Below are 57,671 nucleotides of genomic sequence, written 5' to 3' on the forward strand. Positions count from 1 at the left end.
ATAAAACAATCTTCATTAGCTAATGCCTGCGTATTTACTGCCAATAATGCAACAAAAGATAAAACTAATTTTTTCATATTACAAAACCATCCCGTTAACTTGGCTGTCCCATAGCTTTTTAAAATAACTGTGCTCATTACGAATCAATGCATCAAATGAGCCCTCTTCAATAATCGCGCCGCCCTCCATAACAATAATGCGATCCATATGGCGGATGGTAGAAAGACGGTGTGCAATAGCAATCACCGTTGCATTATTTTGCTCCAGCATGGCATTAATAGATTTCTGAATCTCCTGCTCAGAGATACTGTCCAAACTCGAAGTAGCTTCATCAAGTACCACAATAGGCGCATTTTTTAAAAAGGCACGCGCAATAGCAATACGCTGCCGCTGCCCACCTGACAGCTTAACTCCACGCTCTCCTACCATGGTGTCGTATTTTTGCGGTAATGAGTCAATGAACGAATCAATATTTGCCAGTTCTGCAGCTCGTTTAATTTCTGCCAAGGTTGCATCTTCTTTCGCATAGCCAATATTTTCAGCAATGCTGCGATGAAACAGCATAATATCCTGAGGAATAAGCGAAATTTGCTGACGCAAAGCATCGGAGGTGATATTTAAAATAGGCTCGCCATCAATAAGAATTTGTCCTGCAGATGCTTTAAAATTCTTTAACAGCAAGGCAATTAAGGTTGACTTACCCGCACCAGAATGCCCTACCAAACCAATTTTCTCCCCCGGCTTAATGTAAAGATTTAAATTAGAAAAAACCGGAGCACCATGATTATAGGCAAAGGATACCTGTTGGAACTCAATCGCTCCCTTTTGAATTTGAAAAGCACGCGCCTGCGCATCATCCACTACATCATGAGGCGTCTGCAAAATTGTAAAGGACGATTTAAAATCGCCGATTTCTTTTAAGAAGGTACATAAACCGCTCATCAAGGTCCATAAATCAAAAGAAATAGTCAGTGCGGTTAACATTACAAAAAGAAAATCACCCGTAGTAACACTGCCTTGTTTACGCAAGTAAATCATGAAGAAAAACACGGAAATCAGCATAAACCAATACAATACGGAGCCAACCATATTAAATTTAAAATCATATTGATAAAGCTCTATTTGGCGTGGAACAAAATCCTCAGCCATAATCCCATTAATTCGCTTATGCTCAGCCCGCCGCTTCGCAAAATAAAATAAAGAAAAAATATTGGTGATATTATCTGAGAACGTACCCATTACCTGATGCTTACTTTCAGCCGCACGATTAGAAAGCTTATTCAACTTCAACGCCATAGGCAGCATCAGCGCCATAACTAAAACACACCAAGCCAGCATAAAGAAAAATACGCTCAGATTAACAAGCATGAGTACAAAAACAGAAACAACAACCACACAAAAATGCTTACCAACAATATGATGCAAGTTGGCAAAGACACTGTCATAACCATCCAAAATTCCTTTTAACTTACTAATAACTGTACCTGTAGGCGTATTTTGGAAATAATTATAAGAATGGTGCTGCACATAATCATAAGCAGTAGACAACAAACGCTGCCGCGCATAAGGCTCCGCCCGCCATTCCGCAAAGTCACTCAAACGCCAAAACAAATCCAAAGAAACCTGCGCCACAACAAATAAGGTTATAGGGAACAGCAAGTTAGAATAAGAAGAAACATCACTCCCTGAAAACGCATCAACCAGGAGCTTGAAGGAATAATTATTAGCAAAAATGTAAATCGCGGTAAAAATAGGTGCTTGCAGCATTAAGACATACCACCAGCGATAAGGCTTAATTACCTGCCATAAAAAGTGCCAAGGAGAATGAAAAGGATAACTAATATCTGCAGACTTGCCCATAATAAACGCTCTAAATAAGGGTCGTCCCAGTATACCACACTGTAAAAAATGAGCCCATTAATTTCCAGCAGGTTGTTATTTAGCGATGATAAAGGTAGACTACTCGATTAAGTCCCGGTGGCACAGCTGGATAGCGCAGCCCCCTCCTAAGGGGCAGGTCGGAGGTTCAAATCCTCTCCGGGACGCCAATAAAATCAATAAGTTATGTAAAACACCATCAACCAAAATGAATTTCCAGGGTGCATTCAGGGTGCAAATTGAATGAGTGATAATAAATTTGATTGTATGACCATGTAAGTATTTATAGCTTCACAAAGTCCAATAATTTAAAAAATGAACATCGAAACAATCCATCTACTCATACGCCAACCAACCATAAACGATTTTTTATTGTTACAAAACTTATGGCGCAACGAACAAGTTCGAAAATTTCTTGGTGGAAGCATTCCTGATGATTTAATTCCTCAGAAAATATCGGCACTCCAAGAACACTGGGATTTACATCAATTTGGTCTATCTACAGTTTTTGAAAAGAATTCCAATGAAATAGCGGGCCTTTGTGGTCTACATTACTCTGATGATGGAGTTGAGCTCTCTTATATGTTTTTCCCCAACTGGTGGGGACAAGGCCTTGCTTATGAAGCAGCAGTTGCAAGTATAAATTATGGATTCAAAACACTTCATTTGAACCGCATAATTGCTATTACACAAGCGGAAAACACTAAATCGTGTCTACTTCTTAAAAAAGCTGGGATGAATTATCTAGGTAGTTTTGAACGCTTCAACGCAATTCAAAACTTGTATGAGACAACTAAAAATAAGTGGCAAATAAAATAAGATAGCAAAGCCGTGTGGTAATCACGGCTGCCTATGTTGCTCTAACCACAAATCCAAATCATCTTTTAAATAACGAATCGCACGACCAATTCTAATGTACTTAGGGCCAGGAGTTCTATTGGCCAATGTCCCATATGCCCTATCCTGGGATAGAAAAGACCGGCTCATACAAATATAGGTTGCTGCTTCCGCCTCTTTAAAAACCTTTTTTTCCATAATTGCATCCTTATAAATATAAATGTACTTGTATGTAAGCAAGTACATTATATACATTTATTACGTATATATTCAATGCAAATACGCAAATTACGTATAATTATTTTAAGATGCTGTCCTGCACTTCAAAAATTCTTCGTTCAGCAGAAAATCCATTTTTAAACTTATTAATACCGTCCTCACGCATCTTAGCGGAGAATTGGGTAAAATAAACATTTAGAGATTCTCGATTTTCCAATTGATACTGAACTGTTAATTTCTCTTTATCAGAATCACTCTCATTTTCTGGTTTTAAAATACTAGCCTTAATAAAACCCGGAAATTGCAACATTTCCTTTGCATGCTCTTTTAGCCATAATTGAAATTGAGAATAAATATCTCTATCAATAGCTAAGTTCACTTCGTAAATAACCATATTTCTTTCCTGTAAAATGAATAAAGATCAAACATAGAACCGCACAAATGCTTATTGGGATCCCTGGATTTAAGTGATTTTCAGAGGTTACAATTACATAAGGCATCAATCCCCCAAATAAAGTCAAACTGAGATTATAAGAGATTGCCAGAGCCCTGCCACGTTGGTTCAACCGAAATTGATTAACTATAAAGGCAGGAAGTGCTGAATTAAGCAATGCTTGGATAATTGCAAAAAAAATCAGCGCAACGATACACAGTTTACTATTCAACTGAGGTAGTACAGCAAAAATAACATAGGAAAAGGCTAAGTACAGTACTGATGCGATCTTTATTTGCCTTATTACTCCAAACTTATCCGCTAAAATACCTGCAAAAGGTAAAACCATCAAATAAGTTAAAATGGCGCTAATTGTGATTAGTATGGACTGTTGATGGGAATATAACTTCAATGAGGTCGACAAAAAGGTGGGCATAAAAATAAAGGTAATATAAAAAGCTGAGGCAGATAAATTGGTAACAATAAATGCTCCTATTAATTCTTTCCTATAATTTTTAATAAGATCATTGAAACTCGAGGTTATTTGAATCTTACGAGGATTAACATCTTCGATTTTGTTCCTAATAAAGAGCAAAACGACACAACTTAATGCACCAATTAAAAATGGAACACGCCAGGCATACTGAATAACTTGCTCGTATGGCACCAAATAGAGAAGTATAAAAACACTAAGGTTTGCTAATAACAGCCCTACGCTACCACCAACAAAAGAAAAGCTCCCAGAAAAAGCTGGTGACTTTTTACCCTGTTCTACGGCCATAATAATTGCAGAAGAAAATTCTCCTGAAATAGATAATCCTTGAATTATTCTGCAAAAGATCAAACCGGCTCCACAATACATACCCATAGTATATGGTGGCATCAGCCCTATTGCTGAAGTAGCTATAGTCATTAATAAGGTTGAAACAAGCAACACACTTTTCCTACCAAAGTGATCGATTAAATAACCAAAGCCAATCGCTCCCAAAGGTTTGACAACATAGCTGACAACATACGCTAATACTGTAAAATTAAGCGCACTACTTTTTTCCTGATTAGAAAAAAACACTTCAGATAATATCGGAATAAGTAGTGGAAACACTGTAAAATCATAAACCTCGATCAATGTCCCCAAAAAGGCAGAAAACAAAGTAAATTTTTTCATTTACATCCAAGTAAAGTTTGATTAGATTATTGTAACACTGGATGTAAAGAAGTAGCAGCATGGATATTTTTAACGCACTAGAAACGCGAAGCTTACATAATATTTTCCCCGAGAATTTCGAATTACAATTCCATCAGGTCCTCCACTCTTTAAAGCAGCTAGGATGTGATTATTTCTATTTTTTAGGACTAGACTCTGGGATTTCCTATAGATTTTGCACTCATGAAAATTGGATTGATTTCTATCATGATGAACGATTTATATCAAATGACCCATTAAAACGCGTTGTAGAAGATACCAAGTTCATAGCCTTACCTTGGGAGCAAGTAACACATCTACATGGGAAAGAAAAAAGAGCTATGTGCGGAAGAGTTTCTTTTGGATTATTTAATGGACTCACAATAGCTAGAGAGTATCGCAACAAAAAATATATTTTTGCATTAGCAACTGAATTTAAGGAGCATGATTTAGCGCGGTATCTTTTGCTTGAAAAAACAGGAAAATTAGAACAATTTATTTGTGACTGCATGCGGCTATTTAATCAATATACTACCTTAATGCTCAAGCCACGTTCTATGGTAGTGTAATAAATTAGAATTTAAAGTATTACAAGGCAGTCAATCCTGATACCCCTTAGACATCTTTCAAAATTAATTTTTAAAGATGTGGACAATCATTAAAAATTTAATGAAGTTTATCAACGTTTAGGATAGTTCTAAATGGAACTTTCCTATGTTAATAAAATTATGCTGCGATCAATTAACAATAAAATCATTCCACATATAAATAATAACCAATAATGAATATTTAGATTCAAAAATAAAATAAACCAATTTAAGTTTACAAGGCAAGTCCTTATATGACAATGAGGGGTTCACCTGTGTTAACGACAGTTTGCCTAGTAAAAGTAACCCTGATAATAAAAGAAATGACAACGCAACAATTTCTATCATTTTTAAACAACTGGAATGCGTGGTAATTGGATGAGAACCCGTAAAAGAAATAATTGCAAAAATTAATCCGGTAAAAAACATTTTAAATTTTCTATCGTATTCGCGATCAGCCAGGTTAGTAGCATGTGTCATTTTTACATATTCAATTGATGGTCCTAGCGCCATTAATTATCCTTCATCATGGTAGTAAAAAGAACATCTCCCTTTAATTCAAATATCTTTAAGCAATCTTCATCCTGCTCGATTGACTTCAAGGCCTCAAACAAAGCCCCCAGAATCACTGCCTTATTAAAAGCATCCATTCCAGATTTAATAACTAACCCACCTAGCTCAATCTTACGACGCGTATCAGCGCGTCGCTTTTTAAGTTTCTCAAGAGCCAGTTGTTTTTCTTGTTGCGCAATAACCTGTTTCTGTTTTACGATTTGTTTAGTTACGTCCATCATTTTGCTCACTCGCAATTTTGGAAAAAACCTGATCCAGATAACTCATATCAAACTGGTTAAGTCCATATTTATATGCAAGTGCTCCAATATCCAATTTATGTTTTTGCTGCAAAGAATCCAACTTCTTTCTCGCATGCTCAATTTTATCCATTAGTTCAGCTTCCATTTGAGATATTGTCTTTTTTGACATTGCTTCTCTCCGCAAGTTGACTTAACAAACACAGCATAACCGCGCAGATCTCTGAAATCAATAGGGTTAAATTTACCTTGAGCGCAGCGAATTCCATCTATCCCATTAGGGCGCAATATACATTCATTCGAATGTTTGCTACAGTGCAGTTCTCAAGAAAATTTTTCACGGATAAATTTTCTCTCAATAAAAGCAAACAGATGGACTCACTGACTTAATCGAGTGTATTCATGGCCATTGCTTTTGCACGAACATCAATCCACAGCCGCGCCAAAGGACATAGCGCAGTTGCTGCAAGCGCTTACCGTACAGGCACCCGCCAGCTCGATGAACGAACAGGAATCATTTACGATTATAGCCATAGAAAAGACGTTGTATTCAGTGAGACTTTATTACCACCCCTAGCAGATATGCAATTTCTTGATCGAGAGTTCTTATGGAATCAAGTGGAGTTTTCTGAAAAAAGAATAGACTCTCAAGTATGTAAAGATGTGGTTCTTGCACTACCCAAAGAATTGGAACTGAGCCAACAAATTGAATTAACCAAACGCTTTGCACAAACCCATTTTGTAGAACACGGCATACCTGTTGATATAGCAATACACGATCATGGCGATGGTAATCCTCACGCCCATATCCTTGCTGCGACAAGAAGACTGGAAAAAAGTGCTTTTTCTAAATATAAAGCCCGCGATCTCAATCCAGCATTTTATTCAGGAAAAATTATTGAACAAGACTATTGGAGTGAACAATGGCGAGAATTGCAAAATGATTTTTTTAAAGAAAAAGAAATAGATCTTGCAGTGGATTTAAATCATCTAATTCCTGAGCGCCATGAGGGAACAATAAGAAACTCAGAAGAACACTATCTAAAACAAGATAATGCCTTAATCAAAGAGCAACGAATCGAAATCGCATTACACCATGTAGAAAACCTAATTAATCATATCTCTCTAACTCATAGTGTATTCACCCGTCGAGATATAGAACGGTTAGTGTTTAAAACAATAACCTCATCAGAAAGTAATCATATTCAATTCACGAGCCTAGTTGAAAAAATTATCCAGCATAACGATCTCATTTATCTTGGCATCAATGACGCAGGACAAAAGTCATATACCACAAGAAATCAGTATATTGCTGAATCACATTTGCTCAATACCATCGAACAACTTTCTTCAAGAAAAGGACATGTATCTAAACTCAACCCTGAACACTTGGCCAATCAATACCAATTAAATGAGGAACAGCATGAAGCATTGAATTACATAGTAAAAGGCTCCGATTTATCAGTTGTTATTGGTCGACCAGGAGTAGGTAAGAGTTACCTATTAAAACCTGTAAAAGAATATTATGAAAGCCAAGGTAACCGTATAGTTGGTACTGCCCTATCAGGCAAAGTCGCCAAGACTCTTCAGGCGGAAACTGGAATTAGCTCATATACCCTTTCCTCGCTGAATTACCGTTTACAACGTGGTCTGCTCTCCCTAAATCAAAATGATATTATCGTGATTGATGAGGCTGGGATGGTTGATTTTGCTAGCCTCTCATCAATTATAGAGGCCGTAAACAAAGCAAAAGCCAAGATAATTTTAGTAGGTGATCCTGACCAACTAAAACCAATTAACAAAGGAGAAATATTTAGAGCCATTGCATCCTATACAGGCTATATCGAATTATCTGAGATTAGAAGGCAAAAAGACCTAGGCGATAGAGCAGCAAGCCTAATGCTTGCCAGAGGAGAAATTAATCATGCTTTGGCCCATTATCAAAATAAAGGAGCAATCCATTTTGCGGAGGATGCTTCCGAATCCGCAACTCAACTAGTGCATCACTGGCAAAACAACATTATTGAAGCGAATGATATTAAAGAAAACGTCATGTTTGCTTTTACACGGGCGGCGGTCGCATCCCTAAATGCTCAAGCACGTAATGAACTAAAAAATAAAGAAATGATACACCAGCAAGAGCTTATATATGACCGAGCGATACCTGGTCTAGATAACATTGAACAAAACCAAATATCACTTTCGGAGGGAGAACGCATCCTATTTAGAAAAAATAACTCCTCTTTAGGAGTGCGTAATGGTGATATGGCATTCATTCAATCGATTAACGAACATCAATTTACTGCAAAGCTTGATAGTGGTGAATTGGTGATCATTCCTAATTCATACAAACACATTGATTACGGCTACGCAACCACCGTTCATAAAGGACAAGGTATGACGGTCGATAATGCGAGTATACTTATTGATAGCAAGTATTGGGATAGATTTTTAAGTTTTGTTGCCATGACACGGCATAGAGTAAACCTGTCCATTTATGCCGATAAACACCAACATCCCGACATAGATGCATTGAATAAAACATTGTCGCGGGCTAATACTAAAGACAACGTAATAGACTGGCCATTAGATTTGGCTATTCGCCATGGCTTTGAGTCTGAGAGTCTCTTTGGACGAGTAATCAATCATTTAGCGGGAATAGGCAATAAAATTAAAGAAAAATACAATTACATTGTCAATTATGAGGCTTACGCACGTAAAAAAGCAGCAGCAGTGCAACTCGAAGCAAAGCAACAAGTTCGTCAGATTGCAAAGGAAATAGCAGATTACTTAGAAGAACAATCCCAATATTCTAAGTTAAGGAAACTACTCACCAAACAAAGTAAACAACTAAACGAAAAGCCCTCAAAGCTTAAGGAGTTTAAACAGGTATATGAACAATCAATTCTTCGTGATCAAATGGCACACGATCTATGGCTCAAGTACCAACAGCAATTATCCGAACTACAGCACCCTACATTTAACAAAGAAAAAGTAATGACTGCGGCAAAACGATATGAGCGTATTATGATAATCACTGAAATTGCAAAACAGAGGACAGATGCCCCACTCCCCAAAAATCTCATGCAACAAGCTGTAAAAATTCATTTAAAAAAAGATTCAATACATATTAAAACAGCAGCATTAAATTTACACAAAAGCCCCGAAGAACTCGCACAGCAAATAAAAACTGCCCAAAAAATTTATACTCAACATAGAATTAGAGAGCTAAAAAAATCCCATCCTATTTTGAATGAATACATGCAATTGCAAAATAAAAGAAATACGGTTATGGGGTACGAAGCGGAGCAAATAGATAAATTATTACAAATCAAAGCCAAACAAATAACTCAAGATACCCAACTTTATAAAAAGTTAAGCTGCCATCTACCGCAATATGCTAAATATCTCAGCAATAAAGCATATTCTCACCAATTAACACTAGAAAAAGATTCATAGTCCACCAATGGTTAGATAGGAACCAATATAAAGCCATTTAAATGTATGCTGATTGTCTAAGCAATAAAACAAGGATTTTCTTAACTTCTGTGCCCCCCCCCTAAAGCGCGGGAGCGCTTTGCTATACTTAAAGAGAAAGTAAAAGCAAGGATGCCTAAAATGAGTCATGTATGTTTTATGGACGAAACTGGTACGGATTGTAGTTCAACACACTATTCCATTGGAGCCTTATTGGTTGATAGTCGTAATTCTAAAGACTTTCAATCATTTATCCTTCATGCAAAAGAACAATATCGATTCAATCAAGAAATTAAATGGGCCAAAACTCATAAGGGTTATAATTTAATCAATTTAGGTTTAAAAATCATGCATCGGGTATTAACAGACGATCGATTGAGCTTTCACTGCATTACAGTAGATAAAGAGTCATATATAAAGTGGTCCGCGGCAAATAGAGAAGAAGCATTTTATATTACATTAACACAGTTAATTACATGTGCCGCACAAAGTATTGGTGATAATTTGGAAGTAAAGTGTGACCAACGCAATGATCACTATGATAAACATCATGAAGTTTGTCAAATTATCTCTAATTATAAGCTTCAATCTAAATATCCAAATAGGGTTCAAAGTATAGAAGCTCAAAATTCCAAATTTTGCGAAGGCATTCAAGTTGTGGACTATCTAATCGGTGCAATTAATACATCTCATCGTTTCTATAGAAATAAGAATATCAATATTAATGATGGAAAACTTTGTGCTATAAGAAGAATGAGCCATATTTTAGGATGGGATGACTTAGCATGGGACACATGGAAAAACACCAAATTTAATATTTGGGCCTTTCCTACCGAATACAGAGCCCACAGAGGGGAATCCAAAAAGCTAATAACAGAAATTATAAACTCACCTAACTATTTGAAAAATCGTAATGACATTGAATCGCCTCTATAAGACAACCATAAAATAAGATTATTTAAAAATCATCCATGCTGCATATTAGTTATAATCTTCAAGCATACTTAAGTACAAAAACTTATATGCGATCTAACGTACAAAGCAGATGAGGGCTCTGCTATCTCACCTGGCCTGATATCAATACCACAGCGCAGAGGAACTGCTCCAGCAATTTTCCTCACTTTTTAGCTCTTGGTATAGAGTGTTTGCATTTATCACAATATATCCTTTCTCCAACCTCCAACCATGCAGCTGGATGTTCATGCCTATGAATATATTCAGGTTTTATGGGGGTTTGAGAATTATGGGTCCTACCATTAAATGAGAAATAATCAAATTCATAGTTTTTTAGTACATGGACCTCTACCCAAATCGAAATTACATTATGAAGATAAGAAATCAGAGCTTCGTTAGAAAAGCTATCTAAAGGAACCCTTACGCTAAAAAGGGTTGGGATTCTTTTTCTTGCTAAAAAGTCAGAAATTTTTTTTACAAGTATTTTTGATGAGATTTCATACAAGATATATTGAACATATTCCCCTCCGAATGAACTAAAGCCACTTTGTTCTAGAGCAGTTCTTTTATCCGTATGAAAACAAATATCACCACGCCTTCCCATATTTTGTATAAACTTTCTTGCGTTAATCAGTCCATTTTCAAATAAGGTATTTTCTTCACTAGTTAGCTCATGCTTGAGAAGGCATTTTAGTTCATCTTCAATCCGATTAACACTTAAATTTTCCATTCCCATATTGTAGTAAGGCCTAAGACGGCTGGGACCACAAGAATGATACAATTCTACAAGATCAAAATGTCTTCTAAAAAAACTCAATAAGTTATCAACAGTAGTATTATGTATAACAGTACTTAACCAACTATCTTTTAAAATTGAAAAATCATATGTTTCAGGTAAGTTATTCTTGATTTCAAACTCATGTCTAATCAGCTTATCTATTAATTTAATTTTTTCGGTAGTGTTTAAATAACTGTGTCATCTCTTTTAACTTGTTATAATTTAACACTTAAAAGAGGTGCATATGAGTAAGAAGACAATCGATTTATCGAATTTTGATTTCAACGAGTTCAAATCAGAAGCATTAGCGCAGTTAAAATCAGGACAATCGCTCACAGGAAAAGACGGTATCCTTACCCCATTAATTAAAGAGTTATTAGAGTCTGCCTTAGAAGGAGAAATGGATTCTCATATGACGGACTGCTCTGAGACAGGTATCGTCAACCGTCGTAACGGTAAAACGACTAAAACAATTAAATCGACCACTGGCGTTTTTGACTTGGAAACGCCTCGAGATAGGGATGGTAGTTTTGAGCCTGAGATAGTCAAAAAACGTCAAACAGTACTCAATGAGTCACTCGATAATAAAGTCTTGGCACTTTATGCGATAGGTATGAGCTACGAGGCGATAAGGGAGCATTTATCGGAGATGTATGGATTAGAAATCTCCAGTACTAAAATCAGTTTAATAACAGATAAGCTCTTACCTTTGATTACTGAATGGCGTAATCGCTCCTTAGAATCGGTATACCCCATCGTATTTCTTGATGCCATGCACTTTAAAGTACGTGTTGACGGTAAGGTCATCAGTCGAGCCTTTTACACGGTTCTCGCTGTGAACTCAGAAGGTAAAAAGGATATTCTGGGACTCTATTTATCTGAAGCAGAAGGTGCTCGTTTTTGGCTTGGCGTCTTAAATGACCTTAAGGCTCGAGGGGTAGAAGATATTCTTATTGCCAGCATTGATGGGCTTAAGGGATTTCCTGATGCCATTACGGAAGTATTTCCTCACACGGAAGTGCAACTTTGTGTTGTTCATCAGATTCGCAATTCTTTGAAGTATGTGGTCAGCAAAGACCAGAAGGCCTTCATGGCTGATTTAAAGCATGTGTATAAAGCGTCAAGCAAAGACTTAGCGGAGCATCATCTGCTTGAGCTGGAAGAGAAATGGGGAAAAAAATATCCTGCTGTAATAAAGTCCTGGAATAATCACTGGGAAGCACTATCACAGTACTTTAAATATCCAGAAGAGCTCAGACGTATCATTTATACGACCAATATTGTCGAAGGTTTTCATCGACAAATTCGCAAATACACTAAAAATAAAGGCGCATTTACCAGCGAAAACGCCCTTATCAAACTCATTTACTGTGCGGCTCAGAAAGTACTGGAAAAATGGAATCAGCCCATGCACAATTGGGCGCTTATCGTCTCCCAACTACAAATCTATTTTGAAGACAGACTAACTTTGGGGCTTAGATAAGCAATGAGGTGACACAGTTAAATGAACACTCTCTTTTTTTCTTATCGTATTTGAGTATTCTATCCATGTAGGGCTCTATTCTTTGATGATAAGTAATATCTATTGGTTAGAGTGTAGCCTGCCTCTGTGATTTTTAATCTGCAAGAATCAGGCCATTTCTTTTAATAGTTCTTCACATTTACTAAAAATCTTTGTTTGGACACGATTCTCGTTAGAATTATTAAACTTTTTTAAAACTTGTTTAACAGCATGGAAAAAAATTATCTCAGCTAATACGTAACATTCAGATTAACTTTGCCGAGCTAAATTCAAAAAGATGCTTAATTAGTCTATGCATTTCTTCTGGAACTTCATCAACGTGCATGGCCTCAATTATGGCTGTTGGAGTTAAACTTAGACCACAAACATTTTGAATATCTTGATTTAAAACACTTAATGCCTCCTTACCAGGAATAATTTCTAATCTGGTTAAAGGAGAATCCCAACAAGCTTCAAATTCATTTAAAGCTTGTTCATTTATTTTTGCTTTATGTTGTCCTGTTGAATTTGAACGAGCAAACCGCTCATTAAACTCCAAGTATTGAGCAGTTAAATAATGCTTTTTTGATATTGCAAATTCATCAAGTAAATTACCAATGTCATTAGGATATTCCAACTTTTTTCCTGTTCGTTTGAAAGTATCTTCAATCTTACGAGAAATTGCCCGACTAATAGCTTCAGGGACTAGTAAAAAATTTTCGATTTCTTTTCTTTTGTGAATAATTACATTATCACAAAAAATTTTACATTGAGAGATGATCGATGAGCATTCCTCATCACTCCGATAATCCTTATCCATAATTGCGGACACTAATATTTGCACTCCAAGAGTAAATTCCATACCTACTTTTAAACTTCGAATTCGCTCAGGATTAAAACCCTCAACCGGAATTACGGCAAATTCGCTACGATTGCTAACAATATCAACCTTAAGTTTTTTTGCAAATTTACCTAAAATTTGAAAATCCTTTCCCTCAACGAATAAGGCTTTGCGTGTTTTTGCAAGCTGAGTCAATATTGGATTAATATTGGAACCCAAAATAGAGAGTATTTCTCCTAACTGAGAAGGATTTTTAATTCTTTTCGCTGATGATTTCTTTTTATCTATAAGAACAATCTCATTGGTATCTGCTTCTGTTATTATTTCTGTTGAGTGTGTAGCAATAATAATATCTGGACCAAGACTTTTTAAAATTCCAAGTAATTGCCTCTGAAGATCTGAATGCAAATAAATATCTGGTTCATCTATTAAAAATAAAGATACTTCGCTAGACTGGATAACATGGGTAAGCATTTGGCACCAAACTTGGAAACCAAATCCTGCCCAAAAAATTTCCCTTGGAATTCGCTCTTCAGGACAAAACATATACAATTTAGGTTTGCCATGTGACGTGTCAATTTGGGGCTTTTCAATATCCATTCCAGGCCATGTTCTAATCAATGTTGAGCGAAACTCCTCGAATCTTTCGGGATAATAATACCAAATATTTCTGAAATTTCTGGCTGCTTTATAGTTAAATAGAGCGTTTCTTGCTGCTTCCTTTTCAAATAAACTTTCATTATGCTCTACAGGCCCTAGAATAGGTACAAACCCAATTGGACTGTTAAAGTTTGATTTAAATGTTATAGTGGATAATATTGGTTTACCTTGTGCATCTAAAATAAATAAGCAGCTATTGGCCTCAGGGAAATACAGCATCATCTTATTTCCATTAGATAAATAAAATGTAATTTTTGCGGGTTGAGTATCATCATAATTAAAATAGATATTCTCTTCTGCAATAGAAATAGAATTTAAATCAATCTTGTAGCCATATGTGTTTCCATTCGGCCCCTCCACTCTCTCTGGCTTACGGCTACTTGCTTTTCTCATTGCTGCAGCTAAAATACGAAAAGCAGCTATTATTGTTGATTTTCCAGCATTATTTGGCCCTACCAAAATATTAAAGCTCTTTAAATTTAACACAAAATTATTAAATGCTTTAAATCTTTGAAAATCTACTCGAATAAAGCGATGGCTAATACTCATGTAAGAAACTCCATAATAACAAGACCCATTTATGCTCTCCAAAAGTCATTATGAATACAATATATATTTACGATTAATATATTTGTATAAAGTTGTCTTTCCTACACCAACCATTTTACAAATAGACTGAATTGGATGCCTTTTATTGCGCAAAGAGTTTTCACTAGCTCTTTCTGTTTATCAATTAGCTTTTCTGGTCTAGCTCCTTGGCGCCCCTTTTGCAGCTTCCAATCCAGCAAGTGTGCGTTCTTTAATTAAGTTACGCTCAAACTCAGAAAGAACGCCAAACAACTAAAACATCACCTTCTCTTAGAAGGTGTTCCACTTTTTCTAATCCAGGGCACTCAGAAAGGGAACCACTTATCTTATCTGTAAAAATTTATTCACATCCTGCTCTATTCAGTTCATCAAGTTGCTTACATAATTTATTAAAATATTTTATGTTTGACAAATAATTGTTCAGAAAATAAAATCTGTTCTTTTGATTAACCGTTTTATTCTAGTTGTAGCTAAAAAAACTTTCCTCTTGCAGTAGTCTTTACAGCAACATTACAGTTTTTATTCCTACCTCTTTCTAATAGTAAGAGAAAAAAAGATGAAGAGAACCATTTTAATTATCATACTAACTTGTTGTTCATTTGCTATCAGCGCTAAGCAAAAAGTGAATAAACCAATTAATACTTCTGCTTTCGTATCTCTTTGTTCTACGCTCAAAGAATGCAATTTAATAATTGCAATGTCTTATAAAAAAACTCTAGATAATGCTTGTATAAACGCATTTAATCATAAATCTGAGTCAGATTTACAAAATGTTGTTTTTAGATCTTGTGTAATTTCCTATAAACGTCTTTCATTGTTAACATTTAACGAAATGAAAAAACGTTTTTTCAAGTTATTTAATAATCCCAAATACCTAGATATAAGATCATACAATTTCAATACCTTTATGGAGTTAGTTATATTGGGTGACTTAGCAGATGACTACAAAATTGTTACTGGACGTTATCCTGCAGATAAGAAAGTTATGCTTTCGAAGGAAGATATCTCAAAATTTGAGAAAGCCATATTCCATCGTGAAGGTTAAAAATACACTCAGGATCACACCTTTCTTTTCGCTTATCATATTAGTAAATAATTCATAGTACGTTTTTTAAATTTAAAAGCAAAAAAACAAGGCGTGCCCCTCTGGATTCTCAAGAAATTGCTATACATAATCATTTTAATAAACTTAAAAAATCTAATCCAATTTTAGAAAAGTATCAGAGCTTATTAAAAATACGACATCAGATGATTGAATTTAAGTGAGAACAAATAGATAAACAACTACAAATTAAAGCACGTGAAATTATCAAAGACATTAATCTTTATGCTCAGTTAAAACGCTAGACACAAGGGTGTTCACGCCAATTTGAAATAGGCTAACTTGCTATAAAAGTAAATTCTCATAGGGCAATAAAATAGGGGTTTGTTTACCATTCATTTTCATTCTTCAATTTCCCGAAAATTACAATTCAATGAACCAATCAAGTCTGACTCCCTTGATTTAGATATGTACAAAAAATAATTAGCTACAAAATTAAACCATTATATAAAGAGTCTAATTTATTGATTGATTTTTTTTGCTTCACTGTAAGACATAGAGGGTTGGTATTTTATGGATTTGATATTTGCATTATTAATAAATAATATCTGATTTTCTATTTTAACCACGGAGCCTGATGTAAGATAAGATAAAATCATTCCTTCATATCTGCTGTTATCTGTAAGTGTAACAATAACATTAGATTTTTTAGGCGAATAAAAAGCCCAAAATCCATTGATAAAACCAATTGAAAAAAAAGTTGCCAAAACAAGTAGTATAAATTTCAGAATTTCTGCATGCATTTTAGGAAAAAAAGATGGGGGGTTTAATGCTTGGATAGCCATGTAAAATAATGCCCAACATAGTAAATAACTCCAAATGCGTGTGCCAAAAAAAGCATTCCATGAAATAACAATGAAGAGCAAAATAAACAGAACCATTGCCCCACAGTTCGAGCTCTTAGAGCTACTTGCTGAGTCTTTGTGATTATTTTGATCTACGTCCAGCTCAGGTATTCCGAACCAATATATTATCAAAAAAATCACTAAATTTATTGGTAAAAAAGTGATCATTCCATTTATTATGTCACTTATAGATAATGGTATAACTTTGGGATCTAAACCTAAGCCATATAAATATCCAAGATAATAAGTTAAAGAGATAATAAAACCAATTGCTATTAAAATTGAAAGATAATGATTATTCTTTACATTAATATCCATGTTAATTAACTGATTTTTATTAATTATATTAGTATACAGGATAGAACGATTTTGAAAATGGACTTTTTTACATTGTATTGCCTACACATTTAGACCTTTAATAAACTTCATTAAATCAAAGGATAGGGTTGATTACTGACAGTAAAAATAAAAATTATTGTACGCATCGGGAACCCCTCTTTTCTCAACAAAAAAGTATTGGGCAGTTTCTCGAGAATTATTGATATTACAGTCTACATTAACTTCTATTCTCAACTTGTTCTCATCGTCATCACATTCAATCAAAATCTGTGCCTTATGTTTCCACGGTGTAGCATAACAAAATAAAGAAGCTGTTCCCTTTGTTTTAATTCCTCTAAATAGGTCATCCGGGGAAGGTCTTTGCACACTCCAAAAAAGGTCCATTTCTGAGGTAAGAGAAATATATTGCCTCTTACCATTAGAGTCACCCCAAGGATAACTCTCCACAACTAAATTAGAGAAGCCATACACAGATCCTTGTAGAAGCACTAACATAACAGTTAATAAGCGTTTCATTCCATTTTATATAAATTATTAGCTTACATTAAATTCTAGCTTATTTATTACTTAATAGTATGTCGATATTATTGCCAAATCACATAGTGCAACTCCAAATAGTTTTATTTGGTTATCATCTATAGAATGGCCAGAGCACCATCTGGCCAGCCGATTCAACTACATAAAATGGTAAGAAATACCCATTAAAATTGCCTGTTGTAGAAGAATATGAGTAAGAACTCCTGTCTCTAACTCAGTATTAATACTTAAATGAGGAGTTTTTCCCAAAATCATTTGATACCCTAAATTTAAAGTAGTTTGAGTATTAATTCGATAACCAATTCCTGCTTGAAACTCAGGTGAATACCCCAAAATGTCATTTATGGACTCTCGATCAACACGTAAACTACGATACGCAATTCCTCCCTTAAGCCATAAATTTAATGGCAGCGGATTCAATTGCTTTGATTGAAAATCAATTAATACATCCAACGTAGGTTTAATTTGTACATCAATAGGCACCCCACCCAATGCATTAACAACCTCCTTGGACATATTTAAACGCATGGTATTACCACTTTGTACCCCGATCTCAAGACCTAAAGTTCCTATAGGAGTAAAAAATAAATCTCGACCAAAGCTCAAACGCCCCAAAGCTGTGTTCCCATCACGATTGGCAGCTCCAGAATAGTATGCTTGCCCTAAATCCGCCTCGATTTTCCATGGGCTTACCTTACCCTCATTAGCTGCTTGCACCATCCCCGAGCCGCTTAAAAATAACATTAAACTCATTAAAACGTGTTTTATCATGATTCTCTCTTTATTAATTCATGAACTAAAAGCGGCTTATTGGCCTTACCTTACCCAGGGTATTGGATTTACTGTTTGCCGTAATTTCCCCTGTTGAGAAATTAATAAGCCAGGCATTAGAAACACTAGACTCTGTCGAGCTCCAATAATATTCAGGAGCAAATGAAGACAGATTATTCTGATGAAGATTTTGATGCATAAGCTGCAACTCATAGGCTGAAGGTAAATACCATCCACCATAGCAAACACGACCCAAAGCAATCGGCGTTTTACAGGGTGTAATGCCATCATCCATCACTTGAAATTTACTAGCCTGTAACGCTGCAAAATCACCTTTGGTGTCATAAACTGTTTGTTGTGAAATAATCAGGCGCGTATTATTTTCTCCGGAGCCGATTCCATCACTACGCGCATTAGTCACTTTATTGCCAGACTCACCATTTCGCCATTGAACTCCTTGCTCACCCGCATCAATACGGCTTGCGATTAAACCATGCTGACCTGTTTCATCCACATAAAAGATAATCCCTCCATGGTAAGCTTCACCAATTCCATGACGGGCCATTTGTTTTGATTTCAATACATTAATTTCTTGGGTTAATTGCGCTATTTGATTTTGTTGGCTACTCAACTGAGTACTTAAATGATTCTGCGACTCCCCTAGATTATTAATACTAATTTTTAAGCGCCCTACTTCATTTTTAAGTAATTTAATGTGATCCCAAATGTCATCACCGGGATTTGCAAAAGCTGACATTTGAACAAAGAATAACAATGAGGTTATAAAATAACGGTTCATAAATAAGCTCCAATTAAAAACTATGAATTGCGCGAACAGCAGAAGTAAGGGATTTATCCTGAGCCTTAAACTCACCACTGAGAAAATCGACTGACAGTGCTTGGGTTGTATTCAGCTCCGTCGAGCTCCAATAAGGAGTATCTTGGAGTGCAGCAAGCCCCAAAGGTTTTAATGCACTATGCAACAGGACTAACTCATAAACCGAGGGTAAATACCACCCGCCATAACAGGCTTGAGAAGCCGTTAAGGTAGTTGGGCAAGGGGTCGTTCCATCGGCTAAAACCGCGTAATTGGCTGCGCGAAGTGCTGCAAAATCCCCATCTTGCTGATCGATTGTCTGTTCTGAAATCACCAATCGAGTATTGGTTTCTCCTGAACCTAAACCTTGTCCCTGAGCATTCGTTACCCTATCCCCTCCTTCTCCATTGCGCCATTCGATCGGGTGACCTAAATCAGTAAGAGACACGATTAATCCGTGTTGCTGTGTTGCATCCACATAAAACACCATCCCACCTTGGAAAATCTCACCAATTTGATGTGTGACAATAGGAAGCGCATCAATCTTTTGTTGCACCTCATCAATACGGCCATTTGCCTGTGAATCCTGGGATTGCGTTTGCGTAATCGTCTGATTTAACTGAATCGTTAACTGATTCACTGAATTGGATAAAAGCTCTATTTTTGCATTAAGTTGATTTGTTGCCGCGGTAAGCTGATTAAACTGTGCATTAGATTGGCCATTTAACTCCGTGCGTAACCCATCAATTGCCGAGCGCACGTATTCAGTTGATGCCGGATTGGCATAAGCGTGGACGTGCATCAAGGCTCCCGCCATCAGGCCGAACACAACATTGTATTTTTTGGACATCATTCATTCTCCGTTTCACCATTATTATTGGATCCTCTTAAACGTGCCTGTCCTCATAAAACCTTCCCTGACCTCCTTGTAACCTAGCCATTCAAACTAATTGATCGTGTTTAATCCTCCTTAATCAAGGTACTCTAATACACACTCATCCTCCGTATCCAAATGAGATAGCTTACGTACAAAAGGGACTTGTTTGGCTATTTGCTTTGGAACCCAAGTTTTACTGTATACATTGTTTTTCATGGCTGCCTCTAAATACCAAATAAATTGCTTGGCTTTTATTGGCGATGTATTTGAGCGAATAATCAACGATATTTGGGGTGACATTTTCATCAGTTCATCAGGCCGCATTAAAGGAATCGCCTGATAAGCAACGCTCTTGCCATCACTAATACCCTGTTGTTGCTGATTTACGGAATAACTAGCTACTCGTTGCGTGCGAGTGCCAAGCATTTTGGAAATAAGCTCAGCATCCCCCAGATCCTCTGTGGTGTATGCGATTTTTGTTTTAATGTTGATAAACGCTTTAGCTTCATCATGACTGTACTTTTCATAGGTTTGTGCGATGTATTGAATCATTAAAATACAGCGTACCCGATACTCACGAAGCAGCTTCAATGAGCTACGTAGCTGCTCAATACGCCCTAATGATGAGAACTCATCAATCAAACACAACACGGGATAAGGCTCTTTAATGGGATCGGGCAACTCTTTGAGCATGCTTGAAATTAATTGCTGCCACATCAGCGTCAATAAAGGTGCTAAACGTTTCATTTCATCGTCACTAAATCCCATGTAAATGGTCATTTTCTTACGCCGTAACTCAGCAAAAGAGAAGTCAGAGTGACTTGTTGCCGCATCAATAAAGGGATCATCAAACAGCTCAAAATAACCACTAAAGGTTTCAATAATCCCTTGGCGTGTCTTTTCGGCATTATTTAAATAGGAATACCCATTGCGATAAAACTCCGCATCAAAATGATCGGTGGAATCCAGAATCTCTTGAAGCCAATGATCGAACTGTTCTTGTTTTACCAAGCGATTCATTTCGCCCAAAGTAGCTGGGTGCTCCTCTGAGTCTAATAAGAACAAAACTAACGTTTTAAATAACTTGCGGCTTCCTGCCGTCCAAATCGGTGACTCCTTGGGGCTATCAGGAATAAAGCTATGTGCGATTTGTTGGATGTTAGTCATGCGCTCTAATTTATTTTTTGAAATAACATCCAAAGGGTTATAACAATGCGTCACCCCATCCGTACGCGTGGGCGCAAAACAGTAGCACTCATGACCTAATACTTCGTTCCGATAACCCGACGTCGTTTCATAAAGGCTAAATTTCACATCATTACATACCACCGAATAGGGATAATGAAACAAATTAGGAATGGCAATGGAGCGGGACTTACCACTTCCGGTTGGTGCAAACACCAGAACATGTTCAAAGCCATTCGAATATAAAGGAGCTCCCAAATGCTTACCAATAATAATGCTTTCTTGTTCCTGCTTAAAAAAGCCTGCTTGATGAATTTCCCAACCACTCGCAAAATGCGCGTTTCCTAATGCCTTATGCTCTGAGCCAAAACGCTGTTGAAGGCGATTAGCCAATATCAACACAGGAATTAAACAGCCTAAAAGCGCGCTAAACCAAAACCGGTTATATGCCGTTGTATGCGGTGTTAAACTCAACACGACATCCATCAATTGTCTGATATTTGTAATACGAACGTGCATCCACTCATTAAAAATGAGCGTCGTCATCACCACAGAAAATACGACACTCAATAGAAAACAAAGACTCCAATGACTAAATACACGCATCACCCCACCTTGCATCCACAAGAATGCAAGAACATAGAGCATCCCAACACTACCCAAGCTAATGACAGTAGCGCTAATTTCCCCCTGCTGGATATCCCAAATAAATTCTGTAGGGTATACAAAGAACATCGGCTGAGTATGCCATTGCTGGTTTAAAAGACTCACTAATTCAAAAAAGCAAAGTACATACAATATCGGCTTTAAATTAATGAGTACTTGGTGGCTACGTGCATTCATTAAGCGGCAACCTCACTTAACGCATGGTTTACTTGTGCCTCTTTATAATAGCAAGACAAAGCCACACGCTCATTCCCTACTTTTCCAAGCTGGATAATAATATCAATGACTTGATTTAATTCCGCGCGAATTTCCTCATCACGCATGCTGGGCACATTATTTTGTTTGTATAGTTGCACCATACGTTGCATAGCGATTTGCGGGTTATTTGCATGAATGCTCGTAATTGAGCCTTCATGCCCTGTACTGCACGCCATGACAAAGTCCATAATTTCCTTACCGCGAATTTCCCCCATAATCAGGCGATCTGGCCTAAGCCTTAAGGTAGCTTGGACTAACGTTTGCATCGTAACCTGTGCTTTCCCCTGGTTACCATGAGAAGCAAGCAAAGAAACTTGATTTGCATGAGAAGAGCTTAACTCTCGAGTATCTTCTAGGACAATGATGCGCTCATCCGCAGGAATAGCTTCCAGACAGGCTTTAAGAAAGGTTGTTTTTCCTGAGGAAGTTCCCCCAGAAATAACTATGTTTTTTCTTAAAGCAACTGCGGTTTTAATAAAGTCCCCCCAACAACGTTTCTGATATAAATGAAGTAAACTTTGGTCTTGAGCGGTATGGGACATTGCTTGATTTAAATTCATCGGCTGCATTCGGCGATAAAACCCCTGCGCTGAATAATCATCTAGCAACCAATGACTCAACGCGGTTTTACGAATTGCTAAGGAATGATACAGGCTTACTGGGGGAATAATGAGCTGTACCCGAAACCCATTGTATAAATTACCCGATAACAAAGGATGAGCTTCATCCAAGCGCTGTTGGGATTCATTGGCGATCATTTGAAATAAGCGATGCAAATACAAGGAAGTGAGCTCTGGTATCTCATGACGTGTCATGACACCATGCAGTTCAATAAAAACCTCTTTGGGTTTATTAATCAGAATTTCTGACACTTGAGGATGATTAAGCCAAGGCATTAAGGGACTTAAAAGCCCCTCAGCACCGGGTTTAACAAAATGGATTGGCGTACTCATCGTTTGTTCCTCAGCACGGAGTAGAAATCCAAATCCCGTGCAACCGTCACCTTAATCGCAGCACCTTGATATTTGTTCAAGGTATTTTGAATGTTCCTGTTTTGCTGCAAACTATCGTGCGCGGACTGCTCCAATGAGTTGGCTACATTCATACGGTATTGAGCTCGCGAATTGTACTCATCTCCAGGACTTACCCCTAAAGTTGCGGTAGCAGTTCCCAAGATGGAATACACTAATCCTAAAGAAAAACGCTCCGTGAAGTGTCTGTCTACCGCATCGGCCCCCAAACCACCTCGGCCCAAATCATCCGCCGAAGGACTATTTAGAGTCACCACAATGCCATTAGGTAACTGGACCCTAGTCCATGAAATTAAAAAACGCGTTTGACTCGGGGCTAAATTGCCACTGGCATACTGACCAACCAGCATCGCACCTTTAGGAATCAAGACCCTATTCCCCGTAATGGCGTACACATCATGCGACACTCGGGCCCTTACAATACCTGGAAGTTCTGAGTTTTCTGCAGTTTCCATCGTCGCCGAAATAAACTCCCCAGCACCAATCGTATAATCAGGATGAGGTAAAGACACTGCATTCACGAGCTCAATCCCATTTTTTGCATTTAAAAATGCACTATTACTGTCTTGGCCTGCAAGCATGGGGGTAGCCAACTCTGGGTTTTTACGTGCTTTATTCACTAAAGGATGGGACACGTTAACAAAGGTTGTTGGTGCATTCATGCGAGTAACAAGCTCTGCATCCAGAGCTGAAGACTCTTTAGGTTCCTTTTTAAGCATCGTAACCTTTTGCTGTCTTTGGGCCTGCGCCTCTCGCTGCATACGCTCAATTACACTTAGATTTTCCTGTAAGGTATATGGGTTTTCAGTGTTCTTTGTATTCGGTGCTAAGCTTTGTTTGTGTGCGTGCCGTTGGCTTGTTAAATAAGCAAAACCACTAAGTACCAGCACGAGCACCATGACACTAAGTCGTGCAGTTTTACTTAAACGGCGTTTACTTTGAGTTTGTTTTACTTGCGATTGCTCTGACAGATTCTTGGCAAAGTCTTCATTGGTTTGGTTACTCATGCCGGCTCCTGGATTTAATACGGGTAATTTCTTTATTATTAAAAATACTGGCCACGTGATTTGCCCCCATACGTAACGTAAATTGAGGGGCTGTTCGATGCACCACCAAATAATTGCCTCGGCGCCTCATATTCGTTACGGCTTCTTCTCCATGTTGATTGTCTACTATAAAAATTGCAGGCATCGGTTGATTGGGTCGCATTTCAAAATAAGTAAATACCCCATCATCAAAAACATGTTCCGGTCTTAAATCAGGCGAGCCATTAAAGGAATAATCCCAACTGTAGGTTTTAGGGTGATTATTGGCTTTTAGAGTGGCTTCGCGATGACGCTTCTGTGCGGTACGGCTTGCTTGTAAGCGTTGTTGCTCTTCTTGCGGATAATAAAATTTGACGGCGTAGACTGACGTTGCCCCGGACTCAATCGACTTAGTACTGGTTACATGGAAATAATAAGTATGGCGTGTGGTAACAATTGTAATGTTCGAGTCCGAATTGAACACGGTTGGCTTGATAAACGCAATGTTGGGTAAATTATCATGGAGGGTGACCATCCATGCATCACGATCGCCTCCATCCACATTAACGATGTGTTCTTGAGGGCTAAAAAGAATTTGCGTGCTGACAAAAGCACGCCCCTTTAAGCGCACCACATTATTTTCCTGATAAGCAACACGCGTAATACGCGCATCACTGGAATAGGATTGCGGTGTTAATGCCGCATATCCAGTGCTACCGAACTGGCTTAAACAAAAAAGGCTTGCGAGTAGGCGTTTGTTCATCGTTAACCCCTTATCCAACATTTCGTTGTTGGACGCTATAACGTGTTACTTCAAATCCATTCCAATTGTTCCATCGTGCATCGGGAGATGCTGGAAGCCCCCGATAATTCCAGGAAATGAGCGCGGTATAATGATGCTCTACCTCAGCCCCGGTTGTTTTATTGTGATCACGTGTTGAAAACACGACCTCAGCTAAGTCATGGTGGTTACGTTTTTTTCCTTTCTGTTCCTGAGCATTTAAACGTGCCTCATCAATAAAATTAACATTATAAACATGGACACTACGGCTATTTTGGGTACCCAATTGATTGACCGGCGACTCCTTGTTACTTGAACGTTGCGCTTTATCATATTCCAGAGCCACTGAGCTTGATGAAAGCAGGTGGATTAACTCAAACTGAGCACGGTAACTACTGATGTCATAACTTTCGCGAAAATTAACATAACGAACTAAATCACTTTCAATTTGTGCTTGCGAGGCAAGTAGCTTCTTTCCGGTGATTTGTTCAGCAACCGTTATCCCATTGGCATAATGATGAATCATGATTGGCTCTAATTGTTTTAATGGCAATAAAGCAGCAAGTGCCAAAGCTAAAGAAGTACACGCTACTAACGCATTTAAAAATGCTAACCTGTAACGATTACGCGAGGATTCAATTCCTCCAAAGCGATCGTCAGCCCATTCGCATGCCTGCTTAAAATACTCCCCTTTTAGTGGTGCTTTGTTCATAAAGTTACTCATTTATTTTTCCATTGGTTATAAAGCTGTTGTACTCCTTTCGCTCCTTGAACCGATTTGCTGGCTAGAGAAGCTCCTTGCTTTAGGGCATCACCAGTATGTGCTCCTCCTGAGGCACCGCCGATGTGCTTGGCAATAGGTATAACAATAAACATAAGAAATAAAGCAAGGAGCACCACGAGTAGAAGAGGAACTAAAGTGGCTACCTTAAGGTCCATTACCTCATCCCCCTGCCCAGAACCCACCACCCAATGCATCCAATTCATTGCCATTCCCACCATAAGGCTTGAAAAAATTAGGGCAAATGAAAAGCCACTTAAAAAGCCAATCCATGCTTTATAAAAACTTTTGGTTTGCTCAAAAAAACAAAAGGCCATGAATAGAGGTGCCATAGACAACAACATGCACAAACAAAATTTAATCAATGCCACTTCAATCAGAGCAAAACCCACAACAATCGTTCCCCCAAGAATAAAATTCCAACCAATAAATAAAGGTGCCCAATTCCGATAACTTCCCTGCTTCATGATATCCACCCCGGTATTCACACTTTCAGTAAGTACCGTCTGCAACGCATCATTAACTCCGGCACCTGAATCAAAGGCTTGAGGTACCTGAAATGAGCTGGTGGCGACAACATGACTAATGCTGGAAGCACTGTGCAGAAAAAGCCCGACAAAATAATCGCTGAAATAAAGCCAATTCAATGCAAATAGGTTGATAAGCCCTATAGTGAACGCCATTTTGAGAAAAGTATTTGTACTGGTTTGCACAACCCCGGCATTAATTAAATAACCCTGAATAATGATATACAACGTACTTAATGCAGCAATGGGGGCAGCCATATACATAGCTAAGGCTTGATAGTTTGTCGTTAAAAATGAAGAGGTCATGGCGTCCATTCTATTCATAAACTCAGCAACTAAGATGGTGTAATAAGGTGTACTCATATTCGAGCCTTAACGTGAAAAATAAGCGCGCTGCTGCAGTTCATCCTTGATTCGTGCATACACTTTATGGTCTTGAACCTGGGTGCTGCTGATTGAAATCCCTTGCTCAATCAATTTTATTGCCATCATGTGATACAACGCATCACAATTAAAGGAAGCGTTCGCTCGTTGTTCCATACACTGTGCATAACGAGCGCTAATACCTGACTCATGAAATCCTTGTTCTTCCATCGCATCAGTACAGGCATTAATTACTAACCGTGCCGCCTCATCTGCAGATATCTTGTTTAAAGGATTCTCTGAACATGCGGTGAGTAACACCATCGCAAAACAACTTCCTATAAGTAGTCTCAGTTTCATTAAGTGCTCCTTTAATTGAGATGATTCACTTTGTTTATGGAGTTAATCGGCGTTTGCGCACAATAACGCCCAAAATCAGGACATGGCGCTCTTAATTCATGGGTCTTACTGCAAGCAACTGCCAAACTTGCAATGACGAATAAAACGGTTATTTGCATTATTTTTTTCATTTAATTCTCCCAAAAATCTTCAGCGAGCCAGGTATTGAGACAGCTCAGCCTCATCAGTAAGACCTGAGCCTGATTGAGAAACCAAAAGATGATTCAGCAGCGATTGCGCTTTTAACTTTTGTACTTCAATGTACGCAATTTCGGTAAGCAAGCGCGAGTTTAAATCCACTGCAGCTTTAGTATTCTGAGCCTTTTCAATTTGCTCGGATAAATCATGAACCCGTTTTAAACTGTCATTAATGTCGTTAAATAACACTTCGCTCTCAATACTTACTGTTTGCGTTACTTGTCGATCTCCATCAAACTGCTCCGTACGATGCAATGATGCTCCTTGGCTAAAGCGTTGTTTATTTAAGCTGCTATGTTGCGCTTCATACGCACTCACTAACTCTCGATAACGCTCAGGATTACCACCGGAAATTCCTTTTAATGATTCTTTCCATGTATTTGCAGATTGTCTTCGCTGGACATCCGATAAGGAATTAAACAAACGCCCATAACCTGAATGCCCACTGTTGTATTTATTAAGTTGTTGAATGCCCTTTAACTGCGAGCCATGGGTTTTATACGTTTTATCGAGAAGCTTATATTGCTTCTCCATTTGCCGAAGTTGGTCGACTAATTTGGCAATAATCGCAGCATCTCCTGCGGGATCAGCAACACACTCAGGCATCATTACGCAACTTAACCCAAAAAACACAAAAAACATCACTGGGTTTAGGCGCATTCGTTTTGCTCCAGAAACACAGGTAACCAATTGGCCGCCTTTTTACCCAATCGTTGACGTAACCCATCCACCTCACGTACTGAGTTCACATTCCCAGATAAAACAGCAAGCTCATTACGAATAGCACTGAAATCCACATGGCATAAAATAGACTCCTGCTCTTGCTTATAAAGTATTAAGCGTGAATTAGCTGGATAAGAACGCACTAAACGATATTCTGCTGACGTTAAATGCAGTTCATCGACGTAAACCTGTTCATCTGCGCTCGGATTGGGAAATACAATCAAGGTGGCCAAGTTATTCAATAAAATATGATTGATCGGTGAGTTCACAATTGATTCAGGAGACTGAGTTAACCCCACCATATGGCCATAGAGCTTTCTAATCGTAGGCACATAATGTTCTAAAACATCGCGCCAAAATGGCGCTTTGAGTGCTTGCCACATTTCTTCAAAAAGGAACGAAGTAACGTTTCCTGTGAGACTCAACTTGAATCGATGCAGAATATACATATAAAAAGGAGCGCTGATGTGTGATGGAACACAGTCCATCAAGTAAGTTACATCTAATCCCATTTTATCTGCATTCAAACTTAATGAATCGCTCGCATTATCAAAGGCCCAAGCATATTGCCCTTCATTCCAAGTTCCATGAGCCCGCAACCAACGTCGTAACTGCGGCCAGCGAGGGAAATCAATGGAGAATAATCCCGCAATATTAGATAAGGTTCGGTCTTGGGGGGCCAAATGGTCAAAGCCATAATTAACCACGTCATTAATTGTCTCTGTGATCGCACTATCAAGCCCTACATCTGTCTCATCCAACAACAACGTTCCTATCCATGACTTACAAAACTCCCTGTTTTCGGCAGTGTCTGGTAGTTGTAGTGGATTCATCGTAAATTCTTGTGTGGATGTAGGGTCTAATTTGAGATAAACCCCATCACAAGCAAGAACGAAAATTTTGGCCCCCTCATTACGGTCCAAGAGAAAAGTGCGATGCCCCGTGAAGCGATTCATTTCTGAATCTAAAAAACAAGCCAAGGCTGTTTTTCCTGAGCCATTACTGCCTATGATTAACGCATGCCCAGAAACAGGGCTGCTGGAAGTTCCAGGCTTATGATAATTTAAAAAAACAGGCGTGTTTTGTGGGGTACGCACTAAGGTAATCGGCTCCTCAAGCATACACTGGTTTTTGTTACCACTTTGCGTATTATGCAAGGAGCAAAAATCGGCGAAATTTTCTGAGGTAATGGGTGCTGCACGGGCAATAAATCGTGAGTTTCCAGGAACTTGTGCATAAAAGGAAATCGTCTGCCCCAAAGTTTCCCGCACTACTGGAATAAAAGCGCTAGCGTAGGCTTGTGTTGCCTGACTTATTGCCTCCTCCAGTTGCTCATGAGTTTTACCTAAAATCATCATGCTATGATGATGAAGTCCAACTGCTGCTTTACCACTGGCCACTAAGTCAGCAAGCTCGCAAAGCTCCTCAACTTGAGATGCCGCATGGTCTTCGCTGCTTATTTTTTTATTTTGTGCTGACTCAATTGCCTCAATACTGGCTTCAAGTGCTAAGGGTGCAAAAGTTTGCGTCCGTATAAACTCACAATCGAGTGCTAACAAGGCATCCAATGAGGTGGGTCTTGTTTTTCGGTAATAGGATTTAATAGAAAGCATCGCCCCAAAATGCGCCTCATTTGGACCATTTCCTTGAAATTGAATTGCATTACCAAAAAACACGCGATGATTCGCTAGGTACTGTCCTAAATGCCCTCGTGGATAGTTCATCGATAAAGAGTTTATTTGTTGGATGGTATTTGCTTGAATCGGATACGTTGAGGCAGAGGATAGGCGTACTTTTTTGCCACCATTGGGCACTAAGGATAAAAACTGAATTAGCTCATTAGCTCCATCTTCATGCTCTCCAAGACGTCGTACCCCAAATGCAGCTAATGCCATCATCCATTGACTTACTTGCTGATTCAAAACGTTTATTCCATAGGAGCGCGCCGTACCTCTTGCCGCAACAACATTTTGATTAATTGATTGATGCACCCACGATAAACCACGTTGCATCACCCCTCGTTTTAAAGGGGTTGATGAATTAGGTTTATAAAGCAGTGTTAAATAAATATCATTAACATAAAGTCCTTTAGAAAATTGACGATGATATTGGTTATGAAGGTGTTCGCTAAATTCATTACGAAATCCATTACTCGATAAAGCAGCCGACTCAAAACGGCGATGAAGAGTTTCCATAATCATAAATTCAGAACCAAGCTGGAGTAATGCATGGTGCATAGTTTGTTGGTACCGCTTTAAATCTTCGGACTCTATGGTTAAATATGGAATTCCTTTTATTTGCAGTACTGCGCCTAATTGACCGTCTTGGGTTTCAAATACATCCGGCGCAGTCAAATGGGTGATTGGGATATTTCGAGATACCCCGACCTCCTGCTGCACCCAGTTTTTTAACTTAGTAAGGTTCATAACTCACTCCGCTCCAGATGCGTTCATTTCCTGACTTAACTAGTCTTTTTCGTGCTAAAAAAATGGGAAACCACTGTATATCCATACGGCATAAAATTGCGCACACAACATGTAGTGGCAGCCATACGGCAGCCCAAAAGGGATTTTTTGCCAGGGCAAAAACACAAAAGGCAATGATGACGTTAATAAAAAAGGCATCCATGGTCACTCCAAGTTTCATTGCAGGACGGGTTAATGCTAAAAACAAGGTATTTTCATCTGACTCATTAAGTGTTTGCATTGCCCTAACCCCACCACATATCTGCGAGCGTGGGGCCACCTAAAATAAGCCCCATCCCTATCACAATACGTACAAACGTTTTTTTCTGAATTTGTTGGGTTTCTAAATACATGTAACCTGCACCAACCACCACACAAACCCCAACTACCCGAGCTAAATCACCGGTTAAATAATTAATTATGTTTTGAACAATAACTTCAGGCGTAATCCCTGAACCTGAAGCCCAGCAAGGGCTGGGTAAAGCCACTAAAGAGGCAATAAACCAAAACAAAGTATGCGTTTTTGTTTTAAGCATTTGTTTCATTGAGTCACCTCTTAAGCACATTACGCTGCGTGTTGCGTGCATTTAAACTTCTGGGTTAGCAATTCAATAAGCTCCTCATCAAGTTGCTTTGGCTGGGCACGAGAAGACTCATCGTTTTCTGCTAAGATTCGTTGATGAATTTCATCCCGGTATACTGCTAAGTCCCTGGGTGCCTTAATCCCTAAACGCACCTGATTGCCATTAACCCCTAAAACAGTACATACAATGTCATTACCAATTACGATGGATTGGCCAAATTTACGTGTTAGAACTAACATAAAACGCTCCTTAAGCTGCTTGATGTTGTTGAGGCTCTAATTCCTCAGCATTCGTTTGTTTTCTTAAAAAAACCTCTTTTCTATCCACATCAATGTGGGCTGGTGCTCTTACCCCTAAGGTAATAATCCCGTTATGCTCATAAAGCACCTTTACTTCAATTTCACCTTTGTTAATCAAGATTTGCTCACCAACACGTCGTGTTAATACCAGCATGACTTTCTCCTTTTTGGTTTATCTCAACATCGCTCTCATTTTTTCCAGATGCAGCGCAGCCACCTCTGGACGACCTTTTTTGTAATTTGGATTTTCGTGAAATACCGTGCGTTTTTTTGCATCTCGGCATAACTCCAAAAATTGTGGTAGCGTCGGAGGAAATTCTTTCTTATTCCCGCAATGCGCCAGGGCTTCTTGCAAATATTTATCCTCTACCTGCTTTAATGCATTAACCCATTCGTTTTTCATAAACTCGATAAACTCCTCATTTTTAAATTGGCTACGCCACAACTGCCCGTAAAACGCACTAAAACTCAAAAATAACCGGTCAATACGCTTGCGAGCTGGTTCGGTAGTCGAAGAGGTCGACAACGTTGGTTTCTTCTTCAAGTCCTGACTTGCATGAGTCCCATAAGCTGTCCCCAGCGGTTTGTTTTGCATAATCTGTCCGATGGCGCGCATGACCTTTCTCCTGTGATTCATCCTGGGTTAATTCATCATTCCAACACTGCTGAGCCAGCCAATTAGCAGGGTACTTCCACGCAGCAACCCATTGGCCGTGACTTTGTAAGTGCTGGGTATGTGTGATTTGCGCTTGGAGTGCTTGAAGTATCTGGGAACACAAGTGCTGATTGGGATTTAATGCTTGAAACTGCTCCCAAGCTTTTTGCTGTGATTTTTTTAGCGGGTACAAAGCCCAAAATTGTTCGAATTGGGATAATAAAAAAATATAATAATTATCTTTATTTAGAGGTATGGCGGCTTTTTGAGGCTCACCTATGTCGGCTTTAAAGAGCTCGATCTCAGATAAGACAGTCTCCGCAAGGCTTTTCTCGGATGGGTTTGTGATGGCTTTCTGTGGTGGGTTTATGGCGGCTTTATTTTGGACAAAATAACCCAAAGTAGCCAATTGGCATTTTAAAATTAAATGCAGCCCTTCGGATTGCAATGCAATAATCCCTGCACGTGCCAAACCAGACACCGCACGCCGGATCTGATCACGTGACCAGCTTTGGCTTTTTATCCCTTGATGTGGCTCCACATAAAGCTGTTCAGCAATTGACTGATAACTGATTCTTCGTTTCACGCCCACAACCCCTGTTTTAACGTCCATATATGGTCGTATTCCTCGTAGATAAGCTAACTGTTGTATGTGAGACAATCCGCACAACACAGCCAACTCATCACCATTAATTAAAAAATCCATGGCTACTCTCTATCCGTGAAAAATTTATTATTACGCTCTTTGTACTTCCGTATTTCCTTGGAACCAATGATCCTTGGTTCCAAGGCTCCAAGGTTTTGTGTTATCTTTACATTAACGAAAAACTCAATAGTAGAAGGCACTATTAATTAAGAGCATTATGCGTTTTCTATGCTATGTAGATACGCGTATTAAAACACCATACTATACCTGAAATGCGTACAAGTAAATACGTTATACTTAAATATGGTATTTTCAAAATAAATTTATTCAAGGTTCGTTATGGAACAAAATAATGAAGAACAGCGCGTACATGCTGGGCGTCGCATTAAAACAGCAAGAAGCTTAGCGGGTATCTCTCGCAAAGATTTAGAAACTAAATATGGAATTAGTATGCATACTCTTCAGTCATGGGAATTAGGAAGAAATCCTATTACTGAAAAAGCAGCATCAAAATTAGTGGAAATATTTCATAGCACTGGCGTGAGCTGTTCTGCTCAGTGGCTACTATCAGGCTCCGGCAAAAGCCCAAGCTTATTAGATGCGGAATTAGCTCCTTATCCGACTCTAAATAAACATATTTCCTCACTACTAACTCAAGAAAATACTATTCAAAAAGAAATTGAATTTTTTAAAACTAATAACCCTAATGCTACGGTTGTTATGGTTTCTGATGACACAATGGAGCCAACCTACAATAAAGGTGATTTTGTTGGAGGCATTCAATATCTAAATGCTTCAGATATAGATGAATGCTCAGGGCATGATTGTATTGTAGAAATTGGCGAAGGCATTTATTTTCGGCGTTTGATGAAAAGACAAAACGGCTATGCTTTAGTTTGTTTAAATCCTCAGACAACAATTGAAGATCCTATACTTTTTACAAAGAAAATTTTATCAGCCACTCCAGTGATCTGGCATCGATGGAAATTTATAAAACCGGATTAACTTAGGAGTAATTAAATGGCTTCCAAACAAAGCACTATTGATTTTATTCTTGATCAAATTGCAGGAGCAGGAAAAGTATCCGCGAAAAAAATGTTTGGTGAATATGCTATCTATTACAATAATAAAGTTGTTGCTTTGGTTTGCGATGACCAATTATTTATTAAGTCTACCAATGCAGGTAAAGCATTTATTAAGAATTATGTTGAAGGTTATCCCTACCCTAATGCCAAGTCCCATTTATTAATTTCAGCTGATCTATGGGATGAACAAGAATGGTTATCCCATCTCATTCAAATTACAGCATTAGAAGTGCCTGAGCCTAGAAAGAAAGTAATAGCATATAAATCCAGCTTTTAAGCCTAAAATAGCTTTAGCGATATGAACAGCCCCAAGGAATAAATATTATGATAGATCTTTATTACTGGCCTACGCCAAATGGACATAAAATTACTATTTTTCTTGAAGAGGCTGGTTTACCATATAACCTTGTACCAATAAATATTTTTAAGGGTGAACAATTCTCTGAAAGCTTTTTAAAAATATCACCAAATAATCGAATTCCCGCTATAGTTGATCACAATCCCAAAAACTCTGATAAGCCAATATCTATATTTGAATCAGGCGCGATCTTACTTTATTTAGCCGAGAAAACAGGGCAATTTTTACCGTCTAGTGTGCACAATTATCATGAAGTACTACAATGGCTATTTTGGCAAGTTGCAGGATTAGGCCCCATGGCTGGGCAAAATCATCACTTTGGCCAACATGCCAAAGAGCTTACTTATGCGGTGGAACGCTATGTCAAAGAAACAACCAGGTTATATGGTGTTTTGGATAAGCAATTAGCTAACCAAGAGTTTATAGCAAATGAATATTCAATCGCTGATATGGCTTGTTATCCTTGGATTGTTCCTTATGAAAAACAACAACAGGATTTAGAAAACTTTCCCTATTTAAAGCAATGGTTTTTAAAGATACAGACTCGCCCTGCTGTTCAACGTGCTTATGATAAAGCTAAAAACATAAATGTAGATCTTATTTTAACAGAGCAAGCGAAAAAAATTCTTTTTAATCAGGGTAAATAATAAGCGCACAAAATCCTTATTTAATCATGTTAAAAAGTAGGTATTGTGATTTGGGTAATATGTTGTCAATCTACATACAAGTTTGTTGCCAGCGGTTTAAAAAAGTTAATACTTGTTCCACCTGTGTCATATAACTTTTTTACCACTAGCACTAAAGTGCTCTTGAGTTTTAAAGGGATTTTGCCTATATCATTCCACCCAAGCAAGATAGGTTGAATAATATAGGAAAGATAAGGCATTAAGTATTCTAGTTCAACAGTTATAAGTTCTTCTTTCATCACTCACAGGAGTATCAAGAACTTCAGACGGCGCACTAATTTCCTCTGAATTAACTGTAGCATTCTTATGCTTACGTTCATTCAGTTTATGTAGTAGCTCTCGGTGGTTACGGGCAAACTCAGCATGTGGACTTAATCTTCGTACATAGCCCTTCTTTTGGGGGGCCTCAGCTGTTTGACTGGGTGCATTCTCTTCTTGGGCTACATCACTATCAGTTACTGCACTTTGTTGTACTTCATTTACTGGATTCTGAATATTTTCAGAGAAACATCCTCTAAGAAGATGAACTAAAGCAATAACAGGTGTAAGGAGTAATGTTAATCCTACTGCAGCACTAAAACGAGCAACTTCTAAGGGCACGGCTATAGACCAGACTAATACATTAAAAATTGATAAAGTGATGTTCGTCTCAGAATAAAAATCAGTAATTAGCTTGCGAGCAACTAAAGGGAAAATCAAATAATCCAATGCGCCTTTAGCCCCGCCACGACAATCATTTTGGCCATGAAAATATAAGTCATAATGCTCACCCATGAGAATTTCATAGGCGGCATAAAGAGCCGATTGAAAATCTAAATTACTATTCCAAGCTTTATATATATTTTCAGAAACCAGGGAATCAATCATTTCTTTTCCCTGACAGGGGTCATCGCTGCCACCAAAACGATAAGTAACTCCTGAATTACATGAAGCTGGATTTAGAGCGCTAAAAAACGAAAACTTCTTATGTGTAGTTATTTTTCTAGGTATTTTTCTCATAATGAGTGCTTATCAAACCTTTATTTGAGTAGTTTTGTGCTTTGCGTAATATGTTCTAAATCTTCACGCAAGTTTGTTGATAGCGGTTTAAAAAAGTTAATACTGGTTCCACCTGAGTCATATAACCTTTTTGCCATTAGCGCTAAAGTAGTAAAGATGCCTGCAACGATTAAAATGCCAATTACCGATAACAATTTTAAGTTTTGCTCCGATGCTGATTGGTTATTTTTATTTAGAAGAGCTAAGGTAGAAGGATTCTTTAATTGAAATTCAACTTGCTCTAGCGCTTCGTTATCATCTAACGATGCGTTTTCTAAAATATCTTTTAGCTCTTGGGTAGCAAGCTTTTTAAGGTAACTATCAAATACAGGCATAGCTCGTCCTAAGCGGGCGTTTATTACAAACAAATCAAGATTGGACTGATAATTTGGCAAAGTTTCAATAAGAGTAAGGAGTGCGTGAAAATGTTTTAAAGTTTGGCTTATTTTTAATGAACATGGCGCATCATCTGAATAAGCATAGTCACTTTCTTGAAGGTTCTTATTCTTTTTTATTTCTGCCCAATCACGATGATTCTTACTCATAAATAAATGTAAAATCTCAACCAATACCTCTAAATTATATAAAACCAAATCTGGATCATTGTGCTCAAGATTTTCCTGAAAGCGGCCATACAGTTTCATTGGCTTAAGAGGCTGGCGCGTTCCATCTTCTGTTTCAATATAAAGTTCACCGCTAAGATACCTTCCATAACCCAATGTAGAAGACATACGAAAAATATTCTTCAAGAAAAAATAATAATTGCAAAGTACCCAGTCATTAAAACCAGGCTCCGGTGCATCCTCGCCAAGCACTTCTATAAAAGAAACATGATCAGGTTTGTATAAACTTTCTCCAATCAACTTATTTAATTGCCCTTCTTTATGATTGATATAACGTATACACGCTTGACGAAGCATGCTTCTTGCTTGTTTATGGCTTATTTGTGACATTTAGCTTACTCCTACAGAATGCTTAATAAGCATATATTTGCAACCAATTTTATCAAATTTTAATCACTCGGTCAAAATAATAAGCCGAGTGCTTTTAGTTACTGTACAACACATCTCGGTATTGTTGGCATCAGCGATGGAATAATATCATCCTCGGCATTTGCATTGAGCCCTTCTTTTCCATATGCGACTTTAGCATTCTCAAATGAAGATATATCTATACCATCCGTTTCCCATGAAGCACTCTCTGGGCAAGACTGTAATTCCTTTTCTTTATAAGCAACAACATGACGTAACAAATCGTCAGGTGTAACAATACTTGAAGTTTGAGATGAGGTCTTAGATTTTAATGCTGAATAAAAACCACCAGACTCTAAGCAACGGAATGCCAGAGAAGCACAGCTTTCTGTAGTTTCATTACGGTAATTACGCGTGAATAAATTGGAACCCTGCATAGTCCATCCTATTACAGCGTCTGGTTGTTGTAACGCTTTAAATTTCTGATTAACTTTTTCAGCGTTTAATGAGTATAAAACCACTCGAAAATTAGCATGCAACAACTTAACCGCAAAAAAACTATATTGTGGCAGATAATGTGGCGGTACCTCAGTCACTGGCTGGTAGGTATTATCTGTACTGTCGAATCGATAAAATACTTCTCCAGGTAACAAAGCCATCCCACGATAAGCAGGACGGAATCGAACTTCTTTAGTATGTCCTTTTTGAGCAGTAAGATTTAGTATTTCCGGTTTAAAACGCTCTAACAAAGCTAATTGGCTCAGCGTTAATGGTGCTGTTAGATTAGCTAGTTGCTGATTAATTTTTATTAACTCACTTTTATCAATACTTCCTCTTACCGTCTCTTTAGAGGATTTCACAACATAAAGGAGAGAGCCATCTTCCGTAAGATCAAAATAGATTTTTCTTGATTCGATTACAGGAGCCTGAAGATCCGTACGTGTATGGCCCCTTTGGGAGGTAATCTCCAGAATATAAGGGAGAAAGGTTTGCAGCACATTTGCATCAACCCTCTCAAATAAAACATCTACCAATTTGCGACCATTCTTCAACTGAATATCATCTTGAATAATTGCTTTTACAACCTGTCCAGATGGAGCTTTCACTGTGTATTGGATAAGTAAATTAGCAATCAATTCTCGATGGGCCTCTGACATCATATCTACTATCTCAGGATAAAATGCCTTAATCAGCTCTAACTTAGTTTCATTTAAAGGTGCTTCTAATGAGGCAAGCTCAGAACTAATATTTTCTATAGTCTCTTTATTTAAACTCCCCTCAACTCTTTGATTCGAAGGTGTTATCGCTGTATAAGAAAGAGAACCATCCTCTAGTAGTTCGAAATATAATGAACCTTTAACCAAGGCCACATTCTTTTGCATTAAGGAAGGACTATAAGCATTAATTAACTCCATGTAGATTTTGTTTTCCTCTATGGTTTTTTTCTCTATGGACTCTTCCTCCGTTAGTAAACAAAGCTCATATCCCATTAAACGAAACTCATATTCACCACTTTCACTAATCGTTTCACGCATGCAATCTTGTTCATAATCCTCTACATAGTCAGGTGCGCTAGCAAAAAATTTAACCTTTCCTTGTTTCGTTGTATTTCTTTTATAGGGTATAGCTACCTGCACACCTCCAGGCCATAAACTGCCATGGCCTGTTGATGTCGTAAAGGATATATGCCCTACATTGGGTCCCGGAAGGGCCTTGTTGCGATCAGACGTCCATATGTTAACAATTACATACTGTTTTTTATGTACTGACAATTCAGGCATCTTTGTTCCTCTATTTTTTGTGTCAAACAATCTACTCTAATTAGAATACAGGGATAGCTACAGGAGCTTGTCTCTCCAAATAAGCGTCTACAGCCTCTTCGCCTGATTGCACTAATGCGGCCTTCCTCTCGTCAGAAAGATTGAACGAAAACATGCTAACGTTTAAATGGTCAATATAAACAGTACGCTCCAGATTCTCCTTACGATTATACCGTTCTTCTTGCAAAGGAGTTCTCGCACTCAATAAACCAGAAGCCACTCCAATAAACCCATCCTTATTTTCTCTAGGTTTTTCCCCTTCTCCATTATCTCTTAAATCTTCACAGTATTTTTTATGTTCAGCCGAGACTAATCTGAAACCCAAAGTTTGCTGATTATAACGTCGGCCATCTTCAGCTTCGAACATCTCTTCGTCCTCATCCATATAGCGCTCTTCATCAAAGCAATCAATTGGGTAATTATCATAAACGCCACCATCTTCCCACATTTCAGCATTAAGAACGCAACGAACTCCATCAATTTTTGCATAGACTTGATATGGCTTAAAAAGGCCAGGAATTGACATAGACATACGAATAGCATCGGAGATAATGACATCTTTATATTCAGGATTATCACAACTAAATACTTTCTTTTCACCTCGAGTAAAATTGGAAGCAACTACTTTTAAGTCGCGAAACCCTACATTAGGATAATCAAGTGTTAATTGATGAAGCTCTGCGAAGGTAAGGTTTTCACCTGTATGTGCGCCGTTCGTTAATTTTTTTACCTGCTCCTGTATTTTCCCCTCTAACCAGAGACGTAAGTATTCGCCTTCATATAAACCGCCTTGCTGATACAGACGATGTGCAACAACCTTTTTAACAGGTTTAAACATTTTAACTGGTTCAGTAGGCTTAACTAATTTAGACGTTTTAGTATCATCTGACGATGTAGGTTTAACAACCACTGGATTAGGAACTTTAAGAGGCTTAACTGCTAAAACAGGTGATTTTCCATTCGACACCTTATCAACAGTTTTTAAAACCTTACCTCTTGTATAAGTAGCACCAACACCATCATCCAGAATTGCTTCAAAATCAAATTCATCCAGTAAATCCTTAACATCTTTTGGGGTGCAACCAACAGCTAATAATCCTGCAGTAATTGAACCAGCAGAAGTACCTGCAACCCTTTTGATCTTGCTCATATCCAGACGATCCATTGCACCAACATAAGCAATACCTTTTACGCTACCGCCTTGAAATACTAGATTCGTTATTAATTGATTGGGCATTCTAATTCTACTCCTCGTTTTATTCGTTAAAAATAAACGTCCTTATCACTTAATCCGTTGATTTCCTTTAATTTAATGGAAAGCGCTGTTTCGAAATTTATTATTTCATTTGCAACATGGGGTTATCGTATATTATTATCGTTTCAGGGTTATTTTTAATTGCATTTACTATACTGCCTGGTCTAAGTAACCAATAATCAGATACGTTTAGCTTGAAGCCTAATGAGTTTTCGTTAATTCTATCTATACAATATGTAACGCAATTATGAATTTGTTTCTCATTATCAATACCTTCTTTTCGAGATGAAGGCGCGATCGCTGTTTTATAGTTGCCACTAACAATCCGCTTAATGAGCGCCTCCTCGAGGAAATTCCGCATGCTTTTAAGCCCCTTAACCTCAGCACGAATCCATCCGATATCAAACTTTCTATGCAACGCTTTAATAAGATTTGCCAAAGTACCTCTTTCATACTCAGAAACCGTCATTTCTGAACTCGTTTCGTTATGTTCCAAATGCACAACCTTTAAAACCCGCTGCCCATACCCAGTTAAATACTCATATCCCAGCATAGAATGTATTTTTTCTTTACTGGAGAAAAAGTACACATTTCCATGTTGTAATGTTAATTCTATTTCGGGAAATAAATAGCTAGGAACAGAATTAGTTCTTGAGCTACACAAAAGAGAATGCGTAATTAAATGGCCTTTTAAGCGAGCATCTGGATGATAATTTAATAACTGCTTGCATACGTGCTGCTGACGTTTATCTTGTGGAAGAAGGGAATAACGTAATTCGTCTGGAATTTCTTTCTCATTAATATCTGCTCTTAAATAAGCAAATATTCTTTGTGCTCTATCTTCTGTTGCGTGTCCATGAAAATATTGAGACAACTCTTGAATAGGGAACAGCTTATTGTAGAAATCAAACAGTTGCCAAGGTATTGTAAAGTCAACGGTAGTTAAATCGCTGAGAGTTAAACGCAAGAAATTACCGCTTTCATTCTGGTGCCGCTCAAAAGATAAATTAATCGACCTCAAAAAATCATTAATGGTTAAATGTGGGGCCTGCCTGGATATATGATAAAATAGCGAAAGCAATACACCTAACCGGTCTTTATACTCTTTTTTATTGTTAAATCCTATTTCGTCATTATCAACAATCATATTACCGAGCAGCTTGATTTTCGTCTCAGAGCCGTTACGTACTAAGTTATCCAGATTATTTTTAGAATTGATTTTGATATAGTTAAAACACAAAGATAGTGTATTTAACTTTACAGAGGATTTTCCGGAATTGAGCACATCCAATAAATCATCCAGTCCTGGGTACGTAATGTTATTGTTGTCCAGTTCGAGATGAATCAATTCCGAACGATTAATTAAATGAGTAGACAGCTTTTGAATTTGTTCATCATTTAGCTGACAATGAGTCAACTTAAGTGTTTGTAACCATGGAACCAATAAAGGGTTTTTCAAAATATTTAAAAATGACTCATAACCCTCTGTTGTGAAATGAATCTTATCAAACGTCAGAGTACTGATAGTTGCACGAATATGGCCTCGCTCAGAAATGATTTTTAGCAAGTCAGGAACAAAGGTCAATTGCTCTAAACTAAATGGATTGCTTAAATTACACTTTAAAAGATTGCAATCAATTTCAGCAGTTACAACGGTTCCAGAACACGTCCTCACTCGATATTGCAATGCTTGACCATTCAATTTGAAATAGATTTTGTTCGGCTCTATTAAACCGCCAGAAACCAGGAATGAAAACTCATAGGCACTATTTTCTAACAACTGGGTTAATGCATCAACTTGTGGCTTATCAAGCGTGAGTTCACGAATAACTAACTCTTCGGCATTAATAGCCCAGTCATTTAGTACATGCCCCTCCTGAATCATATAGTGTGTTAATTCCATTTGCTGGGAACGTTGCAGCTGATGCATTTGCGGTTCATTATTAGCTACCTCAATTCCCTGGGAAGGCCTCTGAATTCGATGATGTACCTGCATCCATAAATACATCAGATAAATAAATGAACGCTCCTCCTCACCAAGTCCTTCTATTGCTTCATCCAATAATTGGGGTGCATTATCATAGGCTGATTTCAGCAAACAGCGTTTAAATAAACCAAGATAATGGCGGATGGCCAGATGCTCTGATGAATCAAGCTCTTGCTTTTCTTTATCATCAAATCCCAAAGGTACATAATAATGTCTGATTAAATAGTCTAAAACTGCTAAATTTCCTTTTTTTGCAGCAATGTCTACTGCACTATTTCCCTCTTTATTTCTAGCAAATACATTAACAGCATCTTTTTTATTTAACTCACCCATAAGTTGAGTTAAATTACCTCGTGCAGCTATAGAAAATAAATCCGGTGGAATCGCAACCCCTACTCTAGGTGGTTGAAAAAAAATATTCTTATTCTCAGTCAACCCACCTTTAGGCACTAGCTGAATCACAGGTAATTCATTAGGACGTCGGGTGGCAACGACCATGGGAGAAACACTGTTTATTTCGTGTTGTTCATCTTCGATGATGCATTGTGGTGGAGTATGGACTTCTTCAGCAACAATAGCTTCAGTAGTATCTACTATATGCTCTTCCATAATTGGAATACTTTTAGTGTCATCATTTTCCTGTACTAAAATGAATCCATCCTCTACCTCAATTAATGCATCATCTGAGGACTCCTGCGTATCAGAGTTTTCTCCCAAAACGATTAAATTAGAAAACTGAGATTCAAGAGCGTTATCATGTTGCGAAATGAGCTCCAAGAGCTCTCGTGCTACAACAAACCGGATATCTTGGTCTTTATCAGTTAATAAATTTAAATAAAATAGCTCTTCTGCGTGTTTAATATTGCCCGTATTTTTCGATTCAGCCCAAGATTCTCTAATCTGCTCTATGTCTTTATATACTTCTGCAAACAAGCGCTGTGAAGGTCGAATATATTTTCCTCGTAATCTAGGTAAATATTGGTAGACAAGCGCGCTATAAAAGTCTCCTGTCAGAATATCCACCAACCCCAGAACGATACGCTTATCTTTTATATGCTTTACCAGAAAATTATTAACATCAGCTGCCATCTCTTTTTTATCTGCTGACGCCAATATTTTAAATAGTTCTGCTACTTGTTTATCCTCTAAAAAAAGCATCATTAACGAATTAACTGCGTTAGCACAAACATTCAAGTTAATATCCTTCAGGGCTTTCAACAAACCAAGGATAACCGTCTCATCCTTCGCATGAAACGTTCCTAAAACATTAGCAGCATTTTGACGAACATCACGATCGTCATAATCTATACCTAAAAAACTAGCCATGGGACTAGTAGCCACACCCTTTAATATTCCGCTGATAGGCATTAAATTATTTGGCTTCGGCATAAAATACTCATATAGAGCGTCTCTCCATTTCCATTCATTAACAGTCAATGCTTTTACAATAGTTGCAGTAACTAAAGGATGGTCATAACCTAAATTCGCTAATATAAATGCAACCTCCAACGATCCCTCTAATCCGTTACGCCTCCTTAACCATTCAAGCAATATCGTCAATCTATCGAGATAACGAGTTACTATGCGATAGACTGAATCACGTTGTGCAGATACAGGCTCAACAAAAACTTTAGTAATGCTATTGATTAACCGCTGACGAAATTGTGGTGGTACATCATTCCAACGACTAATAAATCCTGGCCATTGCATATAAAAATTAGCTGAAACTATTTTTCTACATCCTTGTAGTTCAACATGCGATAATTGCTTACTTTCTGGAACTTCAATTTTTTCCAAATTCGTGCAGTCAATAATTCGCAAGCTTCTAAGATTAGGCGCGTTAATTTGAATAAAACTTAATTGCGGCAAATCCTTCAATACTAATTCTGTCACATTAGGTAATGTTACAGTGAACTCTTTAATTTGAGGTAATTGAGACAATTTTAAATGAGTTAAAGCAGGCGCCCTATTAAATGCGCTTAATGAGGTTAGCGAGAGCCCATTAGTTATAGATAAATACTCAAGCGTCTTATTATTAGTTAATAAAGCAACCAAGAGACGATCTGTTAATGAGCTTTGTGGGTAACGCAAATACAGCTCATTAAAATAGTTCTGTTTGGCAAGTACCTCTAGCAACAGTTTACGCCGCTGCGTACTCATTTGATTCAATAAAGTATGCTTCAGCAAAGCCTGTTGGTCTTCAATTTTGAGACTCAGTAGCTTCGCAATCTCTCCTTTTATAATTCCTATCGCCTCGAGATCAAATGTTTCCCATCGTTGATGAAACTGCTCCAATTCTTCTAACGCAATTTTTGGATTGACATCCTTCCCTCGGTTATCAGCCACCAAGAAATCAAACACTTCATTCGCGCAGGTTAATGTACTACTATAGCTTTGAGTTTTTTCACACCAAAGATATAGACTGCCTTCTCTAACTAACTTATCAAAACGGTCTGTTGCAGATAATGGCAATTGCAAAACGGGGGCATAGTACGAAAAAACCACCGGCTCAACAGACTCTAAAAGCTTTAATGGTGTTGTTTTGTCATACTCCTCAAGGAGTGTTTTTATACGTTGCATTTTATATGCAATATGAAAAACCGTTACTACAGGTAAGGCTAAGTTTAAATAACTTTTTCGATAAGGGTTCGGCTCTTCATTTGGGTTCTTACAGCCATCAAATAAAACCTCGTAGGCCTCCGCAACTGGCGTTAAATCATTTAACCAAGCCTTTAAGGTTTCCATCGTATCTAAGCTTAAAAATTCCTTTACAACTTCCTCATCTAAAGGCTCCTTCATGGCATCTAAGCAGAATATTAAACTTTTCACAAACAGAGCCGTTTTTCGTGAATAACCAAACCAAGAATAATTTTCTTTAGTGGGCTCAACCAGACCTTGGTCATTATCCACACTGAAAATATCATATGAACCGCGTAAATTTCTGATTAGGGTAAGGTTTGCAAGCTTTCCATCTTCAGGATTAGTAAGTAGGCAAAATAAAATAAGCTTACTGAGCGTTTTGCGATCTAAGTTGCTCAAACGTAAATCATTTTCCTCAACCATACTACCAACATCTTCCGAGAACAGCACAGGTATTGTTTGATTATCGATTTTTAACAGACCAGTTACGCTCCAAGGCAATCCACCTTGAGCCCCAAAAAGTCGGCGATACAAATACTGAAGTGCATCATTTATGCCAGGTAAGCCTGGGTAAAGTTTACAGAATACAAATTTTCCAGAAGAAAGCTCTAACTTATAAACAGGATGATTCCCCGGAAACTCAGTGGGACGAGGTACATGTTGTTCACTATCCCAAATTTGTTGAACAAAACGATGATGGAGTGAGACCTGTTGCTCTTCTCCAATCAAAGCTAGATTATCCTGCCCATGATTTTCAGTGCTGAGCTCTCGACTAAGATTTCTTCGCCAATTAGGAAACTCTTTAGCCCATTGCAAACGTTCACCATTTACTTCTGGTAAATTGCCTAGAGTTAATAATAATGATTTTTTTTGTAGCGGTATGTGACCGTTATTGGATATCAGTTCTAAAATTACTGATTTCAAAACCACCAATTGCTCAAAAGTTAACAAATCTCCAGGACTAAAGCCCAGAAGGTTTCCTGGAATTTCACCATTTATATTCGAACTATCTGAAGCGTTAAAAACGGTATATTTAAGTGTCCCCGCCCTATCTAACTCCAAAGCCACATGATTTTCATTAATTATAAAATCGTCAGATTTTAAACAGAGGATATAGGTCGTTTCACACATTACCTCTTTAACAGTATTATAATAAATCTGACGGCTTAATCCTCTCATACGGCCATAAGCCTTCTGATGGGTTTGCATGGACGTATCAAGTCGTTGACTTAGATGATACGCAGTCCATTTTGCACAATCTGGCTCAATGTTCAAATCTTCATGACAGTTTAAGTGGTAGGTATATGGATCTTGAAGAGCATTTTCCACACTGGACTTGCGTTGAACGGCTGATAACATCGAGTAGTAGATGGGTTTTAAATAGCAATCAAGAAATAAAGATTTTTGCTTTCCTGCGGATTGTAACTTTAAAAAGCCATCATGCTCAGATTGATTAAGCCGGTTTTGGATGAGTTGGCATAAACTGTCATCCAAACGAATATCTGTTACAGCTAATTTATTTTCATCAATAAACCAATCAAGCAAGATATGTCCTTGCTCGAACATCTTTATGAGAAGCTCTTGCTGATGGTCTCCAATCAACTGAGTCATAAAATGTTGATTAGTAGGAGCAATGTCTTGATTAAAACTATTTGTTATCTTTGAGTTAGATAGTACCTGCATCCAACCACAGATAAGATAGATATAAGATAGTTCCTCAAATTTAAGTTGCGAAGATGCTTTAGCTAATAATAATGACAGCTTGCCTTCATCAACCCTCTTTTGCGAAAAAATATCTAAAGCTTCGAAATAATAATGAACAGATTTATGCTTTGTATGTAAAGTGAGCTGCTGGCGTAGCTCCTCATCAATCCCTTGTTCGAGATAATGAGTTCTGATCAAATAATCTATGACAGGTAATTGGCCATGGACTGTTGCTTGCAATAAAGCCGTTCTACTGGAGCTATTACATTCTTCTATATTAGCCCCGCCCTCAGGGCTCAATAACCATTTAACCACTTCTAAATGGCCGAATGTTGCCGCTAATAGTAAAACGGTATTTCCATTGTTATTACGTTCAGTAATACTAGAGCTACCATTTTCAGCACTCAACAACCACTGAACAACTTTTAGATGCCCAAGACTCCCCGCCCACAAGACCGCGGTATTTCCATCTACATCAGCTTCCTGGAATGAAGCCCCCGCCTCTTTCAGTCGCTTTAACTCATTTAAATTTCCGGTTTTGGAGGCATCTAAAACTGCTGTCATACACTTTGTTCCATCATTACCCTGTGTTAATTTGAGCGCGATTATAAAAAAATTAATCACTAAAATAAATAGAAAAACCTCAGGAAAAATATAGATTCCTGCTATAAAGGAATTAACCCATTAAAAAAATAGTAATATTTCCTGAAAAATAAACGTGTTGTTTCAAGGTATGTAGTGCAAAACTTTTCAGGAAGATATTAATCTAAAAGAATTTAGCAATGAAAAATCATTCAGCATTTACTTGATATATAAAAAAATTTCTAGTAACGCTAGATTATGGTAAAGATACGATTAGACTATCACTGAAACATCACTATTCTTCGGAGAGTCCATCTTGGTGACGTTTTTGTTGTTTTAAAAGATAAATCTCTTCGCGATCAATAACTATCCCTTTGGGGGCAGTGATACCAAACTTAATATTGCCCTGCTCATTAGTTATAAATGGGGTAAGTACAATATGTTGATTACTTTTAGTAATAATAATTTTATCCTCGAATTTTACACTCGTGATTTCCATTTTTGTTCTCGCTTAAAATAATTTCCATTAAAGAGGGAGAGGGATTTTATAGAAATACCATCGAATCATCAATCTATAAAAAATAGGACTTCATTTACATTTTCCCTGTTTAGCTCCTGCTTAAGCGAGTAATTAAATAGTAAAGTTACATATAAAAATTACGATAGCTAATAGCTAGTGGTTACATTTATGTATTTTTTTGAAATGACCAATCAATTTTCTTCACTGCGTTAATTTTGTGCTCTGGAGCCAAATGTGCATATCTAAGCGTCATTTGTATATCAGAGTGCCCCAAAAGTTCCCTAACCGTATTTAGGTCAACCCCAGCCATCACTAACTTGCTAGCAAAATGATGTCGTAAGTCATGCCATCGAAATTGGGTTATTTGAGCTTTTTTTAAAATTGAAGACCAGGACTTTTTAACGTTATTAAAAGGTTGGTTATTTTTACTAGGGAAAACTAATTCTGCTTTAAGAGTACTTTTCGTATAAAGTTGTTTCATAATATTCATAGCTTCATCATTTAAGGGAATATAACGAGAATTACTATTTTTTGTGATATCCCCCGATATAACAATCGACCCTTCAGATAGATCCACCATCTCCCAATTCAAATTAAATAGTTCTCCCTGGCGTAAACCTGTGTTAATAGATAGCAATACCATTGGCATTAAATAATCACAAAACTCATCGTCGGTAAACTCGGGTAATAAGGAGTAACCGCGATTTTCTCTCCACTGATTACCATTTTTTCTTTGATGTTTTAATTGATTTTCTCGTTCTAACAATACCTGGCGCAAACGTGTCTCTTCTTCTATAGATAAATACCTTACTTTAGGGGTGCGATCCACCTTGAACAATTTTAAATTTTTTAAAGGACTTTCTTTTATAAATCCCCAATCAGTAGCTTTTATCATAAGTGCTTTCAGTACACCAAGATCTCGATTAAGAGTCGCATGAGAAATACCTTCATTTAATCGTTTAATACGCCACTGCTCTATAACAGCTGGGGTAATTTCCGTAAGTGGTTTTGAAAAGAGTTTATTAAAACATCGAATCATTATAGCCATCGTTTTATCTCCTCTTTTATGATGAGTTAAAACCCAAGGCTTATATTCATTTTCCAAAAACTCTTGTAAGGTTTGAGGCTTATTCCCTCCTCTTTTAGCCTTTGGATCAATGCCTTTATTAAAATTATTTAATATTTCAACTGCTTTTTCACGTGCTTGCGCTGGAGTAAGAACGCCAACAGTCCCTATATTTATTTTCTTTCCTCTTTGGTATTGGCATACATAACGCATCGTTCCAGAAGGAAACACTCTTACGACAAACCCTTTCAAATCAGTATCGTGAACTTCGTACTCTTTCTCTGCCGGAACCAGCTTCTTTATTAGTGTATTATTAATTTTGGCTTTCATTATCAAGCCCCAATTCAAACATAATTTTTTCTTCTAATTGCTCTGCATTTGGTAATGCATCTTTTAATTTTTCAGGTACGTCCTTTGTCAACTGATACCCCGCTACTCCAACAGGCTTATCAATGCCTCTTAATGCATACTCCACATCAAACTTGCTATGCTCACCACATAAAATAATACCAATTGATGGATTTTCATGTGGCTCTTTAACAAAATCATCCAAAAGATTAAGGTAAAAATTCATTTTACCAGCATATTCCGGCTTGAATTTAGAACGTTTAAGTTCTAATGCAACCAGAGCTTGAAGCTTGCGGTGATAAAATAATAAATCGATAAAATATTCTGAATCAGGCGTAACAATGCGATATTGATTACCAATAAAACTAAACCCATACCCAAGCTCTAAAATAACATCTTTAATCTTCTCTACCATCCGATGTTCAATCTCGGTTTCAATCACTGGCTTTGTAATACCTAGCATATCGAACATATAAACATCTTTCATTGATTGGTCTGCTTGCTCGGCTAGATCTTTAGGTAAGGTCACATCAAAATTATGAGTTTTATCAGCCAATCGATGACGCTGATAAGCGTTAGAGTTAATTTGTGCACTTAATGTATCACGCGTCCATGCTTGTTCTTTAGTTGATTTAAGATAATATTGCCGCTCATCATTATCTTTTACCTTATTCATAATGAGCAGGTTTTGCCCCCATGGAATTTCTGCGACAAGCTGTCGCAGATTTGAATGATCTTTGTACTCTAAATAAAAACGTCGCATATCCCATAGATTTCTTGGCGAAAAACCAAATTTTGCATCTGGAAAAATCTTCCGCAAATCTGTAGATAATTTCTCTACAAAAGACTTTCCCCAAGAATGCTCATTTTGGTGTCTCACAATATGCTCTCCAAGCCACCAATAAAGAGAAATTGCTTCTTTATTTACTGATTTAGCCGCGCGGATACGTGTTTGGCGAATTTCATTAGTTACTTGTTCAAGGAAATTTTGATATTCCGGAAGGTGTTGGCTTGATAGTTCATTCATATACAGCTCTCTATCCATAGGTTATTATTTTGTTATTACTTTCTGTTTCCTATAAAACTTAAAAGAGTATACTCTTTTTAAACCAGGGTGCATATAGGGTGCAATTTATTTAAAAAAACACGTACAATAATGTATCCCTATGCAATTAAATTTTTATGGATCCCTTTATTTTAAAGGGCTTAGCTTACATGGACATACATAGTAATATACTGAGACATTTATTAAATCCCCCTCCTAAGGGGCAGGTCGGAGGTTCAAATCCTCTCCGGGACGCCAATGAAATCAATATCTTATATGAAAGCTTTGAATACAATATGGCTTAAATCAAAACTGAATGGATGATATCAATTTAATTGTATACCTAGGGAAGTAAGTGCAAATTTACAAGTGTGGTAATTTAAAAACCACTCTAAAACAAGCCCTTTTTCACAAGCAAATTTATTGAGAGCGGTTTAAAAAAGTTAATACTGGTTCCACCAGAATCATATGGTCTTTTTGCCGCTAAGGTGATTACACCTGCTAGCTAACCTTGCTGCCCTTAAGAGGAGCAGGATTGCTAAATCACACCAGCAAAAGAACTACCGATTGTCATTGAAAAATCCTAGGAAGAGGTTGAGCAGATCATTGCATTGGTACACTCATCAAACTTACCAGAGGGAAACAAAACCTTTTGTCATTGGTGTATTTAACTGGCTTCCTGGCTTCCTGGATTCCGCGCGCATTAGTCGAGCATAAAATACTCAATAACGAGCGCTAGGCCTTTCCCGGACTTATCTCAGGAGAGCCTCCATCCTTTAAGTCTTTCTCTTCTGCGGCTTGATAAAATGTGGGGGCTAACGGTAACGATGTAAATACTTTTGCTTGACTCTCAGCTTGCTTTGCTATTTTCTCACTATAAATGTGATTTAGTATTTCTAGAATGGTTTCCGCGCCTTTATAATACCGGCCAATTCGCTCATGAGCTGATTTATAGGATAGTGTAATCAGACTTAATTCACTTGTTTTTTTCTTGATGTCCTCAGTTACCTCACCTTCTTTTGATAAAGTCTCTATTTCCTGTTGTAGCGTTTTAATATTATGCCCCATCTCCATTAACTCCTCTCCCATAGACGTGCATTTAGTAGAAAGTTTACTAAATAAAGCCTGAAGATATTTAGTAATGGGAACTTCTATCGATTTTAGATTAGGTAGTTCATCAGGAGTTACTACACCTAATAGACGATAAATAGTTCTGGCTTCGGAATCTATCTCAACAAGGAATTCACGGGCTTCCCCCTCTAAGGAAAGTACAGTAAATCCCTCTTCAGATTGATGATTCAATTGAGCTTTTATCCCTATAGTTTCAAGAGCTATCTCTAAAAAATCGCTAGCATAGAGCCCTATTTTGTTCTCTACAATAGGAGCTATATGATGGCCATAGAGTTCAGCCGAGCCCACTTCAAGAGAAAGATACTTAGTAAAATAATAAGCTAATTGAGTAGTTATGGTTTCACTAGCATTGCAACCCGCTACACGCAACATTATTTGATTTGAATCCATTTCCAATACAGGAAATAAACAGATAGTGTCTATTTTAAAAGCCTCTTGCAAAGGATAAGCTAAACGTAAAATTGACCCATTAGAACGATACCCTCGATAAAATTCACTTTCATTCATCAAAATTCTATCAAGATCACTTGGACTAATAAAAAACTCATATTTAATTAGGTCGGTAGCACCTGGTGGCACTCTTTTACTAATATATTCATTATGTTTGGACAATAGTGGGATCCCATACTGTGCACATAACTCAGGAAAAATCTTCATAATTTGGTCAAATTCTTCATTTTCTTCTTTACCAGCTTCCACAGTGATACAGAAATAACCTCCGGGCTTTTGAATACTCGCACTAGGGTAGCTACTGTTTTCATTCATTCCATTGGAAATAGCATCTATAAAATTAGATCCTAAAATTTTATTAAGCTTTTTCATAATATGACCTTTTATTATCTATGTTTAACAAATTACACTGAATGAATGAAATATAGTATAATCTGGGACCATCGTCGCGTTTTGCCGCAGTAAATTTACCAAACAAAGACAGTCAAACGCTGGACGAACTTATGCCGCAAGTCTATAAAACTGTTCGAAGAGGGACTGGTTTCCTGCCTTTAGATGCTGTCCTTTTCGACGCATATGGTGAAGCCTTAAACCTCTTCATGGGTTTTGGAATTTTTTGATGAATATGTGAGCGATTCAATAGAACCTACGCACAGAGATATTCGATATGCATGCGTTTAAAAATATCTACAAGAAGTCAGAGGGCTGACAGAAAACTGGATAAGGAATATAACGACGAGACACCGCTCGATTCGCTAAAAGATTAACACCTTGGGAATATTTAGGTCCTAGAGCTCCAATCATATCATACTTGACGCTGAATCATTTCTTTTTTTCAGGATATCCATAAACTCTTGACGGAGGGTATTGGCTGCCATTATATCTATTACGGAGCGCTAAGCCAGTTATGTAGAACGTTTGATTAACTTTTCGTTAATTTGTTCTGAGGTTGGTTCTCTAATTTTCGAAACCATCTTTAAGCGTGCAAGCGCTTTGATAACCATAAATGAAAAATCGATTTGTCCTTTTTTCAATCCATGTTTCGCGGAAAAAGGGAACGCATGGTGCCCATTGTGCCAACCTTCGCCCAGAGCTAAGATGGCGAACAACCAATTATTCCTGCTATTATCGTTTCCTGCAAAATCCTGTTTACCCCAGACATGGCAAACCGAATTTATAGCCCAAGTGACGTGCTGTTGTAAAAAAACACGTACAAAACCACAGACAATAACTCCTTCAAAAAAATGATACCAGCTTAGATAAAACAAGCCATTTATAATGCCAGGAATTAATAAACCACTTAAGGCTATGATATTGTAATAGCGATTAATGATCCTGATGTCTTTATCTTTAATAAGATCCCGTACATAAAAATTCCAATCTTCTAATTGATGATTTATCATCCAACTCATGTGCGCATGCACAACGCCACGCCAAGAAAATTTTCCATTTATAAGAGGAGAATGAGGATCGGCTTCTTGTTCGGTGTATTTATGATGTCGACGGTGCACAGCAACCCAAAACAACGGAGGGCCTTCGTAAGACATACAACCTAAGCATACTAAGATTATTTTGGGTATGCGGTTTGCTTTAAAAGAACGATGAGTGAGTAACCTATGGTAACCTACTGTTACGCCAATAACCGTAGCACAATAACAAGTAACAAGTAACATTAAGGTAAATAAGCGGATATGAAAAAGAGCTCCTGAAAATATACTGTATAAAGTTATAACAAAGGGAACAACAATAATCAAAAAGCCGTATCTTTTTTCTTGTTTTGTTAATTCTCTACTAATTTTATATTCACTTACTAGCATAATACTTATCCTGACAAAGCGTATCCAGATATTATAGACCAATTATTGATCATAATGCCTGGTTTTATAACCATTAAGATAACTTTTACAAAGTAAGAAAAAAATTTTTATCGAATTTTAGGCTGCAAGCAGTTCAATACAGCGGCATTTGAAATTTCTATAGCCGATTGAAATCGACTTCTTCGTTGTTGAGCTGGTTTAGTTAGGTATAGCTTTTTGGGTTTCATTGATATGTTAAGTTAAAAAAGCCCATTTTAAAACGGGCTTTTTCAATTATCCTCTTATGTCATTAACAAAAGTTGTATAATCTTGAGGTGTTCCAATCATTACTGTAGTCTGCCCTTGAGTACTAATATAAATAATTGTCGGCGTTCCAATAATGCCTGTATATCGGATAAAAGCCTGCTCATTCTCATTTAATGAGCGAATTGCATAATTTGACGGATTAGTAGATGGTGGAATACCTCCGCTTTCATTAACTGTATTAAAATTATCTTCATTATAAGCAAAAGCACCCGCAGCTGTAGCAGGATAACCAGACCCAGATGGGACTCTCCCATCAAGAATAGACCAAACTTTTCCTTGGGATGAAGGTTGTAAGAAGCTAACTAAAATCCAATGAATTGATACTTGTCCATTAATGACATAAGGCTGCATGCTCTCGTAAAACTCATGACAAATAGAGCAGTTTGGTTCACCAAAAACATAAATTGTCTTTGGAGCACTCGGGTTTCCTTGAACAAAGGACGCTAAGGAACGCACTACTTCATAGGAAATATTAGAAGGAACCTGGCTGTTATTTCCGTAACTATTTTCAGGCAAATTGCTAATATAGTCTAGAAAAGTCCACGCTTGCGAGGATGGTGGTGGTGTTACCTGAATAGTTTGACCTCCAACTACGGCATAGCGTTGGAATTGATCAATAAAGACTATTTGTTTGTCTGCTGTTTGATAGGCTAATAGATTAGCGATATCGTTAGAGGAGCCAGGAGACGTAAATGGCTGATAAGGAGGAGTTATTGGAATTCTTGTCGAACTGCTTAACAGTAAGGTAATCTCTGCTGGGTTCCTTATAATTTTTCCTTCAATAATGATGAATTGGCCATTTACATCCACGACTCCTTTCTGAGAAGCCCAATGAGACTCTGAAGGGAAAATGACTTCGTACTTTAGTAAGTCACCGAAGTAAGGGTTTAAGACCACTTCTGGTTGAGCAAAAAAAACACTCCCATAGAATGCTCTTACACTTACTTCAGCAGGTAAGAGTATTTTTATATCTAAAATATCGCTCGGATTTGGCTGATAACATTGGTTAGAATTTCCCTGAGAACACAGTATAGGGCCACCCTTAATATTTCTAGTTAATCCCATATTTACATCTAATGTCAAAGTACAGGATTGATAGGCACTTAAAGGAAAAGAGCACCCTGAGGCAATAATACCCTGTATAGGTTTTATCTGTAGAGCATGCGGCTTTCGTGATTGATTAGTCACTATATACTTCACTTGTGCAGTATCTGTTGTCCTTATCTGGATTTTGGGTGGAAATCCTGGGACAGGTGTTATAGTCCATAAAGGAGTTCCAGCATACGCTACAAAAGTATAAAAAATGCTAAGGTTAATGCCTATTTGCTTCACTAAACGAGTCCACTTCATGTTGATATCCTTATTCTAGGTAAGTGAGATTAAATATCAATGCATTTGCCTGTATCCCGACCAACACTCCTTTTCCACACTCTCCTAAATGGGTTGCATGCTAAAAAAGTACTACCCCAGGATACAGCGGTTCTATAGGCTCCATCGTGCCTCCTAAGGCACTTCGAGCAGCAATGCTCGTTGACAATTCAAGTATTAAAGAAGGAAAAGACGGTTTCCTATAAAAATAAATTCCCTTATAAATTTAAAGGCTTAAGAGCGTACACCAATTCATTGATATATTCTATGGAAATTAAAAAAATTTGCATTAATGGAAATACAAAAATTGAAACCTAAGGAGCCAGAAAATCTTTGACGTACAATATTACCATTGTAGGAACTGTTAACTGTATTATGGTCTCTGTGTGAACAAACAACAAATATTAGAAATATAAAATAGGCACAAAACATTTTTAGTGCGTTTTATATTTATTAAGAACTGAATTAAAGGAATGCTCTTTGCTTTAGAGTACAATCAAGTTTTCACTCCCATGTATGGATCTCACCGGTTTTGCAAGACGTAATTTAAAATTTTAACAATTTACCTGAAAAAAATAATTTTAAGTTGGCGGTGTCTCTCAAAATTATTACATTTCTCTTGATTCCAATTTAGTGGTTGAATATAATTCGATTTAATTATTAAAAGAACATTTGAGAGAGTATTGTGAAAAGATTTTTTTCTTGCTTTAAAGGAAATCCCCCCACCACGGTCCCTGCTAAAAATAAAAAAAGAAGGGTCGACAGCAAAGAATCACTCTCTCATATTGAATCAGGAACCCACAGTGAAATAGTAACCGATCCCGAAATAATGCGTGAATTAGAAAATTCTTCCTCTGGGTATTGGTCAGTACCTTCCTGTTAATTGGTATCAAAATGGCGCTGCCAAACTAGCTTTGCAACCAAAGAACGCCACCTCATCAAATTTAGACGCAAAGTAATTTAGAATTCGCCACCATTCAAATTCTTTGCGTCTACAATTTGGCAAAAACTCTTAACTTACGTTACCGTAAGTTAAGTTAACGACGCCCAGGCAGGCACCAGATAGATTCCCTGGTTTTCTTAAAATAACAGAACGGCTTGACGACGAATTATCTTATTGCCATTATGAGCTTGATATGCCCGCAAAAATAATTTAACCGATATTGGCATCATAAGGATGAGTAATGCAACAAGCAGATTCTATTTGGGTTATAACCTTTGTAATTATCGCTGGGGCTCTTCAAGCATGGGGGCCCCCTATGAACGGTGCACTAAATAAGGCATTAGTAAATCCTTGGCTTGCTAGTTTAGTTTCATTTTTACCGATTATTTGCCTACTTTTTTGTTTATTTCTATGCTCCCCTCTACCATTACCTAATTTAAATGATATAAAGACGATGCCATGGTGGGCTCCCCTCGGAGGAGTAGCTGGAGCTTTTGCTGTCATAGGTGGGTTGCTTTATGTTCATAAGATAGGAGCAGGTACATTTGCTGGATTAACCATAACCGCTAATATAATTATGTCTTTACTTATAGATAAATTTGGTTTGTTTGGCATGCAACCCCATGAACTAAACACGGGTAGAGTTATAGGCGGATTTTTTATGATAGTAGGAATTACCTTAATATCAATGTATTAAATAAAATTTGGTTGAGAATTCCGAACAATTAGAATCCCTATGCAATGACCTTGCTCGCTAAACTAATACTGCCTCTAATCAGGAGTTGTATTTCAATAATTTGTCGCTGCAACAAGATTCTTTGAGCTTATAATTGGGGTTCAACATCTTTAATGCAAAATGGTTTGCTATAATACAAATAAAATAACTATAAACAGTAGATCTGGCCTTCTTTATTCTATTTATTATAAATGAGCATATTGAGGACTATTTAGACTTAAATTTAAAGTCTGATTAGCACATTTTAACCTACCCTTTTCTAGGTTATATAAAGGCTCTCTAGCTATCGTCATTAATAGTTTTTTGGGCTCCGTTGCAAAAACGAATGATAGTTTATACTTGCAGGTAAAACTATTAAACGGGATCCCAGATGCGCTCAACGAAACCAGCAGCCTTTAAGTGGCGTCACTTTCATGGTGAAGTAATCCTACAATGTGTTCGCTGGTATTGTAAATATGGAATCAGCTATCGTGACCTTGAGGAAATGATGGCGGAGCGTGGCCTTGAAATAGACCATACAACCCTGTATCGCTGGGTTCAGCATTATGCCCCTGAGTTAAAGAAGCGTCTTGACTGGCATAAGAAACCTATATCAAGATAAAAGGCGAATGGAAATACCTGTATCGTGCAATCGATGAACGGGGCAATACCATAGATTCTTACCTTTCTCATCGCAGGAATGTAAAGGCCGCCAAACGCTTCTTGAAGAAGCTCATCAAGTCTAATCCCACCTGTGATGTCCGTGTCATCAATACTGACAAAAATCCAGCCTATGGTCAGGCCATTAAAGAACTAAAGCAGGAAGGAAGTCTGGCCTCAGGCGTCAGCCATCTACAGATAAAATACCGCAATAATCGGCTCGAAGCTGATCATGGTAAGCTCAAACGCCTCATCAATCCCGTCAGGGGATTTCAATCAATAAAAACCGCCTGCAACCATCAGAGGCTTTGAAATCATGCGTATGTTTAAAAAGGACAGTTTAATATCTGGATGTATGGTACCCGTACTGAAATCTCATTTATTAATGAACAATTTGGATTATATTGCTGAACCATTAAACTTATTTGCAACGGAGCCCTCTGCAGAACTAATTGAGAATAGCTGGCAAAAGTTCGTGACGGGCCTATTAAACTTATCGTTGGTTCACCAGGTCAATAAAAGCTCATGGAGTCGCCTATTACTGGGAAGCCGCA

Annotated in this window: 56 protein-coding genes, 1 tRNA gene and 1 pseudogene (2 of these 58 only partly in view); 13 read left to right on the forward strand and 45 right to left on the reverse strand. The window is 37.6% G+C overall.

Features of this window, described 5'->3' with window-relative positions:
- Together blaOXA and BN3124_RS13700 are read right to left on the reverse strand one after the other, a co-directional pair.
- Positions 1-77: the 5' end (the start) of a class D beta-lactamase gene (blaOXA, locus tag BN3124_RS13695; protein WP_058535339.1), read on the reverse strand. It extends 706 nt beyond the left edge of the window; the window shows 77 of its 783 coding nt (coding positions 1-77); its start codon is at positions 75-77; the stop codon falls past the left edge of the window.
- 1 nt (position 78) lies between these two features.
- Positions 79-1,860, reverse strand: a complete 1,782-nt coding sequence (locus BN3124_RS13700; RefSeq protein ID WP_058535340.1) for an ABC transporter ATP-binding protein — start codon at positions 1,858-1,860, stop codon at positions 79-81.
- A 111-nt stretch (positions 1,861-1,971) separates the two neighbouring features.
- Here BN3124_RS13700 and BN3124_RS13705 point away from each other — a divergent pair.
- A tRNA-Arg gene (locus BN3124_RS13705) sits at positions 1,972-2,048 on the forward strand.
- 145 nt (positions 2,049-2,193) lie between these two features.
- Positions 2,194-2,697, forward strand: coding sequence for a GNAT family N-acetyltransferase (locus BN3124_RS13710; RefSeq protein WP_058535341.1), 504 nt, complete (start codon positions 2,194-2,196; stop codon positions 2,695-2,697).
- 21 nt (positions 2,698-2,718) lie between these two features.
- On the opposite strand, the gene BN3124_RS13715 is transcribed toward BN3124_RS13710, so the two are convergent.
- The 3 genes from BN3124_RS13715 to BN3124_RS13725 all read right to left on the reverse strand — a co-directional run bounded on the left by BN3124_RS13715 (position 2,719) and on the right by BN3124_RS13725 (position 4,532).
- Positions 2,719-2,913 carry a hypothetical protein gene (locus BN3124_RS13715; RefSeq protein ID WP_058535342.1) on the reverse strand — a complete coding sequence of 65 codons (195 nt, stop codon included), beginning with the start codon at positions 2,911-2,913 and terminating at the stop codon, positions 2,719-2,721.
- 100 nt (positions 2,914-3,013) lie between these two features.
- The gene (locus BN3124_RS13720; RefSeq protein ID WP_058535343.1) at positions 3,014-3,328 is read right to left on the reverse strand and encodes a DUF4286 family protein; all 315 of its coding nucleotides are present in this window, start codon (positions 3,326-3,328) and stop codon (positions 3,014-3,016) included.
- On the reverse strand, positions 3,297-4,532 hold the full coding sequence (locus BN3124_RS13725) for an MFS transporter (RefSeq protein ID WP_058535344.1): 1,236 nt from the start codon (positions 4,530-4,532) through the stop codon (positions 3,297-3,299). The genes BN3124_RS13720 and BN3124_RS13725 overlap by 32 nt, the downstream gene beginning before the upstream one ends.
- A gap of 59 nt (positions 4,533-4,591) precedes the next feature.
- On the opposite strand from BN3124_RS13725, the gene BN3124_RS13730 reads away from it, so the two are divergent.
- The gene (locus tag BN3124_RS13730) at positions 4,592-5,119 is read left to right on the forward strand and encodes an autoinducer binding domain-containing protein (protein ID WP_058535345.1); all 528 of its coding nucleotides are present in this window, start codon (positions 4,592-4,594) and stop codon (positions 5,117-5,119) included.
- Positions 5,120-5,287: 168 nt separating this feature from the next.
- Here the strand turns inward: BN3124_RS13730 and BN3124_RS13735 are convergent, their stop codons facing one another.
- The 3 genes from BN3124_RS13735 to BN3124_RS13745 are packed head-to-tail and all read right to left on the reverse strand — an operon-like array spanning position 5,288 to position 6,121.
- Complete coding sequence (locus BN3124_RS13735; RefSeq protein WP_058535346.1) at positions 5,288-5,650, reverse strand: hypothetical protein; 363 nt, start codon at positions 5,648-5,650, stop codon at positions 5,288-5,290.
- The gene (locus BN3124_RS13740; protein ID WP_330139729.1) at positions 5,650-5,931 is read right to left on the reverse strand and encodes a conjugal transfer protein TraD; all 282 of its coding nucleotides are present in this window, start codon (positions 5,929-5,931) and stop codon (positions 5,650-5,652) included. The genes BN3124_RS13735 and BN3124_RS13740 overlap by 1 nt, the downstream gene beginning before the upstream one ends.
- Positions 5,915-6,121 carry a hypothetical protein gene (locus BN3124_RS13745; protein WP_058535348.1) on the reverse strand — a complete coding sequence of 69 codons (207 nt, stop codon included), beginning with the start codon at positions 6,119-6,121 and terminating at the stop codon, positions 5,915-5,917. Before BN3124_RS13745 ends, BN3124_RS13740 begins: the two co-directional genes overlap by 17 nt.
- Before the next feature lie 230 nt (positions 6,122-6,351).
- On the opposite strand from BN3124_RS13745, the gene traA reads away from it, so the two are divergent.
- Both traA and BN3124_RS13755 read left to right on the forward strand, forming a co-directional pair.
- On the forward strand, positions 6,352-9,408 hold the full coding sequence (gene traA, locus BN3124_RS13750; RefSeq protein ID WP_058535349.1) for a Ti-type conjugative transfer relaxase TraA: 3,057 nt from the start codon (positions 6,352-6,354) through the stop codon (positions 9,406-9,408).
- A gap of 159 nt (positions 9,409-9,567) precedes the next feature.
- On the forward strand, positions 9,568-10,362 hold the full coding sequence (locus BN3124_RS13755) for a DUF3800 domain-containing protein (protein WP_058535350.1): 795 nt from the start codon (positions 9,568-9,570) through the stop codon (positions 10,360-10,362).
- Between the two features lie 181 nt (positions 10,363-10,543).
- On the opposite strand, the gene BN3124_RS13760 is transcribed toward BN3124_RS13755, so the two are convergent.
- Entirely contained in the window at positions 10,544-11,110 is a 567-nt protein-coding gene (locus BN3124_RS13760) for a hypothetical protein (protein ID WP_149865272.1), read from the reverse strand.
- Positions 11,111-11,402: 292 nt separating this feature from the next.
- Here BN3124_RS13760 and BN3124_RS13765 point away from each other — a divergent pair, with 292 nt between their 5' ends.
- Complete coding sequence (locus BN3124_RS13765) at positions 11,403-12,641, forward strand: IS256 family transposase (protein WP_058535352.1); 1,239 nt, start codon at positions 11,403-11,405, stop codon at positions 12,639-12,641.
- 283 nt (positions 12,642-12,924) lie between these two features.
- On the opposite strand, the gene BN3124_RS13770 is transcribed toward BN3124_RS13765, so the two are convergent.
- From BN3124_RS13770 to BN3124_RS17580, 3 genes are read right to left on the reverse strand one after another with little or no spacing between them, the layout of a single operon-like run.
- Complete coding sequence (locus tag BN3124_RS13770) at positions 12,925-14,709, reverse strand: ATP-dependent nuclease (RefSeq protein ID WP_058535353.1); 1,785 nt, start codon at positions 14,707-14,709, stop codon at positions 12,925-12,927.
- A 48-nt stretch (positions 14,710-14,757) separates the two neighbouring features.
- A complete protein-coding gene (locus BN3124_RS17575) occupies positions 14,758-14,862 on the reverse strand; it encodes a helix-turn-helix domain-containing protein (RefSeq protein WP_196398932.1) in 105 nt (34 codons plus the stop codon).
- 45 nt (positions 14,863-14,907) lie between these two features.
- Positions 14,908-15,000, reverse strand: a complete 93-nt coding sequence (locus tag BN3124_RS17580; RefSeq protein ID WP_407927390.1) for a recombinase family protein — start codon at positions 14,998-15,000, stop codon at positions 14,908-14,910.
- A gap of 304 nt (positions 15,001-15,304) precedes the next feature.
- Between BN3124_RS17580 and BN3124_RS13775 the strand changes: the two genes are divergently transcribed.
- The gene (locus BN3124_RS13775; protein WP_058535354.1) at positions 15,305-15,793 is read left to right on the forward strand and encodes a hypothetical protein; all 489 of its coding nucleotides are present in this window, start codon (positions 15,305-15,307) and stop codon (positions 15,791-15,793) included.
- 518 nt (positions 15,794-16,311) lie between these two features.
- Here BN3124_RS13775 and BN3124_RS13780 read toward each other — a convergent pair.
- From BN3124_RS13780 to BN3124_RS13875, 21 genes are all read right to left on the reverse strand, one after another.
- Positions 16,312-17,013: a hypothetical protein gene (locus BN3124_RS13780; RefSeq protein ID WP_058535355.1), complete on the reverse strand. Its 702-nt coding sequence runs from the start codon at positions 17,011-17,013 to the stop codon at positions 16,312-16,314.
- A gap of 132 nt (positions 17,014-17,145) precedes the next feature.
- A complete protein-coding gene (locus BN3124_RS13785) occupies positions 17,146-17,550 on the reverse strand; it encodes a hypothetical protein (protein WP_149865273.1) in 405 nt (134 codons plus the stop codon).
- Positions 17,551-17,709: 159 nt separating this feature from the next.
- Positions 17,710-18,342, reverse strand: a complete 633-nt coding sequence (locus tag BN3124_RS13790) for a hypothetical protein (protein ID WP_058535357.1) — start codon at positions 18,340-18,342, stop codon at positions 17,710-17,712.
- A 25-nt stretch (positions 18,343-18,367) separates the two neighbouring features.
- Positions 18,368-19,141, reverse strand: coding sequence for an Lcl C-terminal domain-containing protein (locus tag BN3124_RS13795; protein WP_058535358.1), 774 nt, complete (start codon positions 19,139-19,141; stop codon positions 18,368-18,370).
- Positions 19,142-19,154: 13 nt separating this feature from the next.
- Positions 19,155-20,012 carry an Lcl C-terminal domain-containing protein gene (locus BN3124_RS13800; RefSeq protein ID WP_058535359.1) on the reverse strand — a complete coding sequence of 286 codons (858 nt, stop codon included), beginning with the start codon at positions 20,010-20,012 and terminating at the stop codon, positions 19,155-19,157.
- A gap of 117 nt (positions 20,013-20,129) precedes the next feature.
- Positions 20,130-22,064, reverse strand: a complete 1,935-nt coding sequence (locus BN3124_RS13805; RefSeq protein WP_230849146.1) for a type IV secretory system conjugative DNA transfer family protein — start codon at positions 22,062-22,064, stop codon at positions 20,130-20,132.
- A complete protein-coding gene (virB11, locus tag BN3124_RS13810) occupies positions 22,064-23,098 on the reverse strand; it encodes a P-type DNA transfer ATPase VirB11 (RefSeq protein WP_058535360.1) in 1,035 nt (344 codons plus the stop codon). Before virB11 ends, BN3124_RS13805 begins: the two co-directional genes overlap by 1 nt.
- Positions 23,095-24,183 carry a TraB/TrbI/VirB10 family type IV secretion system protein gene (locus tag BN3124_RS13815; protein WP_058535361.1) on the reverse strand — a complete coding sequence of 363 codons (1,089 nt, stop codon included), beginning with the start codon at positions 24,181-24,183 and terminating at the stop codon, positions 23,095-23,097. The genes virB11 and BN3124_RS13815 overlap by 4 nt, the downstream gene beginning before the upstream one ends.
- The gene (locus BN3124_RS13820) at positions 24,176-24,964 is read right to left on the reverse strand and encodes a TrbG/VirB9 family P-type conjugative transfer protein (RefSeq protein WP_058535912.1); all 789 of its coding nucleotides are present in this window, start codon (positions 24,962-24,964) and stop codon (positions 24,176-24,178) included. The genes BN3124_RS13815 and BN3124_RS13820 overlap by 8 nt, the downstream gene beginning before the upstream one ends.
- 10 nt (positions 24,965-24,974) lie before the next feature.
- Complete coding sequence (locus BN3124_RS13825) at positions 24,975-25,706, reverse strand: VirB8 family type IV secretion system protein (protein ID WP_230849147.1); 732 nt, start codon at positions 25,704-25,706, stop codon at positions 24,975-24,977.
- The gene (locus BN3124_RS13830; RefSeq protein WP_058535362.1) at positions 25,703-26,653 is read right to left on the reverse strand and encodes a TrbL/VirB6 family protein; all 951 of its coding nucleotides are present in this window, start codon (positions 26,651-26,653) and stop codon (positions 25,703-25,705) included. The genes BN3124_RS13825 and BN3124_RS13830 overlap by 4 nt, the downstream gene beginning before the upstream one ends.
- Positions 26,654-26,662: 9 nt before the next feature.
- Positions 26,663-27,013 (reverse strand): putative periplasmic lipoprotein, encoded by a 351-nt coding sequence (locus tag BN3124_RS13835; protein ID WP_058535363.1) that lies wholly within the window; start codon positions 27,011-27,013, stop codon positions 26,663-26,665.
- Positions 27,014-27,024: 11 nt separating this feature from the next.
- Positions 27,025-27,183 (reverse strand): T4SS-associated protein LvhB7, encoded by a 159-nt coding sequence (lvhB7, locus tag BN3124_RS17100; RefSeq protein WP_155522667.1) that lies wholly within the window; start codon positions 27,181-27,183, stop codon positions 27,025-27,027.
- A 19-nt stretch (positions 27,184-27,202) separates the two neighbouring features.
- Positions 27,203-27,910, reverse strand: coding sequence for a type IV secretion system protein (locus BN3124_RS13840; RefSeq protein ID WP_058535364.1), 708 nt, complete (start codon positions 27,908-27,910; stop codon positions 27,203-27,205).
- On the reverse strand, positions 27,901-30,399 hold the full coding sequence (locus BN3124_RS13845) for a VirB4 family type IV secretion/conjugal transfer ATPase (protein ID WP_058535365.1): 2,499 nt from the start codon (positions 30,397-30,399) through the stop codon (positions 27,901-27,903). Before BN3124_RS13845 ends, BN3124_RS13840 begins: the two co-directional genes overlap by 10 nt.
- Positions 30,386-30,679, reverse strand: coding sequence for a VirB3 family type IV secretion system protein (locus BN3124_RS13850; protein WP_058535366.1), 294 nt, complete (start codon positions 30,677-30,679; stop codon positions 30,386-30,388). The genes BN3124_RS13845 and BN3124_RS13850 overlap by 14 nt, the downstream gene beginning before the upstream one ends.
- Positions 30,680-30,683: 4 nt before the next feature.
- Positions 30,684-30,983 carry a TrbC/VirB2 family protein gene (locus BN3124_RS13855; RefSeq protein WP_058535367.1) on the reverse strand — a complete coding sequence of 100 codons (300 nt, stop codon included), beginning with the start codon at positions 30,981-30,983 and terminating at the stop codon, positions 30,684-30,686.
- Positions 30,984-31,003: 20 nt separating this feature from the next.
- Positions 31,004-31,261 carry a carbon storage regulator CsrA gene (gene csrA, locus BN3124_RS13860; protein WP_078061567.1) on the reverse strand — a complete coding sequence of 86 codons (258 nt, stop codon included), beginning with the start codon at positions 31,259-31,261 and terminating at the stop codon, positions 31,004-31,006.
- Between the two features lie 10 nt (positions 31,262-31,271).
- Entirely contained in the window at positions 31,272-31,475 is a 204-nt protein-coding gene (locus BN3124_RS13865) for a carbon storage regulator (RefSeq protein ID WP_058535368.1), read from the reverse strand.
- Positions 31,476-31,493: 18 nt separating this feature from the next.
- Positions 31,494-31,724, reverse strand: a complete 231-nt coding sequence (locus tag BN3124_RS17225; RefSeq protein ID WP_078061568.1) for a hypothetical protein — start codon at positions 31,722-31,724, stop codon at positions 31,494-31,496.
- A gap of 79 nt (positions 31,725-31,803) precedes the next feature.
- Positions 31,804-32,682 (reverse strand): hypothetical protein, encoded by an 879-nt coding sequence (locus BN3124_RS13875; protein ID WP_058535370.1) that lies wholly within the window; start codon positions 32,680-32,682, stop codon positions 31,804-31,806.
- Positions 32,683-32,961: 279 nt separating this feature from the next.
- On the opposite strand from BN3124_RS13875, the gene BN3124_RS13880 reads away from it, so the two are divergent.
- Genes BN3124_RS13880 through BN3124_RS13890 form a run of 3 tightly spaced genes read left to right on the forward strand, consistent with a single transcriptional unit; the run spans position 32,962 to position 34,712 of the window.
- Positions 32,962-33,627: a helix-turn-helix domain-containing protein gene (locus tag BN3124_RS13880; RefSeq protein ID WP_058535371.1), complete on the forward strand. Its 666-nt coding sequence runs from the start codon at positions 32,962-32,964 to the stop codon at positions 33,625-33,627.
- Positions 33,628-33,642: 15 nt separating this feature from the next.
- Positions 33,643-33,984: a TfoX/Sxy family protein gene (locus tag BN3124_RS13885; protein ID WP_058535372.1), complete on the forward strand. Its 342-nt coding sequence runs from the start codon at positions 33,643-33,645 to the stop codon at positions 33,982-33,984.
- A gap of 47 nt (positions 33,985-34,031) precedes the next feature.
- Complete coding sequence (locus BN3124_RS13890) at positions 34,032-34,712, forward strand: glutathione S-transferase N-terminal domain-containing protein (RefSeq protein ID WP_058535373.1); 681 nt, start codon at positions 34,032-34,034, stop codon at positions 34,710-34,712.
- A gap of 252 nt (positions 34,713-34,964) precedes the next feature.
- Here the strand turns inward: BN3124_RS13890 and BN3124_RS13900 are convergent, their stop codons facing one another.
- The 11 genes from BN3124_RS13900 to BN3124_RS13950 all read right to left on the reverse strand — a co-directional run bounded on the left by BN3124_RS13900 (position 34,965) and on the right by BN3124_RS13950 (position 54,781).
- Positions 34,965-35,750: a hypothetical protein gene (locus tag BN3124_RS13900; RefSeq protein ID WP_149865274.1), complete on the reverse strand. Its 786-nt coding sequence runs from the start codon at positions 35,748-35,750 to the stop codon at positions 34,965-34,967.
- Between the two features lie 20 nt (positions 35,751-35,770).
- Positions 35,771-36,742 carry a hypothetical protein gene (locus BN3124_RS13905; RefSeq protein ID WP_058535376.1) on the reverse strand — a complete coding sequence of 324 codons (972 nt, stop codon included), beginning with the start codon at positions 36,740-36,742 and terminating at the stop codon, positions 35,771-35,773.
- A gap of 98 nt (positions 36,743-36,840) precedes the next feature.
- Positions 36,841-38,541, reverse strand: coding sequence for a hypothetical protein (locus BN3124_RS13910; RefSeq protein WP_058535377.1), 1,701 nt, complete (start codon positions 38,539-38,541; stop codon positions 36,841-36,843).
- A 40-nt stretch (positions 38,542-38,581) separates the two neighbouring features.
- The gene (locus BN3124_RS13915) at positions 38,582-39,817 is read right to left on the reverse strand and encodes a patatin-like phospholipase family protein (protein ID WP_058535378.1); all 1,236 of its coding nucleotides are present in this window, start codon (positions 39,815-39,817) and stop codon (positions 38,582-38,584) included.
- A gap of 100 nt (positions 39,818-39,917) precedes the next feature.
- Positions 39,918-46,730 carry an ankyrin repeat domain-containing protein gene (locus tag BN3124_RS13920; RefSeq protein ID WP_058535379.1) on the reverse strand — a complete coding sequence of 2,271 codons (6,813 nt, stop codon included), beginning with the start codon at positions 46,728-46,730 and terminating at the stop codon, positions 39,918-39,920.
- Between the two features lie 313 nt (positions 46,731-47,043).
- Positions 47,044-47,247 carry a carbon storage regulator gene (locus tag BN3124_RS13925; protein WP_058535380.1) on the reverse strand — a complete coding sequence of 68 codons (204 nt, stop codon included), beginning with the start codon at positions 47,245-47,247 and terminating at the stop codon, positions 47,044-47,046.
- 187 nt (positions 47,248-47,434) lie between these two features.
- Complete coding sequence (locus BN3124_RS13930) at positions 47,435-48,664, reverse strand: site-specific integrase (RefSeq protein ID WP_058535381.1); 1,230 nt, start codon at positions 48,662-48,664, stop codon at positions 47,435-47,437.
- Positions 48,648-49,709: a PDDEXK nuclease domain-containing protein gene (locus tag BN3124_RS13935; protein WP_058535382.1), complete on the reverse strand. Its 1,062-nt coding sequence runs from the start codon at positions 49,707-49,709 to the stop codon at positions 48,648-48,650. The genes BN3124_RS13930 and BN3124_RS13935 overlap by 17 nt, the downstream gene beginning before the upstream one ends.
- A 753-nt stretch (positions 49,710-50,462) precedes the next feature.
- Positions 50,463-51,680, reverse strand: coding sequence for a hypothetical protein (locus BN3124_RS13940; RefSeq protein WP_058535383.1), 1,218 nt, complete (start codon positions 51,678-51,680; stop codon positions 50,463-50,465).
- Between the two features lie 533 nt (positions 51,681-52,213).
- Positions 52,214-53,125 carry an acyl-CoA desaturase gene (locus BN3124_RS13945; protein WP_058535384.1) on the reverse strand — a complete coding sequence of 304 codons (912 nt, stop codon included), beginning with the start codon at positions 53,123-53,125 and terminating at the stop codon, positions 52,214-52,216.
- A 273-nt stretch (positions 53,126-53,398) separates the two neighbouring features.
- Entirely contained in the window at positions 53,399-54,781 is a 1,383-nt protein-coding gene (locus tag BN3124_RS13950; RefSeq protein WP_058535385.1) for a thioredoxin fold domain-containing protein, read from the reverse strand.
- Between the two features lie 703 nt (positions 54,782-55,484).
- Between BN3124_RS13950 and BN3124_RS17025 the strand changes: the two genes are divergently transcribed.
- The 3 genes and pseudogenes from BN3124_RS17025 to BN3124_RS13960 all read left to right on the forward strand — a co-directional run bounded on the left by BN3124_RS17025 (position 55,485) and on the right by BN3124_RS13960 (position 57,528).
- Complete coding sequence (locus BN3124_RS17025; RefSeq protein ID WP_149865276.1) at positions 55,485-55,682, forward strand: hypothetical protein; 198 nt, start codon at positions 55,485-55,487, stop codon at positions 55,680-55,682.
- Positions 55,683-55,983: 301 nt separating this feature from the next.
- The gene (locus tag BN3124_RS13955) at positions 55,984-56,439 is read left to right on the forward strand and encodes a DMT family transporter (RefSeq protein WP_058535386.1); all 456 of its coding nucleotides are present in this window, start codon (positions 55,984-55,986) and stop codon (positions 56,437-56,439) included.
- 409 nt (positions 56,440-56,848) lie between these two features.
- Positions 56,849-57,528: pseudogene (locus BN3124_RS13960) on the forward strand (IS6 family transposase).
- Positions 57,529-57,629: 101 nt separating this feature from the next.
- Here BN3124_RS13960 and BN3124_RS13965 read toward each other — a convergent pair.
- A protein-coding gene (locus BN3124_RS13965; RefSeq protein WP_058535387.1) for an F-box protein crosses the window boundary here: on the reverse strand, positions 57,630-57,671 show its end. The gene runs 2,109 nt beyond the window's last position; 42 of the gene's 2,151 nt are visible here — the last part of the coding sequence; the start codon falls outside the window, past its right edge — the gene reads right to left on this strand; its stop codon occupies positions 57,630-57,632.

The organism is Legionella saoudiensis (assembly GCF_001465875.1).
Lineage (GTDB): Bacteria > Pseudomonadota > Gammaproteobacteria > Legionellales > Legionellaceae > Legionella > Legionella saoudiensis.

What these genes read in the sequence shown, in the direction of transcription:
- BN3124_RS13700 (WP_058535340.1), bottom strand. Translation starts at nt 1,860, where the DNA reads ATGGGCAAGTCTGCAGATATTAGTTATCCTTTTCATTCTCCTTGGCAC.
- BN3124_RS13710 (WP_058535341.1), top strand. Translation starts at nt 2,194, where the DNA reads ATGAACATCGAAACAATCCATCTACTCATACGCCAACCAACCATAAAC.
- BN3124_RS13715 (WP_058535342.1), bottom strand. Translation starts at nt 2,913, where the DNA reads ATGGAAAAAAAGGTTTTTAAAGAGGCGGAAGCAGCAACCTATATTTGT.
- BN3124_RS13720 (WP_058535343.1), bottom strand. Translation starts at nt 3,328, where the DNA reads ATGGTTATTTACGAAGTGAACTTAGCTATTGATAGAGATATTTATTCT.
- BN3124_RS13725 (WP_058535344.1), bottom strand. Translation starts at nt 4,532, where the DNA reads ATGAAAAAATTTACTTTGTTTTCTGCCTTTTTGGGGACATTGATCGAG.
- BN3124_RS13730 (WP_058535345.1), top strand. Translation starts at nt 4,592, where the DNA reads ATGGATATTTTTAACGCACTAGAAACGCGAAGCTTACATAATATTTTC.
- BN3124_RS13735 (WP_058535346.1), bottom strand. Translation starts at nt 5,650, where the DNA reads ATGGCGCTAGGACCATCAATTGAATATGTAAAAATGACACATGCTACT.
- BN3124_RS13740 (WP_330139729.1), bottom strand. Translation starts at nt 5,931, where the DNA reads ATGATGGACGTAACTAAACAAATCGTAAAACAGAAACAGGTTATTGCG.
- BN3124_RS13745 (WP_058535348.1), bottom strand. Translation starts at nt 6,121, where the DNA reads ATGTCAAAAAAGACAATATCTCAAATGGAAGCTGAACTAATGGATAAA.
- traA (WP_058535349.1), top strand. Translation starts at nt 6,352, where the DNA reads ATGGCCATTGCTTTTGCACGAACATCAATCCACAGCCGCGCCAAAGGA.
- BN3124_RS13755 (WP_058535350.1), top strand. Translation starts at nt 9,568, where the DNA reads ATGAGTCATGTATGTTTTATGGACGAAACTGGTACGGATTGTAGTTCA.
- BN3124_RS13760 (WP_149865272.1), bottom strand. Translation starts at nt 11,110, where the DNA reads ATGGAAAATTTAAGTGTTAATCGGATTGAAGATGAACTAAAATGCCTT.
- BN3124_RS13765 (WP_058535352.1), top strand. Translation starts at nt 11,403, where the DNA reads ATGAGTAAGAAGACAATCGATTTATCGAATTTTGATTTCAACGAGTTC.
- BN3124_RS13770 (WP_058535353.1), bottom strand. Translation starts at nt 14,709, where the DNA reads ATGAGTATTAGCCATCGCTTTATTCGAGTAGATTTTCAAAGATTTAAA.
- BN3124_RS13775 (WP_058535354.1), top strand. Translation starts at nt 15,305, where the DNA reads ATGAAGAGAACCATTTTAATTATCATACTAACTTGTTGTTCATTTGCT.
- BN3124_RS13780 (WP_058535355.1), bottom strand. Translation starts at nt 17,013, where the DNA reads ATGGATATTAATGTAAAGAATAATCATTATCTTTCAATTTTAATAGCA.
- BN3124_RS13785 (WP_149865273.1), bottom strand. Translation starts at nt 17,550, where the DNA reads ATGAAACGCTTATTAACTGTTATGTTAGTGCTTCTACAAGGATCTGTG.
- BN3124_RS13790 (WP_058535357.1), bottom strand. Translation starts at nt 18,342, where the DNA reads ATGATAAAACACGTTTTAATGAGTTTAATGTTATTTTTAAGCGGCTCG.
- BN3124_RS13795 (WP_058535358.1), bottom strand. Translation starts at nt 19,141, where the DNA reads ATGAACCGTTATTTTATAACCTCATTGTTATTCTTTGTTCAAATGTCA.
- BN3124_RS13800 (WP_058535359.1), bottom strand. Translation starts at nt 20,012, where the DNA reads ATGATGTCCAAAAAATACAATGTTGTGTTCGGCCTGATGGCGGGAGCC.
- BN3124_RS13805 (WP_230849146.1), bottom strand. Translation starts at nt 22,064, where the DNA reads ATGAATGCACGTAGCCACCAAGTACTCATTAATTTAAAGCCGATATTG.
- virB11 (WP_058535360.1), bottom strand. Translation starts at nt 23,098, where the DNA reads ATGAGTACGCCAATCCATTTTGTTAAACCCGGTGCTGAGGGGCTTTTA.
- BN3124_RS13815 (WP_058535361.1), bottom strand. Translation starts at nt 24,183, where the DNA reads ATGAGTAACCAAACCAATGAAGACTTTGCCAAGAATCTGTCAGAGCAA.
- BN3124_RS13820 (WP_058535912.1), bottom strand. Translation starts at nt 24,964, where the DNA reads ATGAACAAACGCCTACTCGCAAGCCTTTTTTGTTTAAGCCAGTTCGGT.
- BN3124_RS13825 (WP_230849147.1), bottom strand. Translation starts at nt 25,706, where the DNA reads ATGAGTAACTTTATGAACAAAGCACCACTAAAAGGGGAGTATTTTAAG.
- BN3124_RS13830 (WP_058535362.1), bottom strand. Translation starts at nt 26,653, where the DNA reads ATGAGTACACCTTATTACACCATCTTAGTTGCTGAGTTTATGAATAGA.
- BN3124_RS13835 (WP_058535363.1), bottom strand. Translation starts at nt 27,013, where the DNA reads ATGAAACTGAGACTACTTATAGGAAGTTGTTTTGCGATGGTGTTACTC.
- lvhB7 (WP_155522667.1), bottom strand. Translation starts at nt 27,183, where the DNA reads ATGAAAAAAATAATGCAAATAACCGTTTTATTCGTCATTGCAAGTTTG.
- BN3124_RS13840 (WP_058535364.1), bottom strand. Translation starts at nt 27,910, where the DNA reads ATGCGCCTAAACCCAGTGATGTTTTTTGTGTTTTTTGGGTTAAGTTGC.
- BN3124_RS13845 (WP_058535365.1), bottom strand. Translation starts at nt 30,399, where the DNA reads ATGAACCTTACTAAGTTAAAAAACTGGGTGCAGCAGGAGGTCGGGGTA.
- BN3124_RS13850 (WP_058535366.1), bottom strand. Translation starts at nt 30,679, where the DNA reads ATGCAAACACTTAATGAGTCAGATGAAAATACCTTGTTTTTAGCATTA.
- BN3124_RS13855 (WP_058535367.1), bottom strand. Translation starts at nt 30,983, where the DNA reads ATGAAACAAATGCTTAAAACAAAAACGCATACTTTGTTTTGGTTTATT.
- csrA (WP_078061567.1), bottom strand. Translation starts at nt 31,261, where the DNA reads ATGTTAGTTCTAACACGTAAATTTGGCCAATCCATCGTAATTGGTAAT.
- BN3124_RS13865 (WP_058535368.1), bottom strand. Translation starts at nt 31,475, where the DNA reads ATGCTGGTATTAACACGACGTGTTGGTGAGCAAATCTTGATTAACAAA.
- BN3124_RS17225 (WP_078061568.1), bottom strand. Translation starts at nt 31,724, where the DNA reads ATGAAAAACGAATGGGTTAATGCATTAAAGCAGGTAGAGGATAAATAT.
- BN3124_RS13875 (WP_058535370.1), bottom strand. Translation starts at nt 32,682, where the DNA reads ATGGATTTTTTAATTAATGGTGATGAGTTGGCTGTGTTGTGCGGATTG.
- BN3124_RS13880 (WP_058535371.1), top strand. Translation starts at nt 32,962, where the DNA reads ATGGAACAAAATAATGAAGAACAGCGCGTACATGCTGGGCGTCGCATT.
- BN3124_RS13885 (WP_058535372.1), top strand. Translation starts at nt 33,643, where the DNA reads ATGGCTTCCAAACAAAGCACTATTGATTTTATTCTTGATCAAATTGCA.
- BN3124_RS13890 (WP_058535373.1), top strand. Translation starts at nt 34,032, where the DNA reads ATGATAGATCTTTATTACTGGCCTACGCCAAATGGACATAAAATTACT.
- BN3124_RS13900 (WP_149865274.1), bottom strand. Translation starts at nt 35,750, where the DNA reads ATGAGAAAAATACCTAGAAAAATAACTACACATAAGAAGTTTTCGTTT.
- BN3124_RS13905 (WP_058535376.1), bottom strand. Translation starts at nt 36,742, where the DNA reads ATGTCACAAATAAGCCATAAACAAGCAAGAAGCATGCTTCGTCAAGCG.
- BN3124_RS13910 (WP_058535377.1), bottom strand. Translation starts at nt 38,541, where the DNA reads ATGCCTGAATTGTCAGTACATAAAAAACAGTATGTAATTGTTAACATA.
- BN3124_RS13915 (WP_058535378.1), bottom strand. Translation starts at nt 39,817, where the DNA reads ATGCCCAATCAATTAATAACGAATCTAGTATTTCAAGGCGGTAGCGTA.
- BN3124_RS13920 (WP_058535379.1), bottom strand. Translation starts at nt 46,730, where the DNA reads ATGACAGCAGTTTTAGATGCCTCCAAAACCGGAAATTTAAATGAGTTA.
- BN3124_RS13925 (WP_058535380.1), bottom strand. Translation starts at nt 47,247, where the DNA reads ATGGAAATCACGAGTGTAAAATTCGAGGATAAAATTATTATTACTAAA.
- BN3124_RS13930 (WP_058535381.1), bottom strand. Translation starts at nt 48,664, where the DNA reads ATGAAAGCCAAAATTAATAATACACTAATAAAGAAGCTGGTTCCGGCA.
- BN3124_RS13935 (WP_058535382.1), bottom strand. Translation starts at nt 49,709, where the DNA reads ATGAATGAACTATCAAGCCAACACCTTCCGGAATATCAAAATTTCCTT.
- BN3124_RS13940 (WP_058535383.1), bottom strand. Translation starts at nt 51,680, where the DNA reads ATGAAAAAGCTTAATAAAATTTTAGGATCTAATTTTATAGATGCTATT.
- BN3124_RS13945 (WP_058535384.1), bottom strand. Translation starts at nt 53,125, where the DNA reads ATGCTAGTAAGTGAATATAAAATTAGTAGAGAATTAACAAAACAAGAA.
- BN3124_RS13950 (WP_058535385.1), bottom strand. Translation starts at nt 54,781, where the DNA reads ATGAAGTGGACTCGTTTAGTGAAGCAAATAGGCATTAACCTTAGCATT.
- BN3124_RS13955 (WP_058535386.1), top strand. Translation starts at nt 55,984, where the DNA reads ATGCAACAAGCAGATTCTATTTGGGTTATAACCTTTGTAATTATCGCT.